This window comes from Streptomyces longispororuber (genome assembly GCF_024448165.1).
GTDB classification, from domain to species: Bacteria; Actinomycetota; Actinomycetes; order Streptomycetales; family Streptomycetaceae; genus Streptomyces; species Streptomyces longispororuber_A.
This window is the reverse complement of record NZ_JAMOLN010000052.1, coordinates 1-47,761: the sequence shown is the minus strand read 5'-3', so window position 1 is coordinate 47,761 and position 47,761 is coordinate 1. Positions and strand designations below refer to the sequence as shown.

Below are 47,761 nucleotides of genomic sequence, written 5' to 3'. Positions count from 1 at the left end.
GCCGCGTCTCCCTCCAGAAGAACCAGACGGTGTCCCTGGTCAAGGGCGGCAAGCCGCTGCTGAGCCAGGTCAAGATGGGCCTCGGCTGGGAGCCCGCGTACCGCGGCAAGGACATCGACCTGGACGCGTCGGTGATCGCGTACGGGCCGCAGCGCAACCACATCGACAGCTGCTACTTCGGCAAGCTGTCGATCGTGAACGGCGCGATCAAGCACTCCGGTGACAACCTCACGGGTGAGGGCGGCGGTGACGACGAGGTGATCGTCGTCGACCTGGGCCGGCTCCCGCAGGAGGTCACGGGCCTGGTCTTCACGGTGAACTCGTTCTCCGGCCAGAAGTTCACCGAGGTCGCCAAGGCGTACTGCCGACTGCTCGACGCGGCCACCGGCGAGGAGCTGGTCCGCTTCGACCTCACGAACGCGGAGGCGCAGACGGGCGTGATGATGGCGAAGCTCATCAAGCAGTTCAGCGGTGAGTGGGAGATGACCGCGATGGGCGACTTCGTGAAGTCGCGCACGGTGCGCGGGATGGTGAAGCCGGCCGCGCAGGCGCTGTAGCGGGCCGCCGGAAAATGCGGTGCGGGACCACCGCCGCGCTGGCTACGGTGGTCTCGTCCAGGTGCGCAGGAGCGGGCTACTTCCACTCATCATGGGGCGGTCGCGGGTTCGAGTCCCGTCGTCGACTTCGGGTCGGCGTAGCTCAGTGGCCAGAGCACCAAATGTCGCCTGCACCGATCTGAACTCTGGACACTCGACGACGCGAGCCGTCCGCCCACGGGGGAATCCGGGCGGACGGCTCGCGTTCGTCGTGGCGGGCCGGCGTCAGAAGTCGACCGTGACGCGGCGGTCCACGCGGGCCACCGACTCCTGCCCGAAGCGCCCCTCGTACTCGGCGCGGATCTCCTCGATCCTCGGGTCCGCCAGGCGGGCCTCGCGCGCCGGGTAGAACAGGATCAGCTCGTAACTGCGCTCCCGCTCGATCGTGCCGTGCGCGTCCCGGTACTGACCGCGGGCCTCCTGCACGGTGAGCCCCTCGGGGAAGCGCGGCGTGACGAACGCGTCGACGAACGCCCGGAACTCCGCGTCGGTGACATCGGGCCCGCCGTCGGGACGGGCGGTGCCGAAGAAGAGGCTCGTCTCCACGTAGGGCTGCGCGGCCCGGACCGCCGCGGCGGGCGCGAGCCCGGCCGAGGAGGCCGCACCCGCGGGCACCGCGGCACCCGCGCCGAGCAGGGCGGTGGACAGGGCCAGGATCGTGAGGCAGCGGCGTGGGTGGGACAGCGGGCGCAACGGACGTCCTTCCGTAGGGGTTTCCGGTTCCGTTGCGTAACGACAGGCCCGCCCGGACCGCTACGGCACCACGACGATCTTCCGTCCGACCCCCGACGCGAACTGGTCCAGCGCCTGCGGGTAGTTGTCCAGCGGCAGGCGGTCGCTGATGAAGACGTCGGGGTCCAGGGTGCCCGCCGCGAAGAGTTCCGCCGCGCGTTCGTAGCTGTGCAGGACCGCCATCGAACCGGTGATGGTGATCTCCTGGTTGTAGATGCGGTACGGGTCGATCGTCACGCGCGTCGCGTAGTCCGCGACGCCGAACTGGAGGAACGTGCCCGCCTTGGCGACGCGGTCGAGGCCGTCCTGGATCGCCGCCGCGTTGCCCGTCGCGTCGATGACGACGTCCCAGCCGCCGGGGCGGTCCAGTTCGTCGGGGCCCGCCGCCGACGCCGAGACGCCGAGGCGCCGGGCCGTGGCGAGGCGGTCCGGGTTGAGGTCGACCACGTCGACGCTCGCCGCGCCGGTCCGCTTGGCCAGTTCCAGCATCATCAGGCCCATCGTCCCGGAGCCGTAGATCAGGACGTGCGAGCCGAGGCGTGAGCGCAGCACGTCGTAGCCGCGGACCGCGCAGGAGAGGGGCTCGATCAGCGCCGCGTCCTGGGTGCGCACGTGGTCGGGGAGGCGGACGCAGTTCGCGGCGGGGGCCAGCGCGTACTGGGCCGCGCCGCCCGCCGTCGTCACCCCGATCGCCGCCCACCGCTCGCACAGGTTGCCCCGTCCGGCGCGGCAGTAGCGGCACTCGTGGCAGTGCAGGGAAGGGTCGACCGCGACCCGGTCGCCCACCCTCAACTCCGTGACGGCACCGCCCACTTCGGCCACCGTGCCGGCGAACTCGTGGCCCGGCACGACGGGCAGCGTCGGGGCGAACTCGCCCTGGAGGATGTGCAGATCGGTGCCGCACAGACCGCAGGCGGCCACCTCCACGACGACGTCCCGCGGTCCGGGCGTCGGGTCCGGGACCTCGCCGACGACGACCTTGCCGACGGATTCGACGATGGCTGCCTTCATTTCACAGCTCCCAACGACAGGCCCTGGACCAGCTTGTCCTGGGCGGCGAACCCTGCCGCGAGCACCGGCAGGGAGATCACGAGCGACGCGGCGCACACCTTCGCCAGGAACAGGCCCTGGCTGGTGATGAAGCCGGTCAGGAAGACGGGCGCGGTCTGGGCGACGACGCCCGTCAGGACCCGCGCGAAGAGGAGTTCGTTCCAGCTGAAGATGAAGCAGATCAAGGACGTCGCCGCGATGCCGGGGAGCGCGATCGGGGCCACGACGCGGGTCAGTACGGTCGGCAGCCGCGCGCCGTCGATCTGCGCCGCCTCGATCACCGCCACCGGCACCTCCGAGAGGAACGAGTGCATCATCCACACCGCGATCGGCAGGTTCATCGAGGTGTAGAGGATGACCAGGAGCCAGATGTTGTCGAGGAAGTCGGTGTTCTTCGCGAAGAGGTACAGGGGCAGGAGGCCCGCCACCACCGGCAGCATCTTCGTGGAGAGGAAGAAGAACAGGACGTCCGTCCACTTCCGCACCGGCCGGATGGACAGCGCGTACGCCGCCGGGAGCGCGAGGAGCAGCACGCAGAGCGTCGAGACCACCGACGCCACCGTCGAGTTGATGAGCGCGGGCCAGGGACTCGCGCCGCCGCCCGCGCCGAAGAAGTCGCGGTAGCCGTCGAGGGTGAGGGAGGCCGCCCAGGACGGCGGGTTGGTGGCCGCGTCGCTCTCCGAGTGGAAGGACGTCAGCGCCATCCAGGCGACGGGCAGGAAGAAGACGATGCCGGCCAGCCAGGCGACCAGGCCGAGCCCCTTGGTCCTGAAGAAGGTCGAGAGTGTCATCCGCGTGACGCCTCCTCACGGAACAGCGACGAGACGACGCGCAGCGCGAACGTCGCGATGATGATCGAACCGATGACGACCAGGACGCCGGCCGCCGAGGCGAGCCCGTTCTCGTGGGCCTGGTAGAAGGTCTGGTAGACGGTGTACGGGAGGTTGGCGGTGCCCAGACCGCCCGAGGTGAGCGTGAACACGGCGTCGAAGTTCTGCACGATGTAGATCGAGCCGAGCAGGGCGCCGAGTTCGAGATAGCGGCGCAGGTGCGGAAGCGTGAGGTGGCGGAAGATCTGCCAGGGGCCCGCGCCGTCCATCCGGGCCGCCTCGATGAGTTCGGGGGAGCGCGACTGCAGGCCCGCGAGCAGGATCAGCATCATGAACGGGGTCCACTGCCAGATCAGCGAGACCTCCACCGCGAGCAGCGGGGTGTTGGAGATCCAGTCGGGCTGCGGGCCGCCGACGTAGTGCAACAGGCCGTTCAGGAGCCCGTACTCGGGGTTGTACAGGACGTGCTTCCACAGCAGCGCCGCCGCCACCGGAACGACGAGGAACGGGGCGATCAGCAGCGTGCGGACCAGGCCCCGGCCGCGGAACCTCCGGTCGAGCAGCAGGGCGAGCGCGAGCCCGATGACCAGGCTCGCCACGACCACCGCCACCGTCAGGAGGATGGTGGTGAGGACGGACTTGCGCAGGTCGGGGTCGGTGAGGACCTCCGCGTAGTTGCCGAACCAGGTGAACTGCCGGGCGTCCGGGTACAGCGCGTTCCAGTCGAAGAAGGAGATCACCAGCGTGGCCACGAACGGGAGCTGGGTGACCACGATCATGAAGACCAGGGCGGGGAGCAGCGGCGCACGGGTCGCCCAGACGCGCAGCCGGCCGGGTGCGCCCGGACTCTGCGCGGCGCGGGCGCGCGGTACGGAGACGGCGGGGGGAGGGGTGGCTGTGGTCGGTGTCGTCATCGTCCCTCGTACTCCTTCGCGATCTCGGAGGCGAGTGCCTGGGACTTGCGCAGGGCCGAGTCGACGGACTGGCGTCCGGCGACGGCCGCACTGATCTCCTGCGAGACCTTGGTGCCGAGATCGGTGAACTCGGGGATGCCGACGAACTGGATGCCGGGCGCGGGCCGCTTCTGCACGCCTGGGTCGCGCGGCCGGGCGCCCGCGATGGCGGTGCGCGTCTGCTCCTGGAACGCGGCGGCCTCGGCGCGGTACTCGGGGATCTCGTACGTCGAGGCGCGCTTGCCCGCCGGGACGTTCGACCAGCCGATCTTCTCGCCGACGAGGTTCTCGTACCCCTTGCCGGACGCCCAGGAGATGAACTTCCATGCCTTGTCGGGGTTGTGGGACGCCTTCTGCAGGCCCCACGCCCACGTGTAGAGCCAGCCGCTCGACTCCGTCTTCTCGACCGGCGCCGACACGTAGCCGATCTTGCCCTTGACCGGGGACTTGGCAGCCTCCAGCGAACCGGCGGCGGACGTGGCGTCGTACCACATGGCGGTCTTGCCCTGGGTGAGGTTGTTGAGGCACTCGGCGAAGCCGGACTGGGCCGCCCCCGACTCGCCGTGCCTGCGGACCAGGTCCACGTAGAAGCGGGTCGCGTCCTTGAAGCCCTGGTCGTCGAGGCGGGCCGTCCAGTCCTTGTCGAACCAGGTGCCGCCGTAGGTGTTCACGACCGTCGTCAGCGGCGCCATCAGCTCGCCCCAGCCGGGCAGTCCGCGCAGACAGATGCCCTTCATGCCCGGCTCGGCGCCGTCCGCCTTCGCCGCGAGGTCCGCGACCTGCCGCCAGGTCGGGTGCGCGGGCATCGTCAGGCCCTTCTTCGCGAAGACGTCCTTGCGGTACATCAGGAAGGACGACTCGCCGTAGAAGGGTTCGCCGTAGAGCTTGCCGTCCTCGCCGGTGAGCGACTCCCGCATCGGTTCGAGGATGTCCTGCTGGTCGAAGCCGGGGTCCTTCCGCACGTACGGGCCGAGCTCGTGCAGCCAGCCGTTGCGGGCGTAGATCGGTATCTCGTAGTTGGAGAGCGTCGCGACGTCGTACTGGCCCGCCTGGTTGGCGAAGTCCTGGCTGATCTTGTCGCGGACGTCGTTCTCCGGCAGGACGGTGAAGTTGACCTTGATGCCGGTCTCCCGCGTGAAGTAGCGGGCCGTCAGCTTCTGCAACTCCGTCATCTGCGGGTTGTTCACCATCAGGACATTGATGGAGTCGCCGCCCCCGAGCCCGCCGGCGCCGGCCCAGCAGCCGGACAGGAGAGGGGTGAGCAGCGTCCCTGCGGCGGCCGTCGCGAGCAGGGCGCCCGGCGGCCTCCGTCGGCTCTGGGTTCGCATGGATGCTCCTGGACATTTCGTGGGATGGGGGACGAAGCGGTACGCGCGCGGGTGTGCGGAACCGCCGCACGTACCGGGGGAGTTGACGGGGTACGGCCGGTCAGACGCGGATGACCTGCGGGCCCATCAGCGAGTAGCGGTGCGCCTCGGACGCGGGCAGCTGGGTACTCGTCACGATCGTCTCCAGGGCGCCCACCGGCGCGAACCGGCAGAAGCTGACCGCCCCGAACTTGGTGTGCACGCCCGCGAAGACGGTGCGCCGCGACGCCCGGATCGCCTGCGCCTTGACCTCGCTGACCGCCGGGTCGGGAGTGGTCAGGCCGTGGTCGCGGTTGATGCCGTTCGCGCCGATGTAGGCGAGGTCGATGACGAAGCCGGCCAGCATCTTCGTCGTCCAGTGGTCGACGGTGGCGAGCGTGCCCGCGCGCACCCGCCCGCCGAGCAGCAGCACGGTGGTGTGGTCCGCCTCGGCGAGCGCGCCCGCCGTGGCCAGCGACGCGGTGACCACGGTGAGCGGCCGGTCGCGCGGCAGGGCCTCCGCGATCAGCTGCGGCGTGAACCCCTCGTCGACGAAGACCGTCTCGGCGTCGCCGAGCAGGTCGGCGGCCGCCGTGGCGATCCGCCGCTTCTCCGGCACGTGCATCGTCGTGCGGAACGCGAGCGTCGTCTCGAACCCGGCGCTCTCCACCGGATACGCCCCGCCGTGCGTGCGCCGGATCAGACCGTGGTCCTCCAGCGCCCGCAGATCGCGGCGGACGGTCTCCTTGGCGACGCCCAGGTCGGCCGCGAGCTCCGTGACGTCGACCGAACCGGTGCGGCGCGCCGCGCGTACGATCTCCCGCTGTCGTTCCTCGGCGCTCATGCCGCCCGCCTCCCCGGCTCCGCTGCCCGTTCGGGCCCGGAAAGGCCCGCACCGGAAGTTCTACCGGTGGTGGGCGGGGGTGACCAGGTCTGTTGCGGGCCCGATGGCGCCCGTTCCTGCCCGTTCCCGGTGTGCGATGCCCGGCTCGGACCTGCGCGGGAGCGGGGGACCGGGTGGGTTCGGGCGCGGTGGATGCCCGGTCAACAGGGCGCGCGGGCCCGTTTGCCGACCACGTGGGCCGGAGTGGCGGGCCCAGCGGGTGGTCAGCCCGCCGGTCGGGCGGGCGGGGTGCGCGGCGTGATGCGGCGCAGGGCGAGGAGCGTGGCGTCGTCGTGGCGGTGCGGGCCGTCGAGGCGGGCGACCAGACGCCGGGCGTAGTCCAGCAGGTCCTCGCGGCCCGCGCCGGGCGCCGCGTCGGCGAAGCACTCCCGGGCGGCGGCCAGGAAGCGTTCGGTGTCCTCGTCCGGGTCGTGACCGCGGCGCTCGGTCAGTCCGTCCGTGTACAGCAGCACGATGTCGCCGATCTCCAGCGAGAAGGCCGCCGCGCTGTACACGGCACCGGGCAGCACCCCCACCGGCAGCCCGGGACCGCCCGCCGGCAGGGGCAGCTGCGTCGTCCGGCCGGACCGGACCAGGACCGGGACCGGGTGCCCGGCGCACGTCCAGCGCAGCAGGGCGATCTCGGGGTGGTAGCGGGCGATGATCGCGGTCGCCGTGGACTCGATCCCGTCGGCGCAGGCCAACTCGTTGAGCCACTGCGTCAGTTGCTCGACCCGCTGCTCGGTGTACGCGAGCCCGGCCAGCGCGTACCGCAGCTTCGCCATGAGGGTGACCGCCTCCAGGCCGTGGCCGCGCGCGTCCCCCAGCGCGATCAGCAGCCGGTCGCCGGGCAGCCTGCGCGCCTTGTACCAGTCGCCGCCGACCCCGGCCTCGCGGGCGTCCGGACGGTAGACGGCGGCGGCCTCCAGACCGTAGGCGGCCAGCTCGTCCTGGAAGTGCGGCAGCACCGCCTCGCGCAGCGCGTTCGCGACGTCGGCGACGGCCTCGGCGCGCTCCTGCTGGCGGCGGGCCTCGCGTTCGGCGCGTTCGGCGGCGTCCCGGCGGCGGCGCTCCGCGGTCACGTCGACGAGGACGCCGCGCACGGCCCACACCAGGCTGCCGGGGGCGATCCGGATCGGCTCGGCCGTCATCCGGATGACCCGGTCGCCCGCGCCGCGCAGCCGCAGCTCGCAGTCCGTCGTCCGCTTGCGCAGGATGACGTCGTACAACGCCTGGTAGAGGCCGGGGAGGCTCTCGGGCGAGGCCGCGTGGGCCAGGCCGGCCAGTCCGGGCAGCGGAGCGTTCGTGTCGAGGCCGAGGACCTGGCGGAAGCTGCCGGACGGCTCGACGCCGTGATCGCCGAGGTTCCACTCCGCCCAGCAGACCCGGACCAGCTGCTGCGCGGCGGCCGCCATGCGCAGCCGGTGCCCGCGCTCCCAGACGACCAGCACGTGCTCGCCGCACGGGGTGATCTGTACCTGGTCGTTGATCCGTATCGGGCCCGACGGGGTGTCCGCGATCCACTCGATGGTCTCGGGGCCCTGGACGGTGCCCTCGTGGTAGGCGCGGGCGATCATGCCGGGGACCGGGGTGCCGCCGACCGCGGGGAAGTGCTCGTACAGCGACACCGGCGCCGTCCAGGTCGGCGGGACAGAGGGGGCGAGCCGCTCGGTCGCGTAGGCGCGGGCGGCCGCGTTCTGGGTCACGTAGAGGATGTCCTGGATCCGGCCGGCGCCGTCGACCACGGGAGCCAGCAGCAGCGCGGGATTCGGGACGGCGTCGAGGATCTGCTGAGCGGATGGCGGCACCGGGTACTGCGCCGTCGGGGCCGACCGGGTGACCGGCGGGCGGGGGCGGTGCTCCTCGGCGTACGTGCGGACGCGTCGGCGCTGGGCGTCGAGGAGCTCGTGGATCGCCTGGAGGTCGAGGCGGGAGCGGGCGGCTCGCGTCGAGGAGGGGTCCACCATGCGGATCGGGCCTCCAGTGCGCGGGAAGTACGGCCGTGCCGAACATGATCACCGCGATGGCCTGCGGCGGCCAGTGGGGAGCCGCCGACCGGCCCCGTCCGGGTCCGCCCTCGCCGGAGTCACCAGGCCGCCCCCCCCCGGGCCGGGGTCACGCCGCCTTTTCGAGGTTCTGGGGTGGGGTCATGAGGCCCAGGAAGAGGAGGGCCGGGAGGAGGGCGCCGCTGCCCGCGGGGCGGATTCCGTAGTGGCGGGCCGACTCGTCCATGTCGCGCAGCAGGTGGCGGCCGTCGGTGCTGCCGGTGCCGCCCGCGGCCAGCACCGCTGCCGCGTCCCGCTGGATCATGCGCAGGGCGAGCGGGCCGTGCTCGCGCAGCACCCGGTCGTCCTCCAGCCAGGAGATGTACGTGAGCAGCGCGTCGAGCTGGACGGTCTCCTCGGCGACGCCCCGGGACCTGGCCGCGTCGAGCGTGGGCAGCAGGACCTGGGTGAGGCGCAGACAGGCTTCCTTCTCGGCCGTGCTCAGCGGGTAGTCGTGGGCCAGTGCCCCGGTGGGTTCGACCTCCCGGCCGAGGTCGAGGGCGAGGCGGCAGGCGTCGGTCACGCCGTCGGCGCCGTGGGCGCAGCCGGCCACCAGCAGACACAGGACGCGGCTCGCCCGGTCGAGCCCGTCGTCGGACGCCACCTGGGGGACGGCGCCCTGCGCCCGGCGGCAGGCCGCGTCCAGCCGGCCGATGTCCGCACCCGCCTCGGCCGCGTCCAGGAAGGCTTCCCTGAGCAGGTCGCCGGTGCCCGCGAGGGAGCGGAACGCGGCCGATGTGGGCGCGTGCGCCCGGGGGTCGAGCAGCCCCGGTTTCGGCGCCAGGAAGATCTCCTGCGTGATCGCGTCCACGGCCAGGTCCGCCAGCTCCTCGGGAGGCGCCGTGCCGAAGGCGACGGGCGGGTGCGGGGCGGCGGCGGGGCGGGGTGTGGGCGGCATGAAGGGGTCCTGCTTCCGTGTCCGGGTTCCGTCGGGCGTCATGGCTGCCCGGACATGACCGGGCATCTCAGTGATGCCCGGCCGGAATGCCGGAAATCATGACTTAAGTCCCGTACGGCGGAAGCGGGCCGCGAGACCGGCGGTCAGTACGGCCAGATCGGCGGGTCGTTGATGAAACGGCCGCCCATGAAGCGGTGGGCCGGGTTGTCGTCGCTGAGCGGGCCGTGCTCGGCGAGGAGCTTCTCCGCGTACACCTCGGAGTCGTCCTGCGGCGCGTAGCCGAGGGCGCGGGCGCTGGAGAGGTCCCACCAGACGCGGGTGTTGGCGGACGAACCGTAGACGACCGTGTGCCCGACCTTCTCGGCGGACAGGGCCGCGTGGAACAGCCGGGCGCCGTCGGCCGGGCTCATCCACACCGACATCATGCGGACGTCGGTCGGCTCCTTGAAGCAGGACCCGATGCGGACCGACACCGTCTCCACGCCGTGCTCGTCCCAGTAGAACTGGGCGAGGTCCTCGCCGAACGACTTCGACAGGCCGTAGAAGGTGTCGGGGCGGCGCAGCGTCTCCACCGGGACGAGGGGGGCGCCGTCCTCCACGCGCGGGCGCGGGGTGTAGCCGATCGCGTGGTTCGAGGAGGCGAAGACGATCCGCGGGCCCGTGCCGTCCGCGCGCGACGCCGTCTCCTCGCGCACCGCCTCGTACAGCTGGTAGGTGCCCTTGATGTTCGACTCGAGGATCTTGTCGAAGGTGGACTCCAGGGAGATCCCGGCGAGGTGCAGCACGCCGTCCACCCCGCGCACCGCCTCGCGCAGCGCCGCCGTGTCGTTGAGGTCGGCGACGATCGCGTCGGGCGCGTCCTCGACGGGGCGCACGTCGAGCAGGCGCAGGTCGTAGCCGTGCTGCGGCAGCAGGTCCCGCATCAGGGTGCCGAGGCCGCCGGCGGCGCCGGTGAGCAGGATCGTGCGGGGCCCGGGGGGCGTCGGGGTGCCGGGAAGGGCAGACATGCGCGTGGTCTCCGTGTCCGTGAGCTGCATTCACATTCATGGATGCGAGAGGCAACGCTAAGGAGCGGCCGTCCGGCCCGTCAAGAGTCGTGTGAATGCGGCGAGTTCGGACGCTTGACCGCCTCCTGGAGGGCGGCTTACGGTGAGCGCGTTCAGAAATATAGACGCGGATCAGAAACGTGCACATGTTTCAGGCACATGTTCAGGGAGAGCCCGTGACGCCAGCCCCGCTCGCCGCCCGACTCAGCATCCCCCGTGGACCGCTGTTCTTCCCGGTGACCGCGTACGGACCCGACGGTGCGGTGGACCTCGACACCTACCGCACCCACGTGCGGCGCGGCGTCGAGGCCGGGGCCGCCGCCGTGTTCGCCTGCTGCGGCACCGGCGAGTTCCACGCGCTCGCGCCCGAGGAGTTCGAGGAGTGCGTCGCGGCCGCGGTCGAGGCGACGGACGGCCGGGTGCCCGTCGTCGCGGGCGCCGGGTACGGCACCGCGCTCGCCGTCCAGTACGCGCGCAGGGCCGAACGGGCGGGCGCCGACGGCCTGTTGGCGATGCCGCCCTACCTCGTCGTGGCCGGCCAGGAGGGCCTGCTCCGGCACTACGCGGAGCTGGCCGACGCGACCTCCCTCGACCTCATCGTGTACCAGCGCGACAACGCCGTGTTCACCCCGGAGACCGTCGTCGAGCTCGCCCGCCACCCCAAGGTCCTCGGCCTCAAGGACGGCCTCGGAGACCTGGACCTGATGCAGCGCATCGTCAGCGCCGTACGGTCCGAGGTCCCGGAGGAGTTCCTCTACTTCAACGGCCTGCCCACCGCCGAACTCACCGGGCTCGCCTACCGCGGCATCGGCGTCACCCTCTACTCCTCCGCCGTCTTCGCCTTCGCGCCCGACATCGCCCAGGGCTTCCACAAGGCGCTGAACACGGGCGACGACGCCACCGTGAACCGGCTCCTCGACGGCTTCTACCGGCCCCTCGTCGAACTCCGCAACCAGGGGAAGGGGTACGCGGTCGCGCTCGTGAAGGCCGGGGTACGGTTGCGCGGGCTCGACGTCGGCGAGGTGCGCCCGCCGCTCCAGGAGCCCCGCGAGGAACACGTCAAGCAGCTCGCCGAACTCATCGAGCGCGGGCAGCAGTTGCTGGAAGGAGCCGGTGAGTGAAGACCTCCGCCTTCGTCTACCCCTGGGACGTCGTCGGCGACCCGGACGCCGCCCGCCGCATCGCGGACCTCGGCGTCCAGCAGGTCACGCTCGCCGCCGCCTACCACTCCACCAGGGCTCTCACCCCGCGCCACCCGCACCACCGCATCGTCACCGCCGAACACGCCGCCGTCCTCTACCCGGCCGACGAACAGCGCTGGAAGGGACGGGAGCTGGCGCCGTACGCGGCCGGCGACTGGGCCCCCGGTGACGCCTTCGGCGAAGCCGCCGACGCGCTCGCCGCGGCCGGGCTCGACGTCCACACCTGGGTGGTCCTCGCCCACAACTCCCGCCTGGGCGCCGACCGTCCGGACACCTCCGTCGTCAACGCCTACGGCGACCGCTACCCCTGGGCCCCCTGCATCGCGCAGCCCGCCACCCGCGCCTACCTCGTCGACCTCGCCGCCGAGGCCGCCACGCGGCCCGGCGCACGCGGCACCGAACTGGAGTCGCTCGGCTGGTACGGCCTCGCGCACCTGCACGCCCACGACAAGACGGCCGGGGTCGGCCTCGGCGACGCCGGGCAGTACCTGATGTCGCTCTGCTTCTGCCCGTCCTGCCGCGACGGATACGGCCGACACGGCCTGGACGCCGACGCGTTGGCGCAGTCGGTGCGCACCGCCCTGGAACCCGTGTGGCGCGGCGAGACGCCCGACGGCGGCTGGGACGCCGTCGAGAAACTGCTCGGCGCCGAGACCGCCACCGCGACCCGCGCCTTCCGCGACGCGACCGCCCGCAGCCTCCAGGAGACGGCCGTCGCGGCGGTGCGCGACACGGCCCCGGACGGCTTCCAGGTACTCCTGCACGCCGACCCGGTCTCGTACCACTGCGGCGCCAACGCGGGCGTCGACCCCGCCCACATCCTGGCCGTCGCCGACGGCGTCGTCGTGCCCTGCACCGGCGGCGCGGGACTCCTCGGCCCGTTCGCCGCCCAGGGCAGGGGAGTGGTCGCCGCGAACCTCACCGTCGTCCGCGGCATGGGCGGCAGCCCCGGCACCCTCGCCGCCGACGCGCGCGCCGCCCGCGAGCTGGGCGCCACCGAGCTGCGGCTCTACCACGCGGGTCTCGCCTCGGACGCCGACCTCGACGCCGTCACGGAGGCCCTCGCCGAGCTCTGAGCGGACGGCACCGATGAGTTACGGGCCGCGGGCCGGTCTGCACCGGTGAGATCTCGAACTCACCGGAAGGGTCACCATGAGTGACACGACAGTGGACATCGGCCCGCAGGCCCGCATCGTGGCGCGCCTCGCCCACGGCGTCCGCGAGGAACAGCTCGACCTGCCCACCCCTTGCCCCGCGTACGCGGTGCGCCATCTGCTCGGCCACGTCGCCGGCCTGGCCGTCGCGCTGCGCGCCACCGGACGCAAGGAGGCCGGCGACGCGACCGGCACCGACCCCGGCAGTACCCTGCCCGACCTCGGACCCGACTGGCGCGCCGCGCTGCCCAGAGCGCTCGACGACCTCGCCGAGGCCTGGCAGGACCCGGCCGCCTGGCAGGGCATGACGCGGGCGGGCGGCCTCGACCTGCCCGGCGCCGTCGCCGGGCTCGTCACCGCCGACGAACTGGTCGTGCACGGCTGGGACGTGGCGCGGGCCACCGGCCAGCCGTACGTGCCCGACGAGGCGGCGCTGCGCGCGGCGCAGCAGCTGCTCACACCGGCCGGCGACGGCGACGACGGCCGCGACGGCCTGTTCGGCCCGGTCGTGCCGGTGCCGGACGAGGCCCCGCTCCTCGACCGGGTCATCGGCCTCAGCGGCCGGGACCCGTACTGGAAGCCGTAGCCGGTGTCCCGTTCTCCTGCGCCCCGTTCTCCTGCGCCCCGTTCTCCTGCTCCCTGGGCTCCGTGTGCAGGACCCGGAAGCGGCCGGGCTCCGCCGGGTCGCGGTCGGCGACCTGGACGGGCATCCCGGTGGACTGCCACACGCCGATCCCCGGCGTGCGCGCGAACCGGACCGGGCCGCGCGTGCCCTCGGCCGTGACGTCCGGCCAGGACACACCGGGCGAGCGCAGCGCACCGGCGAGCACGAGGACCGCGTCGTAGCCCTCGAAGGCGACGAAGGAGGGCGCCTCGGCCAGCCGCTCGCGCAGCGCCTTCCCGACGCGCTCGGCGAGGGGTCCCGGGCGCTCGGGGAGGTACCGCAGGAACGGGATGCCCGCCCCGTCCGCGCCCAGCAGCGACACCCACTCGGTGAACTCCGGCTGCCCGGCCGGAGCGCCCAGCAGCATCCCGGTCAGGCGTGCGTCGCCGCGCACCGCCCGCACGACCGGCACCGCCGGGTCCGGATGGCCGGCCAGCAGCAGGAGCGCCGTCGCGCCCAGCCCGGCGAGTTCGTCGCAGACGGCCACGGGGGTGAGCTCGCGCAGGTCGAGCTCGGTGACGCTGCCGCCGTGCTCGGCGAGGCGCCCCCGCAGGATCCGCACGCCCGAGGCCCAGTAGACGCTCGGCTGGGTCGCGACCGCGACATGGCGGTGGCCCGCGCCGGCCAGGAAGTCCGCGTAGACCCGCCAGCCGCGCGACTGCGGCGGGGCGAGCCGTGCCACCCGGTCGGCCGGGCCGTCGGTGAGCGCGTCGAGCACCGCGGACGAGCAGAGGAACGGCACGCCGACGGCTTCGGCGCGGGCGGCGGCGGCCCGGGCGACGACGCTGTGGTACTCGCCGACCAGCGCGGCCACGCCCAGACCGGCCAGCTCGTCCACGGCCGCCGTGGCCCGCCCGGGATCGGCCGCGGTGTCCCGGACCAGCAGCTCGACCGGCCGTCCGCCGATCCCGCCGGCGTCGTTCACCTCGTCCACGGCCAGTTCGAGACCGGCGACCAGGTGCCGGCCAGCCTCGGTCCAGCCGGGCCGGGTGAGGGGGGCGAGGGCGCCGATCAGGAGGGGCTCGTGGGGCGACGGGGGCGTGTTCATCGGGTGCGGTCTCCGGTGTGGGTGTGGGTGTGGGTGTGGTGTAGGTGGTGGTGGGCCGGTGGGGTGCTGCGGCGGGCAGGGGTCAGTCGCGGCCGATGCGCCACGCGTCGAGCCGGAACGCCCGGCCGGTGACCGGCCCCTGCCGGCCGCCCGGCACGATCCAGTACACGCCCTGCCGGGCCGGCCGCAGCGAGTGGAACTCGTGGGTCTCGACGGCCAGTTCGGCGCAGCCGTCGCCGTCCAGGTCGGCGAGGGCCAGCTCGGTGCCGAAGTAGTCCCGCTCGTAGTCCTCGCTCGGCAGGCCGGGCATGCCGACGTCGGTGCGGTCGAAGGTGTACGAGGCGGTCGTCGCGAGCCCGTTGCGCCCGCCCAGGAAGACCGCGACGTTGCCGACCTGGTTCTGCCGGTCCCTGTAGTCGGCGGTGACCAGGTCGTCGCGGCCGTCGCCGTTCACGTCGCCCACCGCCGAGGTGTGGCCCTCGGGCGGCTCGGTCGTGGCGCGGCCGGTGCCGGGGCCAGCGGGGCCGCCGTAGACCACCTTGTCGTCGTGGATCAGGTCGACGCGGCCGTTGCCGCCGAAGTCGGCCGTGCGGTCGACCGCCAGGCCGTCGGCCGGATGGAGGATCGGCTGGCCGCCCTCGTCGCCCTCCGGGTCGTACGGGAGCTGCTTGCCGTGGCCGAGCGCCGCGATCCCGCCGGCCCGCACCACCGAACGGTCCTCGCCCACGCGGTAGTACGACGCGTCGGCGAACACCTTCGGCCAGCCGTCCTCGGTCTCCCTGCCCTCCGCTCGGACCCCCGTGGTGACGAACTCGTCGCGGCCGTCCCCGTCGAAGTCGCCCGCGGTGAGCGAGTCCGTGTAGACCCGGCCGCGCTGGGTGATGTCGATGAACCGGCGCCGGCCGGGACTGCCGTCGGCGTGGTCGAACGGGCCGAACTCGATCGCCGCGCACCGGACTTCGCTCGTCGCGCCCTCGGCCGCTCGGTACGGCCCCGACACCAGGTCGAGGTGCCCGTCGCCGTCGAAGTCACCGATCGCGAGGTGCGGCACCGAGGTGTCGGGCAGCTGGTGACGCTGCCCGCTGACCCCGCCCGCGCCGCCCCACAGGATCTGCTCCTCGTAGTGGTCGAAGTCCCCGTTCCGCTTCGTCCGGTAGGCGGTGAGGAGGATGTCGGCGCGGCCGTCGCCGTCCAGATCGCCGGTGAGGGACGCGACGTGCCCGCCCTGCGTCCCCGGATTGCCGATGATCGGGCCGTCGATGCCCGGGAAGTGGTCGGTGAGCGAGACCTGACGGCCCTCGGGAGCACCGGACGAGGAGCCGAGCAGCAGCGAACGGTTGGGCTCCCAGGCCTCGCCGCGCTTCTTGTTCCAGCCCGTCAGGAGCAGGTCGTGCCGGCCGTCGCCGTCGAAGTCGTCCCGGTTCGGGGCGCGTCGGCGGTCGCCGCCCGTCCGCTCGGGCGCGGGAGCGGGCGACGCGGCCGACGGGGTCGAGCAGCGCCCCGGGGAGGCGGGGCGGGCGCTCTCGGCGTCGCCCGTGCAGGACGCGGCGAGCAGTACGACGGCGCAGGTGAGCGCCGGGACGAGTCCCCGGCGACGGGGTGCGGTACGGGCCATGGACGCAATCTCCGCACATGAGGGCCGCGTTGTGCTCACGGGACGGTAACCATCGGGTCACGCGGGACAGGACAGTGCAGGTCGTACGGGTGTGACCGTCAACGGGCCACCGTAGTACGGGACTTCTTTTGCCAGAAGCGTTGACGAAACATGCCCGTGCTTCTAGCTTCAACGCGTCGTACTTCGTACGTCATATATGAGACGCGATACGCGGTACGTGAGATACGCCGTACGAGACATGCCGTACGAGGCATGTCGTACGGGATACGCCAGACATCAGACGCGAGTACCACCAGCACGAGCACCACCCCCCGTGCGAGACCGCGACACCGAGAGGCGCGCATGACCTCTGTGCCCATCCCGATCCCCTCCCGCACCCAGTACGTCCTGGAGGGCATCAAGAGCCGCATCCTCACCGGGCAGTTGAGCCCCGGCCAGGCCCTGGTCGAGACCGACCTCGCCGCGCAGTTCGGGGTCTCCAAGACGCCGGTGCGCGAGGCGCTCAAGACCCTGGCCGGGACCGGACTCGTCGTGATGAGCCAGTACAAGGGCGTCACGGTGCGGATGGTGGACGCGGACATGGCCCGCGAGGTCTACGACGTGCGCCTGCTGCTCGAACCGGAGGCACTGCGCCGCACCGTGCAGCGCCGCGCCTCCCTCGACGAGGCCAGGTCCGCCCTCGAACGGTCCGACACCGCGACCGACACCGCCCAACGCTCCCTGGCCAACCGGGAGTTCCACCGCGCCCTGTACGTCCCGTGCGGCAACCCGCTGCTCGGCCGGATGCTCGATGAGGTCCGCGACCAGGCCGCCCTGGTCTCCGCCGTGGCCTGGGCCGCCGACCCGTCGTGGGAGCGGGAGGCGACCGAGCACCGGGAGATCCTGGAGCTCGCGCTGGCCGGGGACGCGCAGGGCGCCTCGCGCGCGCTGCGCGACCACATCGCGTCGTTCGTCCAGCGGGCCTTCCCCGAGGCCCGCGAAGAAGAGGGTGAGCAGCACTCATGACCGTGCCGACCGACGCGACGCCGAGCACGCCCACGCCGTACGCGTTCGAGACCCAGCGGGCCGCGCTCGCCGACGTCGTCGCGATCCCGGTGACCCCGTTCGCCGAGGACGGATCCATCGACGACGCGACCTTCAGGTCCCTGCTGCGACGCCTGCTCGACGGCGGGGTGCGCATCCTCACCCCGAACGGCAACACCGGCGAGTTCTACGCCCTCGCCCCCGAGGAGCGCCGCCTGGTCACCGAGTCGACGCTCGACGAGGCAGGAGGGCGGGCCGCGATCCTGGTCGGTGTCGGACATGACCTGCCCACCGCGATCGACGCCGCCCGCCACGCCCGCGAGCACGGCGCCCACATGGTGATGGTGCACCAGCCCGTGCACCCGTACGTCTCCGCCGCCGGCTGGGTCGACTACCACCGGGCCATCGCGGACGCCGTGCCCGAACTGGGCGTCGTCCCCTACATCAAGAACGCCTCGCTGCCCGGGGAGCGGCTCGCCGAGCTCGGCGCGGCCTGCCCGAACGTGATCGGCGTGAAGTACGCCGTGCCGGACGCCGCACGCTTCGCGGGCTTCGCCCGGGACGCCGGCCTCGACCGGTTCGTGTGGGTCGCCGGGCTCGCCGAGCCGTACGCGCCCACCTACTTCTCGGCGGGCGCCACCGGCTTCACCTCCGGGCTCGTGAACGTCGCGCCGGGCATCTCGCTGTCCATGATCGAAGCGCTTCGATCCGGTGACTATCCGGCGGCCATGAAGGTCTGGGAACAGATCCGCCGCTTCGAGGAACTGCGCGGCGCCGACGCCTCCGCCAACAACGTCTCCGTCGTCAAGGAGGCCCTCGCCGCGCTCGGCCTGTGCCGCCGCGAGGTCCGCCCGCCCAGCCGCGAACTGCCCGAGCCGGAGCGCGCCGAGGTCGCCGACATCGCGGCGGGGTGGTCCATATGAGCGCCGCCGCCAGAGCCCGCCTCGCCCCCGAGGAGCTCCGCTCCCACCAGTGGTACGGCACCGAGGGCGCCCTGCGCACCTGGTCCCACAACGCCCGTATGCGGCAGCTCGGTTACGAGGCCGAGGAGTACCGGGGCCGCCCGGTGATCGCCGTCCTGAACACCTGGTCCGACATCAACCCCTGCCACGTCCATCTGCGCGAGCGCGCCGAGGCGGTCAAGCGGGGCGTGTGGCAGGCGGGCGGCTTCCCGCTCGAATTCCCCGTCTCCACGCTCTCGGAGACGTACCAGAAGCCGACCCCGATGCTCTACCGCAACCTCCTCGCCATGGAGACCGAGGAGCTGCTCCGCTCCTACCCGGTCGACGCGGCGGTGCTGCTCGGCGGCTGCGACAAGTCGACGCCCGCGCTGCTCATGGGGGCGACCTCCGCCGACGTCCCGTCCCTCTTCGTGCCCGCCGGACCGATGCTGCCGGGCCACTGGCGCGGCGAGACGCTCGGCTCCGGCACCGACATGTGGAAGTACTGGGACGAGCACCGCGCGGGCAACCTCACCGACTGCGAACTCCGCGAGCTCCAGGGCGGGTTGGCGCGCTCGCCCGGCCACTGCATGACCATGGGGACCGCCTCCACCATGACCGCGGCGGCCGAGACGCTCGGGATGACGCTGCCCGGCGCCTCGTCGATCCCCGCGGTCGACTCCGCGCACGAGCGGATGGCCGCCGCCTCCGGACGCCGCGCCGTCGAGCTGGCCTGGACCGCGCTCCGTCCTTCCGAGATCCTCACGGCCGACGCGTTCGAGGACGCCGTCACCACGGTTCTCGGACTCGGCGGCTCCACCAACGCCGTGATCCATCTGATCGCCATGGCCGGACGGGCCGGGATCTCCCTGACCCTCGACGACTTCGACCGCGTCGCACGCACCGTTCCCGTGCTCGCGAACGTGCGGCCCGGCGGACAGACGTACCTGATGGAGGACTTCCACTTCGCCGGCGGCCTGCCCGCGTTCCTCTCCCGGATCACCGACCTGCTGCACCTCGAACGGCCCACGGTCAACGGGACGCTGGGGGCGCAGCTGGCGGGCGCCGTCGTCCACGACGACGACGTCATCCGCCCCCGCGACAACCCGGTGGCCGCCGAGGGCGGGGTCGCCGTCCTGCGCGGCAACCTCTGCCCCGACGGCGCCGTCATCAAGCACATCTCCGCCGAGCCCCACCTGCTGAAGCACACCGGCCGGGCCGTCGTATTCGACGACTACAAGACCATGCAACGCACCATAAACGACCAGGAGTTGGGCATCACCGCGGACAGCGTCCTGGTGCTCAGGAACTCCGGCCCCAAGGGCGGCCCCGGGATGCCCGAGTACGGCATGCTGCCGATCCCCGACCACCTCCTCAAGCAGGGCGTACGGGACATGGTGCGGATCTCCGACGCCCGGATGAGCGGCACCAGTTACGGCGCGTGCGTGCTGCACGTCGCCCCCGAGTCGTACGTCGGCGGGCCCCTCGCCCTGGTCCGCACCGGCGACCTGATCACCCTCGACGTCGCCGCCCGCACCCTCCGGCTCGACGTGCCGGACGACGAGCTGGCCCGCAGGCAGGGCGAGTGGAGCGCGCCGGCCGAGCGCTACGAGCGCGGATACGGGGCGCTCTACAACGAGCAGATCACCCAGGCCGACACCGGCTGCGACTTCGCCTTCCTGGCCAGGCCGGGCAAGGTACCGGACCCGTACGCGAGCTGAACGCGCGGCGGGTGGGGCGCGGGCCGCCGCCTCCCCGGACCGCCGCCCCCGCTCCTGGTCGACATCTCGAACTACGTCTGCGAAGCGCTTCGAGCTGAACGTTGGTGAAGCGCTTCACCTGCACCACATCTGAGCCACCGAGAACGGAGTCCCGTCATGGCCCAAGCCGCAGCCGTGGCCAAGAGCCCGCCGTCCCGGCGCCGCAGGTCAGCCACCCCGCGCAGGCTGCCCTACCTGCTGATCGCGCCCGCCGGGCTGCTGATGCTTGGCTTCATCGCGTACCCCGTCATCAGCGTCTTCTACTACAGCCTGCAGCACTACAACCCCACCAAGCCCTGGCGCAACGGCTTCGCGGGCCTCGACAACTTCGTCACCGCGTTCACCGATGACCCCGACTTCTGGAGCACGCTCGGCTTCAGCCTCCAGTGGGTCGTCGTCCAGGTCGTCCTCCAGCTGCTGCTCGGCCTCGGGCTCGCGCTCGTCGTCAACCAGACCTTCGTCGGCCGCGGGATGGCCCGCGCCCTCGTCTTCTCCCCGTGGGCCGTCTCCGGCGTGCTCACCTCGGCCGTCTGGATGCTGCTCTACAACTCCCAGACCGGCCTCACCCGCTACCTCGCCGACGCCGGCATCGGCAGCTACGGCACCTCGTGGCTGTCCGACACCGCGACCGTCTTCCCGGCCGTCGTCACCGCCGAACTCTGGCGCGGCGTCCCCTTCTTCGCGATCCTCATCCTCGCCGACCTGCAGTCCGTCCCGAAGGACCTCTACGAGGCCGCCGAGGTCGACGGAGCGAGCCGGCTGCGGCAGTTCCTCCACATCACCCTGCCGCACCTCAAGGACGCGATCATCCTGTCCACGCTGCTGCGGGCGGTCTGGGAGTTCAACAACGTCGACCTCCTCTACACCCTCACCGGCGGCGGACCCGCGGGCGAGACGACCACCCTGCCGCTGCGCATCGCCTCCATCGCCGTCGACTCCCACGACTTCGGCTACGCGTCCGCGCTGACCTCCATCGCCTTCGTGATCCTCCTCTTCTGCTCGATGCTCTATCTCCGCCTGAGCAAGTTCGGGGGCGACGCCAAGTGACCGTCAAGGAAGCCCGTTCGACCGACCTGGCGGGCACCACCGCACCCGCGTCCGCGCCCGGACGGCACCGCGCCGTCCCCGCCCCGCCCCAGAAGGGCCGCGCCTGGGACGACGTACCGCGCTGGCAGATCTACGTCCCGCTCGGCGTGTACCTCCTGTTCACCCTCGTCCCCTTCTACTGGATGCTGCTCTTCGCGTTCCGGCCCGCGGGCTCGACCTCGCTCGTGCCGTGGCCGCTCACCCTCGAACACTTCGACAAGGTGTGGAACGAGCGGGCCTTCGCGACCTTCTTCCAGAACAGCCTGCTCGTCGGCGTCGCCTCGATGCTCATGACGACCGTCGTCGCCCTGGCCGGCGGCTACGCGCTCGCCCGCTTCAACTTCCGCGTCAAGCAGGGCTTCATGCTGGCGCTGCTGTGCTCGCAGTTCATCCCGGGCGCGCTGATGCTGGTGCCGCTGTTCGAGATCTTCGCCAACCTGCGGATGATCAACTCGCTCGGCAGCGTCATCATCGCCGAGACCGTGTTCCAGCTGCCGCTCACGATGATCCTCATCAGCGGGTTCATCAAGAACGTGCCGATGTCCCTGGAGGAGGCCGCCTGGGTCGACGGCTGCGGACGCTTCCGCGCCTTCTGCGCCGTCGTGCTCCCGCTGCTGCGGCCCGGCCTGATCGCGGTCGGCTCCTTCGCCTTCGTGCACAGCTGGAACCACTTCCTGTTCGCCCTGATGTTCCTCTCCGACCAGGGCAAGCAGACGATCCCGGTCGGCCTCGCGACCCTCATGGGCGCCGACTCCGTCGACCTCGGCGCGCTCGCCGCCGGCGGCGTCGTCGCGGCCCTGCCCGTCGTGATCGTCTTCGCCTTCATCCAGAAGTGGCTCGTCACGGGCTTCAGCGCCGGGGCGGTGAAGGGATGAGTACCACGCGCGTACGGGAGCCGGTCCCCGTCGTCCTCGCCGGCGCCCGCGGCCACGGCCGCTGGCACCTGGCGAACATCCGCCGCTTCACCGGCACGGGCCGGGTCAGGCTCGCCGGGGTCTGCGAGCTGAAGCCGCTGGACGCCGACGAACTCGCCGGGTTCGAAGGAGTCGCCCAGGACGCCGACTTCGGGGCGCTGCTCGACTCGACGGGCGCACGCGTCGCGATCGTCTGCACCCCCATCCCCACACACACCGACCTGGCGCTCGTCGCCGCCCGCCGGGGCGTGCACCTGCTCCTGGAGAAGCCGCCCGCGCCCTCGTACGCCGCGTACGAGCGGATGGCGCACGGCGTCGCCGCCGCCGGCATCGCCTGCCAGGTCGGATTCCAGTCCCTCGGCTCGCACGCCGTGGCCCGCATCCGCGACCTGGTGTCCGACGGCCTGATCGGCGACCCCCTCGGCATCGGCGCCGCAGGCGCCTGGGCCCGCGACGAGGCGTACTTCCGCCGCGCGCCGTGGGCCGGACGCCGCCGCTACGACGACGGCACCGACGTCGTCGACGGCGTCCTCACCAACCCCCTCGCCCACGCCGTCGCCACCGCCCTCGCCCTCGACGGGGCCACCGGCGGCGACGACCTCGCCGACATCCGCACGGAACTCTTCCGCGCCAACGACATCGAGGCCGACGACACCTCGTACGTCGGGATCACCACCCGGCACGGCTCCCGCGTCACCGTCGCCGCGACCCTGTGCGCGGAGCGTCCCGACGAGCCGTACGTCATCGTGCACGGCAGCCGGGGCCGGATCACCTTCTGGTACAAGCAGGACCGCGTCCTCGTGCAGCGCGCCGGACACGGACCCGAGGAGACCGTGCACGCGCGCACGGACCTCCTGGAGAACCTGGTCGACCACCTCACCACCGGCGGCGCCACCGAACTCCTCGTCACCCCCGCCGCGACGGGCGCCTTCATGCGGGTCGTCGAGGCGATCCGCCGCGCGCCCGAGCCGGGCGCCCTGCCCGCCGAGGCGTGGACCGCCGTGCCCGGCGAGCGGGGCGGCGCCGACCGCCGCGTCGTGCCCGGCGTCGACGGACTCGTCGCCGCCAGCGCCGACACCCTCACCGGCTACGCCGGGCTCGGAGCGTTCTGGGCCAGGCAAGGACTGGAGGCCGCACCGTGAACCGACTCGCCACCGCCCCCCTGACCCTGACCTGCGCGGGCCGCCCCGTCGCCCGCTACGAGACCCGCCCCGACCTCCCGGCCCGCCTCGCGCCGCGCCCCTACCTGCACCCGGTCACCACGCTGGCCGGCACCCGGGTCACCGAGTCCGCCCCGGCCGACCACGCCCACCACCTGGGCGTGAGCGTCGCCGTCCCCGACGTCGCCGGACGCAACTTCTGGGGCGGCCGCACCTACGTACGCGGCCGGGGCCCCACCGAGCTCGACAACCACGGCGAGCAGCGGCACGTCGAGTTCAAGCTGAGCGACCCCGACGGCTTCGTCGAGGACCTCCAGTGGCGGGCCGACAGCGGCGTCCTGCTGCGCGAGCGGCGCACCGTCGCCGTCACCCGGCTCGGCGACGACGCGTGGGCGCTCGACCTCACCTTCGCGCTCACCAACCCGGCCGCCGAGGACCTGACCATCGGCAGCCCCGCCACCAACGGCCGCCCCGGCGCCGCCTACGGAGGCTTCTTCTGGCGCGCCCCCAAGGAGCCGGCCGCGCCCGCCGTGTTCACCGCCACGGCCGACGGCGAGCCCGCCGTGCACGGCCGCCCGGCCGACTGGCTGGCGCTCGCCGGCGACGGCTGGACCCTGGTGTTCGCCGGCGCCACCGCCGAGACCCGCCGCGACCCCTGGTTCGTGCGCACCGGCGAGTACCCGGGCGTCGGCTCCTCGCTCGCCCGCGACGCGCGCCTCGCGATCCCCGCGGGCGGCACCGCCGTCCGCCGGGTCGTCACCGTCGTCGCCGACGGCCGCCTCGACCGGCAGCGCGCCGCGAGCCTGGTCCGCAAGGCGGTGGCCGCATGAGCGCCGCACCGCGCACCGGCGACCTGGGCGACGGCACCTACCGCAACCCGGTGCTCGCCGCCGACTGGTCCGACCCCGACGTGGTCCGCGTCGGCGACGACTTCTACCTGACCGCGTCCAGCTTCGGCCGCGCACCGGGACTGCCCCTGCTGCACTCCCGGGACCTGGTCAACTGGACCCTCGTCGGGCACGCCCTCGACCGCCTCGAACCCGCCGAGGCGTTCGCCGCACCGCGGCACGACTGCGGCGTGTGGGCGCCGTCGATCCGGCACCACGACGGCCGCTTCTGGATCTTCTGGGGCGACCCCGACCACGGCATCCACCAGATCAACGCACCCTCGATCAGGGGGCCCTGGACGAAGCCGCACCTCGTCAAGGCGGGCAAGGGGCTCATCGACGCCTGCCCGCTGTGGGACGAGGAGAGCGGCGAGGCGTTCCTCGTGCACGCCTACGCCAAGTCGCGCGCCGGCATCAAGAACCGGCTCACCGGCCACCGGATGAGCCGCGACGGCCGCGAACTCCTCGACGAGGGACGGGTGGTGATCGACGGGGACCGGATTCCCGGCTGGTTCACCGTCGAGGGCCCCAAGGCGTACCGGCACGACGGCTGGTACTGGATCCTCGCCCCGGCCGGGAGCGTGGAGAGCGGCTGGCAGGGCGCCTTCCGCTCCCGTGACTTCTTCGGCCCGTACGAGGAGCGCGTCGTGCTCGAACAGGGCGACACCGCCGTCAACGGACCCCACCAGGGCGGCTGGGTGCGCACCGCGGCGGGGGAGGACTGGTTCCTGCACTTCCAGCAGCGCGGCCCGTACGGGCGCGTGGTGCACCTGCAGCCGATGCGCTGGGACGACTCCGGCTGGCCCGTGCTCGGCGCGGACGGCACCCCCGGCACCCCCGGCACCCCCGTCCTCGTCCACCGCAAGCCCGCGCTGCCGCCGCAGCCCGCCGCCGCGCCCGCCACGGACGACGACTTCCCCGGCGGCCGGTACGGACGGCAGTGGCAGTGGACCGCCAACCACCGTGACGGGTGGGCGAGTTCGCACGCCGGGGACGGACTCCGGCTGGCCTGCGTACGCTCCGCCGACGGGGTGCGCGACCTGCGCCGCGTCCCGCACCTGCTGACCCAGCGGCTGCCGCTGCTGCCGTCGCGGGTCGAGGTCGACCTCCAGCTCACCAGCACGACGCCCGGGGCCAGGGCGGGACTCGTGGTGCTCGGCGACGCCTACTCCTGGATCGGGCTGGAACGCGGCACGGACGGCGCCGCGCACGTCGTGCACCGGTTCGCCGAGTCCGTCGCCGACCAGGAGCGGGACGCCGCGCACCCGCGCCGGGCGCCCGACGGGACGGCCCGGCTGCGCGTGGACATCGCCGACGGGGCGCGCTGCCGCCTCTCCGTCGACACGGGCGACGGGTTCCGGCCCTCCGGCCAGGTGTTCGCCGCGCTGCCGTGGCGCTGGGTCGGGGCCCTGCTCGGCCTGTTCGCCGCAGCACCGGCCGGGACCGGCCCCACCGGCCCCAGCGGCACGGGACCGGCCGGGACCGCCCTGTTCACGCACTTCCGGATCACCGACAACTGACCTTCCCCGTACGCCTGTTGGGAGCCGCGACGATGCACCTCCACCGCAACGAGCGCCACCGGACCCGAGCCGCCCTCGCGGCCCTCGCCGCCACCCTCGGACTCACCACCCTGAGCCCGTCGGCGCAGGCGGCACCGCCCGACCGCTTCGCCGCCACGGCCCACGGCTTCGCCTCCCTCGCCGGCGGCACCACCGGCGGGGCGGGCGGCCGGGTCGTCACCGTCACCACCCAGGCCGACCTGGAGAAGTACGCGGCCGCCGAGGAGCCCTACGTCATCCGCGTCGCCGCCACGATCACGGCCGAGCCGTTCGGCGCGAACGTGGTCGTCGCCTCCGACAAGACGATCGTCGGCGTCGGCACACGGGGCGAACTCGTCCAGGGCGAACTCCACCTGAACCCCGGCACCAGCAACGTCATCATCCGCAACCTCACGATCCGCGACTCCGCGATCGAGGGCAACTGGGACTGCAAGGACACCGACTTCGACGGCATCCAGATGGACACCGCCGACCACGTGTGGATCGACCACAACCGGTTCTCGAACATCTGCGACGGCCAGCTCGACATCCGCAAGGACAGCGACTACGTCACCGTCTCCTACAACCGGTTCGAGAACAACAACAAGACGTTCGGCATCGGCTGGACCACCAACGTCATCACCAAGATCACCATCGACCACAACTGGTTCACCGGCACCAAGCAGCGCAACCCGTCCGCCGACAACTGCCGGTACGCGCACCTCTACAACAACTACCTGACCGCCCAGAACGACCCCGGTGACCCCGTATGGACGTACGGCAACTGGTCCCGCGGCCGCACCGAGATGGTCATCGAGAACAGCTACTACGACAGCGTCCAGCACCCCTACCAGGCCGACGCCACGGCCGAACTGGTGCAGCGCGGCTCGATCCTCAAGAACACCACGGGCCGCACCGACGCCTGGGGCGACGCCTTCGACCCGCGCGCCCAGTACCGCTACCACCTGGACCCGGCCGCCGCCGTGCCCGCCCTGGTGAAGAAGTTCTCCGGCCCCCAGGCCTCCTTGAGAAACCCCTAGTCGGATCCAGCAGAAGAGACCGGAAGAAGAGAGCCGAACATGAACATCCGTACGCGCAGAGGCGCGCTCCGCACCGGCACCGCCCTCGCCCTGACCACCGTCCTCGCGTTCACCGCCACCGCCTGCGGCGACGACGGCAGCAGCGGTGGCGGCGGCAAGGGCGACGAGGGTTCGGGCAAGGGCGAGATCACCTTCTGGGACAACAACACGGCGGTGCGCCGGGATGTCTGGATGGAGATCATCAAGGACTTCGAGAAGAAGTACCCGGACATCAAGGTCAAGTACGTCGGCATCCCCGCCGAGAACGTGCAGTCCAAGTACGACACCGCCATCCAGGGCGGCGGCCTGCCCGACGTCGGCGGCGTGGGCACCGCGATGCTCGCCGGCATCGCCGCGCAGCAGGCCCTCGAACCGCTCGACGACCGCCTCGCCACCAGCTCCCTCAACGGCAAGCTCAACAACGCCTTCCTGGAGTCGGTGAAGGCGGCGGGCGGCTCGGGATCCGACCTGTACACGGTGCCGACCTCGGCCAACAACGGCGTCCTGTACTACCGCACCGACCTCTTCGAGAAGGCGGGCCTGGACGCCCCCGAGACCTGGACCGCGTTCTTCGACGCGGCCACCAAGCTCACCGCCACCGGCAAGAACGAGTTCGGCTACACCATCCGCGGCGGCGAGGGCTCCATCGCCCAGGCGCTCGACGTGATGTACGGCCAGAGCGGCATCACCTCGTTCTGGGACGCCGACAACACCAAGACGACGGTCAACGACCCCAAGAACGTCGCGGCGCTGCAGAAGTACGCCGGCCTGTACAAGAAGGCGACGCCGTCCGCCGACGTCAACAACGACTTCACCAAGATGGTCTCGCAGTTCGACAACGGCAAGATCGGCATGCTCAGCCACAACCTGGGCTCCTACGGCGACCACGTGAAGGCGTTCGGCGACAAGTTCCGCGGCCTGCCCAACCCGACCGGCGACAACGGCACCCGCGTGCAGGTCTCCAACCCGGTCGACGGACTCGGCCTGTTCAAGGCGAGCAAGAACAAGAAGGCCGCCTGGCAGTTCATCGAGTTCGCCGCCTCGCACGCGGAGAACAGCAAGTGGAACGAGTCGGCCAAGCAGATCCCGGCCAACACCGAGGCGGCCAAGGACGACTGGGTCCAGAAGTCCGAGCCGACCAAGCTCGCCGCCGCGGCCCTGGAGTCCGGCTCCACCAAGATCGTGCAGCTGCCGTACTACCTGCCCGACTGGAACACCATCTCCAAGGCCGACAACGAGGACGACTTCCAGAAGGTGCTCCTCGGCAAGCAGACCGCCAAGCAGTTCCTCGACACCCTCGCCGAGCAGCTGAACAAGGCGCAGGCGGAGTGGAAGGAACAGGCCAACTAGCCCGTTCCCCTGCCCTCGCCCGCTCGACCGGGCCGGCCGCGGGATGCCTCACGTCGCGCCGCTCCCGCCGCCGGCCCCCTCACGAAAGGACGGCACGCCGTCGTGTCGACCACTCGAAGAACCACGCTGGCCGCGCTCGCGGCCCTGCCCCTGGCGGCGGCGCTCGCGTCCCCGGCCGCCGCCGGGACCGCCCCGGGGCGCCGCACCCTGTTCATCGCGGGCGACTCCACCGCCGCCCAGAAGTACGCCGACGCCAAGCCCGAGACCGGCTGGGGCACGGCCCTGCCGCTCTTCCTCGCCGACCGCATCGAGGTCGCCAACCACGCCGTCAACGGCCGCAGTTCGAAGAGCTTCGTCGACGAGGGCCGCCTCGACGCCGTCCTCGCCGCGATCCGCCCCGGCGACTTCCTGCTCGTCCAGTTCGCGCACAACGACGAGAAGAGCGCCGACCCCACGCGCTACACGGAGCCCTGGTCGACGTACCAGCAGTATCTGAAGCTGTACCTCGACGGGGCCCGCGCCAAGGGTGCGCGCCCGGTGCTCGCGACCTCCGTCGAGCGCCGGAAGTTCGACGCGAGCGGCACCGCCCTGCCCACGCACGGCGACTACCCGGCGGCGATGCGGGCCCTGGCGAAGGAGGAGGGCGTCGCCCTGCTCGACGTCGAGGCGCTCTCCCTCGCGCTGTGGCAGGAGCTCGGCGCCGAGCAGACGAAGGTCTACTTCAACTGGACCGCGACGGAGCAGGACAACACCCACTTCAACCCGCCCGGCGCCATCGCCGTGGCCCGCCTCGCCGCCCGCGAGCTGCTGCGCGCCCGGGTCCTGCCGGCCCGCGACGTGCGCCGGCTCGGCCGCGAGATCGACGAGCTGGCACAGGTATGGCAGTCCCGGCTGACCTGGCTGCCCGGTACGACACCCGCCTGATCCCCTTCCGTTCCTTGTGAGTTCACCCCGCTTGAGGAGCCGCACAGTGCGTACACAGATATGTCATGGGCGTGTCATAGCCGGGATCGTCGGATGCACCGCCCTGGTGCTCGCCGTCACCGGTACCGGCGCCGCCCAGGCCCACGGCCGCGACCTCGCCCGCCAGGTGCTGCCCGCCGGCGACGGCTGGGCCGCCGAGGGCACCGGCACCACCGGCGGCGCCGCCGCCGCGCCCGACCGCGTCCACACCGTCACCACCTGGGACGGGTTCCGGGCCGCCCTCGCCCAGGACGGCACCGCGCCGCGCATCATCAAGATCAAGGGCACCCTCGACGCGGACGGCGCCACCTGCGACGACTTCGCCGTCGACGGCTACGACTTCGACCAGTACCTCGCCGACTACGACCCGGCCGTCTGGGGCCGCGACACCGACCTGGAGGAGCAGAAGCAGACCCCCGGCACCCAGGAGTACCTGCGCAACCTGTCCGCCGCGCGCCAGGCCGCGGCCATCAAGGCGGACGTCCCCGCCAACACCACCATCATCGGCGTCGGCAAGAACCCCGGGATCGTCGGCGGCAGCCTCCAGATCGGCGGCGTCGACAACGTCATCGTGCGCGGCCTCACCCTGGAGTCCCCGCTCGACTGCTTCCCGCAGTGGGACCCCACCGACACCGCCGACGGCAACTGGAACTCCGAGTACGACTCGGCCGTCGTCAACGGCTCCACGCACGTGTGGATGGACCACAACACGTTCACCGACGGTGCCCACCCCGACTCGACGCTGCCCAGCTACTACGGCCGGATCTTCCAGCAGCACGACGGCGAACTCGACGTCGTCAAGGGCGCCGACCACGTGACCGCCTCCTGGAACGTCTTCGCCGACCACGACAAGACGATCCTCGTCGGCAACAGCGACAACGCGGCGACCACCGCCATCGACCGCGGACACCTCAAGGTCACGTTCCACCACAACCTGTTCAGGAACCTGGTCGAGCGCGCGCCGCGCGTCCGCTTCGGGCAGGTCGACTCGTACAACAACCACTTCGTGGGCGACGGCGACTTCAGCTACTCGTTCGGCGTCGGCAAGGAGTCGCAGATCGTCGCCGAGCACAACGCGTTCACGCTGGCCGCGGGGGTGAGCCCGGCGAAGATCCTGAAGAAGTGGTCCGAGGCGCCGATCACCGCGGACGGGAACCTCGTGAACGGCAAGCCGGTCGATCTCGTCGCCGTCCACAACGCCGAGATCCCCGAGGAGACGCTCGCCTCCGGCGCGGGCTGGACCCCGGTCCTGCGCGGCCACGTCGACCCGGCGAAGGCGGTGCCGCGGATCGTGTCCGGGGGAGCCGGAGCCCAAGCGCTCCGCTGAGTTCGCCGCGTCCCTGAAAGCCCGACTGCGTGGGGGCTACTCGCGCAGTTCCCCGCGCCCCTGAGAGGCGCACTTCGTGCGGCCTCTCAGGGGCGCCCGATGGAGCTGCGGCGCAGCCGCCTGCTCCAGGGGCGCGGGGAACTGCGCGACCAGCCCCCACGCACCCGCACCCGCCCACCACACCGACCCGGCCCCGAAGGAGCACGCCATGAACCCGAACCCGCCCCACCGCTCCCCGACCCGGAGAGGGTTCCTCGGAGGGAGTGCCGCCCTCGCCCTCGCCGGCCTCGGCACGACCCCCGCCACGGCCGCCGACAGAAGGAACCGCCCGTTCGGCCGCTACGGATCGCCGAAGGCCCGCCTCACCGAGCGGACGCTCTACGTCGACGCGGCCGGCGCCGGCGACTTCACCACCGTGCAGGCCGCCGCGAACGCCGCGACCGGCGAAGGACACACCCTCGTCATCGCCCCGGGCACCTACCGGGAGACCGTCTCCGCCCCCGCCACCGCCACCGGCGCGACCTGGATCGGCGCCTCCGACGACCCCCGCGACACCGTCGTGGTGTACGACAACGCCGCCGGTACCCCGAAGCCCGACGGATCCGGGACCTACGGCACGACCGGCTCGGCCACCGTCACCCTGCGCGCCGACGGCTTCACCGCGCACGCGCTCACCTTCGCCAACGACTGGCTGCGCGCCGACCACCCCGGCATCGCCGGCACCCAGGCCGTCGCGCTCAAGGTGCAGGGCGACCGCTCGGCGTTCTTCCGGTGCCGCTTCCTCGGCCACCAGGACACCCTGTACGCCGACTCGACGTCCCTGACCGCCTTCGCCCGCCAGTACTTCCGCGACTGCCATGTCGAGGGCGACGTCGACTTCGTCTTCGGCCGGGCCACCGCCGTCCTCGACCGCTGCCACTTCCGGACCCTGGCCAGGACCGACCTCGCCGGCCCGCCCCACGGCTTCGTGTTCGCGCCCTCGACCGCCGGCGCCAACCCGCGCGGCTATCTGGTCACCCGCAGCCGCGTCACCTCCACCGCCCCGGACGCCTTCTACAAGCTGGCCCGCCCCTGGGTGCCCAGCTCCGACACCACCGCCCGGCCCGCGCTCGTCGTCCGCGACACCCACCTCGGCGCCGGCATCGACGCGGTCTCCCCCTACGCCACCATGTCCGCCGGCTTCCCGTGGCAGGACCAGCGCTTCGCCGAGTACCGGAACACCGGCCCGGGCGCCGCGATCACCGTCCCCGCGAACCGGCCCCAGCTCACCGCCGCCCAGGCCGCCGAGCACACCCGCGCGACGTACCTGGGGGAGTGGCGGCCCCATGCGTGAGGCGACCGGGCGCCGCCGCCTCGGGGCGGGAGCCGACGCCGCGGAACACCTCGACCTCTTCGCCGCCCCCGTGCAGGACGCGGTCCTCGCCCGGCTGGACGACGTCCTGTAGGGCCACCCGTCCGTACCCCCCACCGACGAAAGGACCCGCACGTCATGTTTCGTCGAACCATCCCCGCCGCCCTCGCGGCCGTCGCCGCGACCCTCCTGCTGCCCGCCGCCGCCCCGGCACCCGCATCCGAACCCGTCCCGTCCGTCGAGGGCTGGGCCGGCGCCGACGGCGGCACCGTCACCGGCGGCGCCGGCGCCGACCCCGCCTCCGTATGGACGGTGCGCACCCGCGCCGAACTCAAGGAGGCCCTCGCCAACCACGGCGCACCCACCGCACCCAAGATCATCCGGGTCGCCGTCGACATCGACGGCGCCGAGGCCGACGACGGCAGCGGCCGGCTGCTCGGGGAACAGGACTACGCTCCCGGCTACGACCGGACCCGGTACATGGCGTGCTTCGGCCCCGACGGAGCCGAATGGTCCGACACCCGGTACGACGACTGCAAGCAGCAGCGCCAGCTGCGCCAGACCGGCTCCAACCGGCAGAAGCTCCAGATCCAGCTGACGGTCCCGGCCAACACCACCCTCGAAGGCGTCCACGGGGCCCGCCTCCTCGGCGTCTTCCTCACCGTCAACACCGGCACCAACATCGTCGTCCGCGACCTCCAACTGGAGGCGCCCGTCGACCACTTCACCACCTGGTCGCCCGACGACGGCGCGAGCGGCAACTGGAACGCCCGCTTCGACGCGATGACCGTCGTCACCGGCAGCCGCATCCTCGTCGAGCACTGCACCTTCACCGACGGCCGCCACCCCGACTCCAAGGCCCCCACCGGCTTCCACGGCAAGCCCGTCCAGCGCCACGACGGACTCCTCGACATCGAGGACGGCTCGAACTTCATCACCGTCGCCGACAGCCGCTTCACCGACCACGACAAGGCGCTGCTCATCGGCTCGGGCGACAGCCGCGGCGACCGCGACCGCGGCAAACTGAAGATCACCTTCGCCCGGAACTGGTTCCACGACATCGTGCAGCGCGCCCCCCGCGTCCGCTTCGGCCAGGTGCACGCCTACAACAACCTCTACACCGGCGCCCGCCCCGAGTACGCGCTCGGCGTCGGCGTCGAATCCGCCGTCGTCAGCGAACGCAACGTCTTCGCGTACGAGCCGGGGGACGGCGCCCCGACCGTCGTCGGCGCCTACGGCGGCACCGCCTTCCACGACGACGGCTCCTGGATCGACGGCCGCCCCGCCCACCTCGACGCCCGGGCGGCCGCCGCCATCGGCCCCGGCTACACCCCCGACACCGGCTGGAACCCGCGCCGACTCCCCGGCTACGCCTACCGGTTGCGGCCCACCGCACCGGCCGTCACCGCGTACGTCACCCACCACGCGGGCCCCCGCCGCTGAACGACCCGGAGGCGGCCGGGGCGGGGGAGTGCCCCGCGCCGCCTCATCCCAGGTGCCACAGGGCGTACGCCACGAGGATCAGCAGCAGTCCCGCGACCGCCATCAGCGCGCCCAGCAGGCGGAGATAGCCGGGCCGCGCGAACACCGTGGGCGCCGCGGCACCCCGCCGGGTGCTGATCCCGCGGAGATCGAGCGCCCAGTTCACACCGGTCCAGACCGCCACGAGTCCACCGAGCAGAAAGGCGCCCAGAATCACGGGCGACGGCCCGTGACCCGCGGCGGCGAAGGTGGTTCCGGCAGTCACGGTGGTCTCGTCCTCGCTGATTCTCCGGCTGGTTCGTGCGTGTGCTGCTGACCTTAGATGGCCGGGTTCAACACCAGGTCAAGCGAGGTTCAGACCTGGGCAATGGCCGTGATTGCCGCACCATCGGTATCGATCGGGTAAAGGGTGCCGCACAGCTGATGTGATGCGCGTAGACATGCCGCAACCTGCAGGAACCCTCTAGGGAGTTCCTGTCCCCGACGGCCCCACGGCCAGATTCGGATCACGTCACCGATGCGCAAGCGCCACCTCGCCGCCGCCACCGCGACGGTCGCCGCCCTCGCCCTCTCGGGGCTCGCCGTCGTCGGCTCCGCCGACGCGGGTCCCACCACTGGTCACAGCACCGCCGAACCCCACAACATCGGCCTCCTGGTGAAGGAGATCGACTCCTACTACGGGGCCACCCAGGACGCCGACGGCGTCTGGCAGGCCTCGGCCGACAGTCAGTACGCGCAGGACCTCGCCCGGGTCCAGGCCGGCGCCAGGAAGCAGATCGCCAAGGCCGCGAAGAAGTACCACGGCAAGGGCGACCGGCCCGCCGTCGTCTTCGACATCGACGACACGCTGCTGCTCAGCCTCGACTACGAGAAGAAGACCAACTACGTCTACAACGACGCCAGTTGGAAGGAGTACGTCAACAAGGCCGACCGGCCCGCCGTGTTCGGCACCCCCGAGCTCATCGCCTACGCCGAGTCGAAGGGCGTCGAGGTCTTCTACAACTCGGGACTCGGCGAGTCGCAGCGCGCGGCCGCCGTGGAGAACCTCAAGAAGGTCGGCATCGACGTCAACCTCGACGCCGGCCACGTCTTCCTCAAGGACAAGGCCAACCCGCCCGCCTACCTGAGCTCGTGCGCCACCCCCGCCGCCTGGAACTGCACCACGGTCCAGTACAAGGCGGGCACCCGCAAGCACATCGAGTCCCTCGGCCACGACATCGTCGGCAACTTCGGCGACCAGTACTCCGACCTGGAGGGCGGCCACGCCGACCGCACGTACAAGTTCCCCAACCCGACGTACTACGTCAGCTGACGGGAGAACGCCCCCGCCGGGTCCCACCGGCGGGGGCGTCTCGGTTCCGAGTGGCCCGGGATCAGCGATCTAGTCGTAACTCAGGTCGGACGCGGTGTACTGGCAGTACGTGCCGTCGGGGCCGCTGCCGACCTCCTTGGGCTCGGCGCCGGTGTTGTTCCCCTCGTACCGGACGCACGGCTTGATCTTCTTGCTGCTGTCGCCGTGGATGCGGATGTTGCGCAGCGCCGCGGTGTCGCCGTAGTTGGAGTTGATGCCGACGATGGACTTGCCCGGCGAGGTCACGTCCACGTCGTTGACGATGATGTTGCGGTTCTTGTACTGGGTCGAGCAGTTGCCGCAGGAGCGGACCAGCTTGCCGAAGTTCGACACCTGGAACTTGGTCACGACGAGCTTGCCGGCGCCGTTGAACTGGAACACCTTGTCGGAGGCCGACTTCGCGCCGCCGCCGTACACCGTGTAGACCGACGACGTCGACTTGCCCTTGAAGGTGGCGGCGTCCTCGCCGACGTCCTCCCACCAGACGTTCTGCAGCGTGCAACTGCCCGCGCAGTGCACGCCGTCGGCGGCGGGGGAGCCGATGATGACGTTCTTGAGGGTGGCGCCGTCCTTCAGTTCGAAGATCGGGTCCTGGCCCTCGTCCTGGCCGTCGCCGCCGAGGTCGCCGGAGCCGTAGTACCGCTTGTAGCCGCCGTCGAGCGTGCCCGACACCGAGATCGTGCTGCTCACGGCCTGGGTGCCCTTGGCCTCCGGCCAGGCGGTCGCGGCGCCCGCGGTGCTGAGCATGCCGCTCGTGGCGAGGGCGCCGCCGGTGAGCGCGAGCGCGGCCAGGGCGCCGATGGTGACGCGGCCCCTGGTGGCGCGGCGGCGGTGACGTGGGGGTTGGTTGGCTTTCTTGGTCATGCCCCCTAGTCGCCGTGCCGCGCGGAAGGGTTGCCGCCCGGCCGCCGCACTTTCGGGGCTACGCGAAGTCCCCGCCCACGGCGGCCCGTTCACCGGCATCTGTGCGCGCCGACACCGCGTACGCGTCGTCGGCCGCGTCCCGTCCGCCGGAGGCGTGGTCGTACTGGCCCGCGAACACGTACTCGCCGGCCGGCACCGTCCGGCCGGGCTTCAGCACCCAGCGGTACACCAGGAAGCCGTCCCGCTCGGCGACGGACACGTCGAAGTCCTCGGCGGGCAGCGAGCGCCAGTTGCCCGTGTCGGCCACCTTCCCGGTCTGGGCGATCCTCAACTCCACGGTCAGCGTGGAGAGTTGCTCCTTCGACTTGAAGGTGACGTTGCTCTGCGCCCAGTAGTCGTTGGACCCCCGGTCGACGGAGCCGTCCGACCACAGCGGCCCGTCGGAGGTGTCAGGGGCGGTCGGCGCCGGGTGCTCGTGGTCGTCGGCGCCGGAGCTCGCCGACGGCTTCGCGGGCGCGGAGGCGGAGCGGTCCGGCGCGGTGGCGGGTGCCGACGGGGTTCCCCGGTCCGACGACGCGGACGGCCGGGGCGCGCGCGAGGTGGCGTACGGCGACGGGGTGGGCGTCGGTGACACGGCGACCTTCTGCTGCGGGGCCTCGTCCGGGCGCAGCGCCGCGCCGACCGCGAACCCGCCCACGGCGAGCACGCCCGCGACCCCGGCGGTGACCCCGGCGATCCGCACCCAGCCGACGGCCGGTCCGTGCCGCTCGGGCGGGACGTCGCGCGATCCGGGCGCCTCGGACATACCGCGTTCGATGCGGGCGAGCATCCGCGCACGGTCGGGACGGTGCGCGTCGGCCGCCTCGCGCAGCTGCTGGTGCAGGTCGTCGCTCATCGCCCGCCTCCTTCCGTGGCGTCGATCCGCGCGCCCACCGCGGGTACGCGCCGGGGCGTCCGCTCGTTCACCCCGCCAGGACCGAAGGCCTGGCCGAGTCGGCGTTCCAGTTCGGCCAGGCCCTTCGACGTCTGGCTCTTCACCGTACCGACCGAGATCCCGAGGGTGAGCGCCGTGTCCTTCTCCGACAGGTCGAAGGCGTGCCGCAGCACCACACAGGCCCTTTTGCGGAACGGAAGTTCCCGCAGCGCGCCCTGGACGTCGACGACCGCCGGGACGTCCGGTCCCTCGGTGCGCTCCTGGCGCCCCGACCAGAACAGGGCGACCCGGCGCCGTTCGCGGACCGCGCTGCGGATCCGGGTGCGGGCGAGATTGGCGACGACGCCGCGCGCGTACGCGACGGGGTGTTCGGCCGCCCTGACCCGGTCCCAGCGGTGCCAGAGCGCGAGCAGCGCATCGGCCGCGAGATCGTCGGCGGCGTCCGGCTCGCCCGTCAACAGGTGGGCGAGGCGGGCGAGTTCGGCGTGATGCCGTTCGAAGAAGGCATGGAACTCGGCGGAGGAGGCGTCGTCCACGACGGTGCCCACGCTGATCCCTCCCTCACTGTGCGGCCCGACGGGATGCGAGAGAGTACCAGCGTTCCGTACGACGGTTCGAAGGGCGTCCGTGATACCGGACATCTCGGAGCGTCCCGTTCCGGCCACTCCGCCGCAGGGGAAAATGTGGGGGACGCACATCGCACGCGGAACACGAGGAGGGGCACGGGATGACGGCCCACGCGGCGTACTGGGACGAGCTGGCCCGGCTCCTGCGCACGCGCGGCCTGCCGCCCGAGCACGCCGCGGCGACCGTCGCCGAACTCGGGGCGCACCACGGCGGACCGGGGCCGGCGGACCCGGCCGGCGCCTTCGGCCCGGCGGCCGAACTCGCTCGCCGGCTGGCCCCCGGGCAGGCGACGGCGGACGAACGCTTCGAGAGCTGGCGCTGGTCCGCGGACACCTATGCCGACCAGGCCCTGCTCGACCGCTTCGGCGACGACGGCTGGGAGGTCGAGGACATCGACGCGCTCGGCCGCTTCGTCAGCCGCCGCAACCCCGAGCGCCCCCGGTACTGGGAGTACCGCCGCGACGTCGTGCCCGGTGACCGCGGCGCACGCGACGCGGAGCTGGCCCACGACGGCTGGGAGCCGTGCGGCACCTGGGTCGTGTACGCCTGGTACAAGCGCCCCAAGGCGCCGCCGCCCGCTCCCGCGGAACCGGTGCGGGAGCGGAAGCGGCGTCCGTGGTGGTCGCGCCGCCGCTGAGCGGCTATCCGGCGAGGGCGGCGGCCATCATCGCCTTCGCGATCGGCGCCGCCAGCCCGTTCCCGCTCACCTCGGAGCGTGCGGCGTCGGACTGCTCCACGAGCACGGCGACGGCGACCTTCTTCCCGGTCGAGTCGTCCTTCGCGTAGGACGTGAACCAGGCGTACGGCGTCTGGCTGTTGTTCTCGCCGTGCTGGGCCGTGCCCGTCTTGCCGCCGACCGTCGCCCCCGGGATCTGCGCGTTCGTACCGGTGCCCTTCGACACCACCGTCTCCATCGCCGACTGCAGCTGCGACGCGGTCGACTCGCTCACCACCCGGGAGTCGTCGGAGTCCGGGTAGCTGGTGATCGCGTCGCCGTCGGCGTCGGTCACCTCGGACACCATGTGGGGCGAGGCGAGCTTCCCGCCGTTGGCGATGGTCGCGGAGACCATGGCGATCTGCAGCGGCGTGGCCGTGACGTCGAACTGGCCGATGCCGGAGAGCCCGGTCTGCGCCTTGTCCATGCCGGACGGGTACACGCTCTCGGCGGCCCGCACGGGCACGTCCAGCTTCGCGTCGTCGAACCCGAACTTCTCGGCCATCGCCCTGACCTTGTCCTGCCCGAGGGTGACGGCCAGCTTCCCGAAGACGTTGTTGCAGGAGTACTGCAGCGCGGTCCGGATGGTCGCGTCCTCGCAGGGCGCGCTCGCGCTCTCGTTCTTCAGGTACGTGCTGGTCCCCGGCAGCAGGTACGGGTTCGGCGAGTCGGTCTTCTCGTCGACCGACCCGTACAGGCCGTCCTCCAGCGCGGCCGCGGCGACCACCAGCTTGAACGTGGAGCCCGGCGGCAGCGCCTGCTTCAGCGCCCGGTTCGTGGTCGGCGAGTCCTCGTCGTCGGCCAGCGCCTTCCACGCCTTCGCGTCCGACGCGCCCGAACCGCTGATCTTCGACGGGTCGTACGAGGGCGTCGACACCATGCCGAGGATCTTCCCGGTGTCCGGGTCGATCGCGACGGCGGCGCCCTTCTTGTCGCCGAGCGCCTTGTACGCGGCCTTCTGCACGGCAGGGTCGATCGTCGTGACCACGTCACCGGGGTCGGCGCGCTTGTTCGTGAGCGTGTCCAGGGGGTTCTTCAGCCGGACGTCGGTGCCGTCGAGCACCCCCTGGTAGATCGACTCCAGCTGCGTCGCGCCGTACACCTGCGACGTGTAGCCGGTCACCGCCGCGTACAGCGAGCCGTCCTCATAGGTCCGCTTGTACGCGAGGTCACTGCTGCCTCCCGTTCTCGCCGAGCCGGTCACCGCCTTTCCGCCCACGATGATGTCGCCCAGCGGATACGCGTACTGCGCGATCGTCTTCCGCCGGTTCTTGTCGTTGTCCGCGAGGGCCTGGCCGTCGTAGAACTGCACCCAGGTCGCCCTGACCAGCAGGGCGAGTATGAGCAGCAGCGTGAAGACCGAGGCGCGCCTGATCGTCTTGTTCATCCCGCACAGAAGACGAGCGAAGCCGATCGATTCGTTCCGATGGTCCTGCTTTTCTCAGAAATCTCTCACGCGTCCCGCCGCAGGAAGCCGCCCTCGTACGCGGCGATCACCGCCTGGGTACGGTCCCGCGCCCCGGTCTTCGCGAGCACCGCCGCCACGTGCGTCTTCACCGTGGCGGCGCCCACCCCGATCCGGCCGGCGATCTCCGCGTTCGTCAGCCCGGCCGCCATCAGCCGCAGCACGTCGCTCTCCCGCCCGGTGAGCCGCGCCACCCAGGGCGCGACGGCCTGCCGCGTGGCGTGCTCCGCGGCCAGCGCCCGCACGGCGGCCGGGAAGAGCAGGCTGTCGCTGCGCGCCACCAGCCGCACCGCCCCCACCAGCGCGTCGGCGTCGGCCCGCTTCAGCAGGAACCCGGCCGCTCCCGCGCGCAGCGCCTCGTACACGTACGCGTCGTTCTCGAAGGTGGTGACGACGACGATGCGCGGCGCGCCCTCCGCCGCGCCGCGCAGGATCTGCTCGGTCGCCCGGATCCCGTCCACCTCCGGCATCCGTACGTCCATGAGGACCACGTCGGGCCGCAGCTCCCGCACCACGGAGACCGCCTCGGCGCCGGTCGCCGCCTCGCCCACGACGTCGATGTCGGGCTCGGCGGACAGGATGGCGCGCAGTGCGGTGCGGACCATGCGCTCGTCGTCGGCGAGGACGACGCGCAGGGGTTGCTCGGTCACGGGGCCGTGGGTCCTTTCGGGGCGGGGCCGGTCAGGGGGAGTCGTACGTCGAGGCGCCACGTGCCGGAGTCGTCGGCCCCGGCCGTGGCGCTGCCGCCGAGCAGCCGGGCCCGGTCCGCGACACCGGACAGGCCGTGGCCGCCGCCCGCGCGGGCCGGGGCGACGGGGTGCGCGGGCAGCGCGTTCTCGGCGGTGACGCGCAGGGCGTCGCCGTCCCGGACGAGCCGCAGCCCCAGCGGGGTCCCCGCGTGCTTGAGGGCGTTGCTCAGCGCCTCCTGCACGATCCGGTACGCCTCCCGGGAGACGAGCGGCGGGACGGTGGCCGGATCGACGTCGACCCGCGCCGACACGTCGAGACCGGCGGCCCGGGTGCGGCGCAGCAGACCGTCGAGGTCGTCGGCGAGCGTGGGCGCGGGCGCGGTGTCCGAGGCGTCGCCCGCCGCCCGCAACACGCCCAGGACGGCGTCGAGTTCACCCACGGTGCGGCGGGTGGTGTCCTCGATGGCCGCCAGCGCCTCGCGGACGAAGTCCGGGTCGCTGTCGAGCACCCGGCGCGCGGCGCTCGCCTGGAGGGTGACCGCGCTCAGCGCGTGCCCCACGGAGTCGTGCAGTTCGCGTGCGAGCCGGTTGCGCACGGCCAGATCGGCGGCGCGGGCCTCGGCCGCCGCGAGCCGGTCCGCCGGGGTCGGCCCGAGCAGCGCGGGCGCCCACCGGGCGAGCAGCCCCGAGGCGAGCGCCGCGACCGCCGCGAGCGCCACCAGCATCAGCGCGCCCGCGACCGGCGCGAGCACCAGCGCCCAGCCGTGCTGCAGGACGCCGGGCAGTGCCGGCTTCGAGTCCCGCAGCCCCGGGAAGAACGGCAGCGCGATCAGCGCCACCGCGAACGGCGGCAGCGCCAGCGTCATCCCGCTCAGCACCCCGCCCAGCCCCAGGTGCAGCGTGAACCAGGCGACGGTGCGGCCCCGCGCGGCCCGGCTGCGCGGCGGCCCGTCCGCCAGCGCCCCGCCGTCGACCGAGCACAGCGCCCGTACGGCGGCCACCGACATCGGCCGGGTCAGCGGGAACAGCGCGGTGACCGCGGCGAGCGGCAACCCGACCAGGAACGACAGGAGTTGGAGCGGCAGATCGGTGAACACGTCGTCCGCGCCGACCAGCGGCCCGACGACGACCGAGCCCACCAGCACGTACGGCATCGCGAGCGCGCCGCCGAGGATCAGATGCACCCACCGGCGGCGGGCGACCCGCCCGAACAGGACGCGGGCGGCGCGTCTCATGCCCGTACGGGGGTCTGCGCGCGGGCGGCGAAGCAGCGGACCCCGACGGAGGCGACGAGCAGACCGGTGATCATCTGCCCAGCGTAGGTGAGGTTCATCAGCGCCGTGGGCCGGTCGGCAGCGTCGGCGACGCCGATCAGCGAGGCGAGCCCCAGCCAGCCGCCCCAGCACGCCACCGCGCCCGCCCCGACCCAGGCCATCGCCAGCGGCACCTTCACCGGCAGGTCCCGGCCCCGCCGGAACGCCAGCAGCAGTCCGCCGGCGACGGCGGTGGCCAGGTACAGCACGTTCAGGGCCTCCATGACGAAGAAGTCGCTGGTCCTGCTGTCGGCACGGGCCGCGTTGAGCCCGGTGCCGGCGCCGACCGCCCACAGCAGGTGCACCACCCCGGGGAACAGCGCGAGCAGGGCGGCCACCACGGCGGCGCCGCGCGGCGCGGGCCCGGCCAGGTCCCGCACCCGGCCCTGCCAGAGGTGTCCCCACCGCTGCCGGGCGTAGTCGACGAACAGGGCGCCCAGACAGAGGCCCTGCACGATGAAGGCCGGGTAGACGACCGCGAACACCCAGTCGTCGAGGAACGGTTCGCGCTCCTTCGCCGCGGGCGTCGACCCGGCGAAGGCCTGGACGGCCAGCTGCGCGGGGAACCCGGTCATGATCGGCGTGAGCAGCCCGGTCGCCACCCACATCGGCACGGCGAGCGACCACGCGGGCACCCGCCGTCCCCACGGCCGGGTCAGCAGCAGCGCGAGCACGACGACCGCGCCGTCGAGCAGCACGGTGAAGGCGTTGGCGGCGGCCATGACGCCCCGGTGGTCGAGCAGCGCGCTCCCGTCGGGGATGCCGATCCGGCCGCCCGCGATCCAGGCGACCTTCAGGGCGAGGTAGGGAACGCAGGCGAGGACGGCGCCGGCGCGCAGGACGGAACGGGTGGTGGGAGTCATACGTCCAGGCTGGTCCCGGCGCGCACGCCGGACGTCCTGCCCCGTGCGGATCCCCCTCCGCCGCGCGGCGGAGGCCGGCCGTCCCTCAGAGCCGGCGCGTGGCCAGCGTCAGCCGGTCCCGGGCGTCGAACAGCGCGTCCTTCACCATCTGCTCGTGCGCGGGCGTCAGCCGGGCCACCGGCACGGAGCAGGAGATGGCGTCCCGCGCCGGGGTCCGGTAGGGGATCGCCACGCCGAAGCAGCGCAGCCCCAGCGTGTTCTCCTCGCGGTCCACGGCGAACCCCTGCTCGCGCACCACGTGCAGCTCCTCGATGAGCTTCTCGCGGTCGGTGATCGTGTGCTCGGTCAGCGCGGGCAGCGTCTCCGGCAGCATCTTGCGGACCTGCTCGTCGGTGTGGGTGGCGAGCAGCGCCTTGCCCAGCGACGTGGAGTGCGCGGGCAGCCGGCGCCCGACCCGGGTGAAGGGCCGCAGATAGTGCTGCGACTGGCGGGTCGCCAGGTACACCACGTTCGTGCCGTCGAGCCGCGCCAGGTGGATGGTCTCGGTCGTGTCGTCGGAGAGCCGGTCGAGGGTGGGCCGGGCGGCGGCCACGACCTCGTCGCCGTCGATGTACGAGGTGCCGACGAGCAGCGCCCGCACCCCGATCCCGTACCGCGTCCCGGTCGCGTCGGTCTCCACCCAGCCGAGCTCCACGAGCGTGCGCAGCAGCATGTAGAGGCTGGACTTGGGATAGCCCACGGCCTCCTGGACCGCGGCCAGGGAGTGCATACCGGGCCGCCCCGCGAAGTATTCGAGCAGTTCGACCGTGCGCACCGCCGACTTGACCTGTGCGCCACCCGCTCCGGCGCCCGCTGCCGCCCCCGTCTCGCCTGCCGACATCGCCCTTGACCCCTTCGTTCGACGAGAAATAGTCTCCGTAGAGTTCATCATCAGAGACAGCGTTCAGTATATCGAACGACCCTCGGGGCCCGTCCTGCGAGCCGCGAGAAAAGCTGGAGGAAATCCGTCGTGGCAGTCGTGGCAGCAGCACCAGTCTGGAGTGTCGACCCCCGAACCGGGAAGCAGCGGGAGCAGGTTGCGGTCGAGGCCACGGCCCAGGAAGTGGACCAGGCTGTCCGTGCCGCCCAGGACGCCCGCGCCGCCCTCGCCGACCGCACCGTCCGCGCCGCCTTCCTGCGCACGGCGGCCGACCTGCTCGACGAGGCCGGGTCTGCCGGGGCCCACCTGATCGAGGCCGCGGACGCGGAGACCGCGCTCGGCCCCGTCCGGCTCACCGGTGAACTCGCCCGCACCTGCTTCCAGCTGAGGGCGTTCGCGGACATCGTCGACGAGGGCGCCTTCCTCGGTGTCGTCATCGACCACCCGGACGACACGGCGACGCCGCCGATCCCGGACCTGCGCCGCTACAAGATCCCGCTGGGCGTCGTCGCCGTCTACTCGGCGTCGAACTTCCCCTTCGCCTTCTCGGTGCCCGGCGGCGACACGGCGAGCGCCCTCGCGGCCGGCTGCCCGGTCGTCGTCAAGGCGCACCCCGACCACCCGGCCACCTCCGAGCTGGTCGCCTCCGTGATCCGCCGGGCCGCCGTCCAGCACGGCATCCCGGAGGGCGTGCTCGGCCTGGTCCACGGCTTCGAGGCCGGGGTCGAGCTGGTCAAGCACCCCCTCGTCGCGGCGGCCGGGTTCACCGGTTCCGTACGCGGCGGCCGGGCGCTGTTCGACGCGGCGGCGGCCCGCCCGGTGCCGATCCCGTTCCACGGCGAGCTGGGCTCGCTCAACCCGGTCGTGATCACCGAGGCCGCGGCCGCCGAGCGCCCCGAGCAGATCGGCACCGGCCTGGCCGGATCCATGACGCTCGGCGTCGGCCAGTTCTGCGTGAAGCCCGGCCTGGTCTTCGCGCCGCGCGGCGAGGCGGGCGACAGCCTGGTCAAGTCGCTCACGGCCGCCGTCAGCGACACCGCGGCCGGCGTCCTGCTCGACCACCGCATGCGCGACAACTTCATCGCCGGCGTCGCCGAGCGCGCCGAGCTGCCCGACGTGGACGCCCCGGTGACCCCGGGCGCGGGCAGCGAGCACACGGTCAGCCCGGGCTTCCTCACGGTCCCGGCCGCGCACCTCGCGCAGCAGGGCGGCCCGCACGACCTGCTCCTGGAGGAGTGCTTCGGCCCGGTCACCGTCGTCGCCCGCTACGAGACGGCCGACGAGATCACCGCGGTCCTCTCCCGCCTCCCCGGCAACCTCACGGCCACCGTCCAGCTGTCGGCCGGCGAGGCCGCGGGCGAGGGCCGGGGCACCGAGATCCTCGCCGAGCTGACCCCGCTGGCCGGCCGCGTCCTGGTCAACGGCTGGCCGACCGGCGTCGCCGTCGCCCCCGCCCAGCACCACGGCGGCCCGTACCCGGCGACGACCTCCACCTCCACCTCGGTGGGCGGCACCGCCATCGAGCGCTGGCTGCGCCCGGTCTCGTACCAGACGACGCCGGAGGCGCTGCTGCCGCCGGAGCTGCGGGACGACAACCCCCTGGGGCTGCCGCGTCGCTACGACGGCCGCCTGGAAAACTGAGGGCATGGAACTCCGACTCCCCGAGCTGCCCTTCCCGTTGCGCACCTACGGCCCCGACGGCCACTGGTCCTACGAGGACGGGACGCTCACCGGCTGGGCGGGCCCCCGCCAGGACCGCTTCGTGCCGCCGACCGGTGACGCGCTGGAACCGGCCTCCGACGCGCCCCGGCTGCTCGGGGACCCGGTCGGCGACTTCCAGCTGATCGCCCGGGTCACGGTCGGTTTCGAGGCGGCGTTCGACGCGGGCGTCCTCTACCTCCACGTGGGGGACCGGGAGTGGGCGAAGCTCTGCTTCGAGCGCTCCCCGGACGAGCCGACGATCTGTACGGTCGTCACCCGCGGCCACTCCGACGACGCGAACGCCTTCGTGGTGACCGGGTCCTCGGTCTGGCTGCGGATCAGCCGCACCGGCGCCGCGTTCGCGTTCCACGCCTCGCTCGACGGTGAGAAGTGGACCTTCGTCCGGATCTTCTCCCTGGGCGACGAGAAGTCCGCGGCGGCGGCCCACGTGGGCTTCCTGGCGCAGTCCCCGGTGGGGGAGGGGTGCGTGGTCACGTACGACGGCATCGAATTCCGCCCGAACTGGCCGCAAGGGCTGCGCGACGGCTCCTGACCTCCTCGTTCCCGGCCCTCGTGGGCCGGGAATGAGCGGAGGCGGCATCCGGTTGTACTGGGGCGCAGGGCACCCCCTGCGCCCGTACGACACCGGCTGAAGCGAGAAGACCCCCATGCGCGTCGAGATCTGGACCGACATCAACTGCCCGTTCTGCTACATCGGCAAGTCCCGGTTCGAGCAGGCCCTCGACGCGTTCCCGCACAAGGACGAGGTCGAGGTCGTGCACCGGTCCTTCGAGCTGGACCCGACCGTCGCCAAGGGCGACACCGGGCTCGTCGTCCCGCACATCGCCAAGAAGTACGGCATCAGCGAGGCCCAGGCCGCCGAGAACGAGAAGGGGCTCGGCCGGCAGGCCGAGGCCCTCGGCCTGCCCTACCTCACCGAGGGCCGCGACTACGGCAACAGCTTCGATCTGCACCGGCTGCTCCACCTCGCCCACGAGAAGGGCGTCCAGGACGCCATGATCGACGCCCTGTACCGCGGCAACTTCGCCGACCAGGGCTCCGTCTTCGCCGACGAGGAGCACGTCGTCCGGCTCGCCGTCGAGGCGGGCCTCGACGAGGCCGAGGTGCGCGCCGTCCTCGCCGACCCCACCGCCTACGCGGACGAGGTGCGCGCCGACGAGCGCGAGGCGGCCGAGCTGGGCGCGAACGGCGTGCCGTTCTTCGTCCTCGACCGCAAGTTCGGTGTCTCCGGCGCCCAGCCCGCCGAGGTCTTCACCCAGGCCCTCACCCAGGCGTGGGGCGCCCGCTCCCCGCTGACCGTCATCGACAGCGCCGGCGGCGGCGACGCCTGCGGCCCCGACGGCTGCGCGGTCCCGGGCGCCTGACCAGGACCGATAAGGGTTCCTTAGGGATACTGCTCAATTATTCGCAATGGACGGGTAGTTGGCGGCGGGGCACAGTGGTGCCATGGAGACCTCCGGTGAGCACCACGGCCCCGTCCTGGACCTGGAACTGGTCCGCGCCCAGTACACCCCCGCCACCACCTACCTGAACACCGCCAGCTCGGGACTGCTGCCCGGGCGCGCGGCCGACGCCGTCCGCGACGCCGTCACCGCCATGGCACAGGGCGGCCCCATCGACTCCCTCTTCACCGACGTGGAGGAGGCGCGGGCCGCCTTCGCGCGGATCGCGGGGGTGCCGGTCGGCCGCGTGGCGACGGGCGCCTCCGTCGCCGTCTACACCGGCCTGATCGCCGCGTCACTGCCCGAGGGGGCCGAAGTCCTCACGGCGGAGGGCGAGTTCAGCTCCACGATCAACCCCTTCCACGTGCGCCGCGACCTCAAGGTGCGCATCGTGCCGCTGGACGCGCTCGCCGAGTCCGTCCGGCCCGGCACGGCCCTGGTCGCGGTCAGCGCGGCCCAGTCGGCGGACGGCCGGGTGGCGGACCTCGCCGCGCTGCGCACCGCGACCCGGGACCACGACGCCCGCCTCTACGTGGACGCCTCGCAGGCCGCGGGCTGGTTCCCGCTCGCCGAGCACGCCGCCGCGGCCGACTACGTCTCCTCCGTCGCCTTCAAGTGGCTCACCTGCCCGCGCGGCGCGGCCTTCTTCGTCGGCCCCGATGACCTGGAGTCCCTCGACCCCGTCTTCGGCGGCTGGGTCGCGGGGGAGCGCCCCTGGGACAGCTGCTACGGCCCCGTCACCGAACTCGCCCGCTCCGCCCGCCGGTTCGACGAGACGCCGGGCCTGCTGTCGTACACGGGTGCCCGGCACTCCCTCGCCCTCATCGAGGAGCTGGGCCCCGACGCGATCCGCGCCCACGACCTCGCCCTGGCCGACCGGTTCCGGGACGGCCTCGCCGCACTGGGGCACGAGCCCGTCCCGGCGCCCGGCTCCCCGATCGTGTCGGTCCCCGGACTCGGCGTGCGCCGGTCCGCGCTGCACGAGCTCGGAATCGAACTCTCCGACCGGGCAGGGAACTTGAGGGCCTCCTTCCATCTGTACAACACCGTCGCCGACGTCGACCGGCTGCTCGACGCGCTCACCGGCTGAAGCCGCCCCGACCCCTGGCGTCCGGCCCCGCCGGACGCTAGGAAGGGGCCTGAAGGTGGTGGTGCCGGTGGCTCGCACTGACCCGACCGACCCGGTGGACCGGACAGGCCAACGGACGCGCGACGCCGATCTGCACCAGCGCCTCGTCTACGGCGACGAGAGCGCGCTCTCCGAGGTGTACGACACCTACGGGGGCCTGGTCCGCGGCGTCGCCGTCCGGGTGACCCGCTCGGCCGGCGCCGCCGACGACGTCGCCCAGGAGGTCTTCGCCCACCTGTGGACCCGGCCCTACGCCTTCGACGCCCGCCGCGGCTCGCTGCGCACCTGGCTGTCCATGCTGGCCCACCGGCGCGCGGTCGACTGGGTGCGCAGCGAGGCCCGGCACCGCAAGGCGGCCGCTGCCGACGACGAGGTCCTGCACGCCATCCCGGCCGCCGAGCCCGGCCCCGACGAACGGGTCGTGGACCGCGAGCGCAGCCTCCTCCTCCACTCGGCCCTGGCCGAACTCCCGCTGCCGCAACGGCAGGTGGTGCACCTGGCGTACTTCGCGGGCCGGACGTACCGTCAGGCGGCGGCCGAACTCGGCATCCCCGAAGGCACCGCCAAGACCCGCCTGCGCACGGCCCTGCACCGCCTGGCCGAAACCCTGGCGGACCCGCCCGACCCGGCCTACGAGAGGGGCGCGTGACATGACGACGGACGCCCACGACCACGCGTCGGTGCGCGAACTCCTCGGCGCCTGGGCCGTGCACGCCCTGCCGCCCGCCGAACAGCGCCTGGTCCCGGCCCACTTGGCGGACTGCGAGGAGTGCGCGGCGGAGGCGGAACGCCTCCGCACCACGGT

45 protein-coding genes and 1 pseudogene are annotated in these 47,761 nt (G+C 72.6%); 26 read left to right on the top strand and 20 right to left on the bottom strand.

What is annotated here, in order from left to right:
• Positions 1-557 (top strand): TerD family protein (locus tag M4J07_RS17235; RefSeq protein WP_255972805.1); only part of this gene is annotated, 557 nt, incomplete at its 5' end.
• Between the two features lie 264 nt (positions 558-821).
• Here M4J07_RS17235 and M4J07_RS17230 read toward each other — a convergent pair.
• From M4J07_RS17230 to M4J07_RS17190, 9 genes are all read right to left on the bottom strand, one after another.
• Positions 822-1,289 carry a DUF3574 domain-containing protein gene (locus M4J07_RS17230; protein ID WP_255972803.1) on the bottom strand — a complete coding sequence of 156 codons (468 nt, stop codon included), beginning with the start codon at positions 1,287-1,289 and terminating at the stop codon, positions 822-824.
• A 60-nt stretch (positions 1,290-1,349) separates the two neighbouring features.
• A complete protein-coding gene (locus M4J07_RS17225) occupies positions 1,350-2,339 on the bottom strand; it encodes a zinc-dependent alcohol dehydrogenase family protein (protein WP_255972801.1) in 990 nt (329 codons plus the stop codon).
• Positions 2,336-3,169, bottom strand: a complete 834-nt coding sequence (locus tag M4J07_RS17220; protein WP_255972799.1) for a carbohydrate ABC transporter permease — start codon at positions 3,167-3,169, stop codon at positions 2,336-2,338. Before M4J07_RS17220 ends, M4J07_RS17225 begins: the two co-directional genes overlap by 4 nt.
• On the bottom strand, positions 3,166-4,122 hold the full coding sequence (locus M4J07_RS17215; protein WP_255972798.1) for a carbohydrate ABC transporter permease: 957 nt from the start codon (positions 4,120-4,122) through the stop codon (positions 3,166-3,168). Before M4J07_RS17215 ends, M4J07_RS17220 begins: the two co-directional genes overlap by 4 nt.
• Positions 4,119-5,489, bottom strand: coding sequence for an ABC transporter substrate-binding protein (locus tag M4J07_RS17210; RefSeq protein ID WP_255972796.1), 1,371 nt, complete (start codon positions 5,487-5,489; stop codon positions 4,119-4,121). Before M4J07_RS17210 ends, M4J07_RS17215 begins: the two co-directional genes overlap by 4 nt.
• A gap of 100 nt (positions 5,490-5,589) precedes the next feature.
• Positions 5,590-6,351: a DeoR/GlpR family DNA-binding transcription regulator gene (locus M4J07_RS17205; RefSeq protein ID WP_255972795.1), complete on the bottom strand. Its 762-nt coding sequence runs from the start codon at positions 6,349-6,351 to the stop codon at positions 5,590-5,592.
• Positions 6,352-6,614: 263 nt separating this feature from the next.
• Positions 6,615-8,357, bottom strand: coding sequence for a PP2C family protein-serine/threonine phosphatase (locus M4J07_RS17200; RefSeq protein ID WP_255972793.1), 1,743 nt, complete (start codon positions 8,355-8,357; stop codon positions 6,615-6,617).
• A 148-nt stretch (positions 8,358-8,505) separates the two neighbouring features.
• Complete coding sequence (locus M4J07_RS17195; RefSeq protein WP_255972792.1) at positions 8,506-9,333, bottom strand: triphosphoribosyl-dephospho-CoA synthase; 828 nt, start codon at positions 9,331-9,333, stop codon at positions 8,506-8,508.
• 143 nt (positions 9,334-9,476) lie between these two features.
• Complete coding sequence (locus M4J07_RS17190; RefSeq protein ID WP_255972790.1) at positions 9,477-10,340, bottom strand: NAD-dependent epimerase/dehydratase family protein; 864 nt, start codon at positions 10,338-10,340, stop codon at positions 9,477-9,479.
• A gap of 215 nt (positions 10,341-10,555) precedes the next feature.
• Here M4J07_RS17190 and M4J07_RS17185 point away from each other — a divergent pair, with 215 nt between their 5' ends.
• The 3 genes from M4J07_RS17185 to M4J07_RS17175 all read left to right on the top strand — a co-directional run bounded on the left by M4J07_RS17185 (position 10,556) and on the right by M4J07_RS17175 (position 13,321).
• Positions 10,556-11,500: a 5-dehydro-4-deoxyglucarate dehydratase gene (locus M4J07_RS17185; RefSeq protein WP_255972788.1), complete on the top strand. Its 945-nt coding sequence runs from the start codon at positions 10,556-10,558 to the stop codon at positions 11,498-11,500.
• The gene (locus M4J07_RS17180; protein WP_255972786.1) at positions 11,497-12,657 is read left to right on the top strand and encodes a hypothetical protein; all 1,161 of its coding nucleotides are present in this window, start codon (positions 11,497-11,499) and stop codon (positions 12,655-12,657) included. Before M4J07_RS17185 ends, M4J07_RS17180 begins: the two co-directional genes overlap by 4 nt.
• A gap of 76 nt (positions 12,658-12,733) precedes the next feature.
• Positions 12,734-13,321 (top strand): TIGR03086 family metal-binding protein, encoded by a 588-nt coding sequence (locus M4J07_RS17175; protein WP_255972784.1) that lies wholly within the window; start codon positions 12,734-12,736, stop codon positions 13,319-13,321.
• On the opposite strand, the gene M4J07_RS17170 is transcribed toward M4J07_RS17175, so the two are convergent.
• Both M4J07_RS17170 and M4J07_RS17165 read right to left on the bottom strand, forming a co-directional pair.
• Entirely contained in the window at positions 13,290-14,447 is a 1,158-nt protein-coding gene (locus tag M4J07_RS17170) for an ABC transporter substrate-binding protein (RefSeq protein ID WP_255972783.1), read from the bottom strand. The two genes, M4J07_RS17175 and M4J07_RS17170, sit on opposite strands and share 32 nt — an antisense overlap.
• A gap of 82 nt (positions 14,448-14,529) precedes the next feature.
• Positions 14,530-16,062, bottom strand: a complete 1,533-nt coding sequence (locus M4J07_RS17165; protein ID WP_255972781.1) for an FG-GAP repeat domain-containing protein — start codon at positions 16,060-16,062, stop codon at positions 14,530-14,532.
• Positions 16,063-16,404: 342 nt separating this feature from the next.
• Between M4J07_RS17165 and M4J07_RS17160 the strand changes: the two genes are divergently transcribed.
• The 14 genes and pseudogenes from M4J07_RS17160 to M4J07_RS47905 all read left to right on the top strand — a co-directional run bounded on the left by M4J07_RS17160 (position 16,405) and on the right by M4J07_RS47905 (position 32,884).
• Positions 16,405-17,067, top strand: a complete 663-nt coding sequence (locus M4J07_RS17160) for a GntR family transcriptional regulator (RefSeq protein WP_255972779.1) — start codon at positions 16,405-16,407, stop codon at positions 17,065-17,067.
• A complete protein-coding gene (locus M4J07_RS17155) occupies positions 17,064-18,008 on the top strand; it encodes a dihydrodipicolinate synthase family protein (RefSeq protein WP_255972777.1) in 945 nt (314 codons plus the stop codon). Before M4J07_RS17160 ends, M4J07_RS17155 begins: the two co-directional genes overlap by 4 nt.
• Positions 18,005-19,747: an L-arabinonate dehydratase gene (gene araD / locus M4J07_RS17150; RefSeq protein ID WP_255972776.1), complete on the top strand. Its 1,743-nt coding sequence runs from the start codon at positions 18,005-18,007 to the stop codon at positions 19,745-19,747. Before M4J07_RS17155 ends, araD begins: the two co-directional genes overlap by 4 nt.
• 156 nt (positions 19,748-19,903) lie before the next feature.
• Entirely contained in the window at positions 19,904-20,833 is a 930-nt protein-coding gene (locus tag M4J07_RS17145) for a carbohydrate ABC transporter permease (protein WP_255972774.1), read from the top strand.
• Positions 20,830-21,747 carry a carbohydrate ABC transporter permease gene (locus M4J07_RS17140; protein WP_374215053.1) on the top strand — a complete coding sequence of 306 codons (918 nt, stop codon included), beginning with the start codon at positions 20,830-20,832 and terminating at the stop codon, positions 21,745-21,747. The genes M4J07_RS17145 and M4J07_RS17140 overlap by 4 nt, the downstream gene beginning before the upstream one ends.
• Positions 21,744-22,928 (top strand): Gfo/Idh/MocA family protein, encoded by a 1,185-nt coding sequence (locus tag M4J07_RS17135; protein WP_255972773.1) that lies wholly within the window; start codon positions 21,744-21,746, stop codon positions 22,926-22,928. The genes M4J07_RS17140 and M4J07_RS17135 overlap by 4 nt, the downstream gene beginning before the upstream one ends.
• The gene (locus tag M4J07_RS17130; RefSeq protein ID WP_255972771.1) at positions 22,925-23,776 is read left to right on the top strand and encodes a DUF6807 domain-containing protein; all 852 of its coding nucleotides are present in this window, start codon (positions 22,925-22,927) and stop codon (positions 23,774-23,776) included. Before M4J07_RS17135 ends, M4J07_RS17130 begins: the two co-directional genes overlap by 4 nt.
• Positions 23,773-25,353, top strand: a complete 1,581-nt coding sequence (locus M4J07_RS17125) for a glycoside hydrolase family 43 protein (protein WP_255972770.1) — start codon at positions 23,773-23,775, stop codon at positions 25,351-25,353. The genes M4J07_RS17130 and M4J07_RS17125 overlap by 4 nt, the downstream gene beginning before the upstream one ends.
• A gap of 32 nt (positions 25,354-25,385) precedes the next feature.
• Positions 25,386-26,399: pseudogene (locus M4J07_RS17120) on the top strand (pectate lyase family protein); the annotation flags it as partial.
• Between the two features lie 51 nt (positions 26,400-26,450).
• Positions 26,451-27,800 (top strand): ABC transporter substrate-binding protein, encoded by a 1,350-nt coding sequence (locus M4J07_RS17115; RefSeq protein WP_255972766.1) that lies wholly within the window; start codon positions 26,451-26,453, stop codon positions 27,798-27,800.
• Between the two features lie 102 nt (positions 27,801-27,902).
• Positions 27,903-28,724, top strand: coding sequence for a rhamnogalacturonan acetylesterase (locus tag M4J07_RS17110; protein WP_255972764.1), 822 nt, complete (start codon positions 27,903-27,905; stop codon positions 28,722-28,724).
• A 46-nt stretch (positions 28,725-28,770) separates the two neighbouring features.
• Positions 28,771-30,090, top strand: coding sequence for a pectate lyase family protein (locus M4J07_RS17105; protein ID WP_255972762.1), 1,320 nt, complete (start codon positions 28,771-28,773; stop codon positions 30,088-30,090).
• Between the two features lie 208 nt (positions 30,091-30,298).
• Positions 30,299-31,423 (top strand): pectinesterase family protein, encoded by a 1,125-nt coding sequence (locus M4J07_RS17100; RefSeq protein WP_255972759.1) that lies wholly within the window; start codon positions 30,299-30,301, stop codon positions 31,421-31,423.
• A gap of 156 nt (positions 31,424-31,579) precedes the next feature.
• Positions 31,580-32,884 (top strand): pectate lyase family protein, encoded by a 1,305-nt coding sequence (locus M4J07_RS47905; RefSeq protein ID WP_305127812.1) that lies wholly within the window; start codon positions 31,580-31,582, stop codon positions 32,882-32,884.
• Between the two features lie 43 nt (positions 32,885-32,927).
• Here M4J07_RS47905 and M4J07_RS17090 read toward each other — a convergent pair whose 3' ends face one another.
• Positions 32,928-33,188: a hypothetical protein gene (locus M4J07_RS17090; RefSeq protein ID WP_255972757.1), complete on the bottom strand. Its 261-nt coding sequence runs from the start codon at positions 33,186-33,188 to the stop codon at positions 32,928-32,930.
• A gap of 252 nt (positions 33,189-33,440) precedes the next feature.
• Between M4J07_RS17090 and M4J07_RS17085 the strand changes: the two genes are divergently transcribed.
• Positions 33,441-34,235, top strand: a complete 795-nt coding sequence (locus M4J07_RS17085; protein WP_255972755.1) for an HAD family acid phosphatase — start codon at positions 33,441-33,443, stop codon at positions 34,233-34,235.
• 69 nt (positions 34,236-34,304) lie between these two features.
• On the opposite strand, the gene M4J07_RS17080 is transcribed toward M4J07_RS17085, so the two are convergent.
• Genes M4J07_RS17080 through M4J07_RS17070 form a run of 3 tightly spaced genes read right to left on the bottom strand, consistent with a single transcriptional unit; the run spans position 34,305 to position 36,620 of the window.
• Positions 34,305-35,138 carry a pectate lyase gene (locus M4J07_RS17080; RefSeq protein ID WP_255972753.1) on the bottom strand — a complete coding sequence of 278 codons (834 nt, stop codon included), beginning with the start codon at positions 35,136-35,138 and terminating at the stop codon, positions 34,305-34,307.
• A 58-nt stretch (positions 35,139-35,196) separates the two neighbouring features.
• Positions 35,197-36,033, bottom strand: a complete 837-nt coding sequence (locus tag M4J07_RS17075; RefSeq protein ID WP_255972752.1) for a hypothetical protein — start codon at positions 36,031-36,033, stop codon at positions 35,197-35,199.
• Positions 36,030-36,620 carry a SigE family RNA polymerase sigma factor gene (locus M4J07_RS17070; protein ID WP_255972750.1) on the bottom strand — a complete coding sequence of 197 codons (591 nt, stop codon included), beginning with the start codon at positions 36,618-36,620 and terminating at the stop codon, positions 36,030-36,032. The genes M4J07_RS17075 and M4J07_RS17070 overlap by 4 nt, the downstream gene beginning before the upstream one ends.
• Before the next feature lie 179 nt (positions 36,621-36,799).
• Here M4J07_RS17070 and M4J07_RS17065 point away from each other — a divergent pair, with 179 nt between their 5' ends.
• Complete coding sequence (locus tag M4J07_RS17065) at positions 36,800-37,336, top strand: hypothetical protein (RefSeq protein ID WP_255972749.1); 537 nt, start codon at positions 36,800-36,802, stop codon at positions 37,334-37,336.
• Between the two features lie 4 nt (positions 37,337-37,340).
• Here M4J07_RS17065 and M4J07_RS17060 read toward each other — a convergent pair whose 3' ends face one another.
• The 5 genes from M4J07_RS17060 to M4J07_RS17040 all read right to left on the bottom strand — a co-directional run bounded on the left by M4J07_RS17060 (position 37,341) and on the right by M4J07_RS17040 (position 42,624).
• A complete protein-coding gene (locus M4J07_RS17060) occupies positions 37,341-38,801 on the bottom strand; it encodes a penicillin-binding transpeptidase domain-containing protein (protein ID WP_255972748.1) in 1,461 nt (486 codons plus the stop codon).
• 65 nt (positions 38,802-38,866) lie between these two features.
• Positions 38,867-39,484 (bottom strand): response regulator, encoded by a 618-nt coding sequence (locus tag M4J07_RS17055; RefSeq protein WP_255972808.1) that lies wholly within the window; start codon positions 39,482-39,484, stop codon positions 38,867-38,869.
• A 41-nt stretch (positions 39,485-39,525) separates the two neighbouring features.
• Positions 39,526-40,803 carry a sensor histidine kinase gene (locus M4J07_RS17050; protein ID WP_255972746.1) on the bottom strand — a complete coding sequence of 426 codons (1,278 nt, stop codon included), beginning with the start codon at positions 40,801-40,803 and terminating at the stop codon, positions 39,526-39,528.
• Complete coding sequence (locus M4J07_RS17045) at positions 40,800-41,744, bottom strand: hypothetical protein (RefSeq protein ID WP_255972744.1); 945 nt, start codon at positions 41,742-41,744, stop codon at positions 40,800-40,802. Before M4J07_RS17045 ends, M4J07_RS17050 begins: the two co-directional genes overlap by 4 nt.
• A gap of 85 nt (positions 41,745-41,829) precedes the next feature.
• Entirely contained in the window at positions 41,830-42,624 is a 795-nt protein-coding gene (locus M4J07_RS17040; RefSeq protein ID WP_255972742.1) for an IclR family transcriptional regulator, read from the bottom strand.
• Between the two features lie 138 nt (positions 42,625-42,762).
• Between M4J07_RS17040 and M4J07_RS17035 the strand changes: the two genes are divergently transcribed.
• From M4J07_RS17035 to M4J07_RS17010, 6 genes are all read left to right on the top strand, one after another.
• Positions 42,763-44,304, top strand: coding sequence for an aldehyde dehydrogenase (NADP(+)) (locus M4J07_RS17035; RefSeq protein WP_255972741.1), 1,542 nt, complete (start codon positions 42,763-42,765; stop codon positions 44,302-44,304).
• Between the two features lie 4 nt (positions 44,305-44,308).
• Complete coding sequence (locus M4J07_RS17030; RefSeq protein WP_255972739.1) at positions 44,309-44,917, top strand: DUF1349 domain-containing protein; 609 nt, start codon at positions 44,309-44,311, stop codon at positions 44,915-44,917.
• Between the two features lie 115 nt (positions 44,918-45,032).
• Positions 45,033-45,749, top strand: a complete 717-nt coding sequence (locus M4J07_RS17025) for a DsbA family oxidoreductase (protein WP_255972737.1) — start codon at positions 45,033-45,035, stop codon at positions 45,747-45,749.
• Positions 45,750-45,831: 82 nt separating this feature from the next.
• Positions 45,832-46,917: an aminotransferase class V-fold PLP-dependent enzyme gene (locus tag M4J07_RS17020; protein ID WP_255972735.1), complete on the top strand. Its 1,086-nt coding sequence runs from the start codon at positions 45,832-45,834 to the stop codon at positions 46,915-46,917.
• A gap of 55 nt (positions 46,918-46,972) precedes the next feature.
• Positions 46,973-47,605, top strand: coding sequence for an RNA polymerase sigma factor (locus tag M4J07_RS17015; RefSeq protein WP_374215052.1), 633 nt, complete (start codon positions 46,973-46,975; stop codon positions 47,603-47,605).
• A gap of 1 nt (position 47,606) precedes the next feature.
• Positions 47,607-47,761: zf-HC2 domain-containing protein (locus M4J07_RS17010; RefSeq protein WP_255972806.1), on the top strand; the 155-nt coding region annotated here is incomplete at its 3' end.

Excerpts from the sequence above, each read along its gene's own strand:
- M4J07_RS17145 (WP_255972774.1), top strand. The coding sequence starts at position 19,904 with ATGGCCCAAGCCGCAGCCGTGGCCAAGAGCCCGCCGTCCCGGCGCCGC.
- M4J07_RS47905 (WP_305127812.1), top strand. The coding sequence starts at position 31,580 with ATGTTTCGTCGAACCATCCCCGCCGCCCTCGCGGCCGTCGCCGCGACC.
- M4J07_RS17210 (WP_255972796.1), bottom strand. The coding sequence starts at position 5,489 with ATGCGAACCCAGAGCCGACGGAGGCCGCCGGGCGCCCTGCTCGCGACG.
- M4J07_RS17020 (WP_255972735.1), top strand. The coding sequence starts at position 45,832 with ATGGAGACCTCCGGTGAGCACCACGGCCCCGTCCTGGACCTGGAACTG.
- M4J07_RS17040 (WP_255972742.1), bottom strand. The coding sequence starts at position 42,624 with ATGTCGGCAGGCGAGACGGGGGCGGCAGCGGGCGCCGGAGCGGGTGGC.
- M4J07_RS17125 (WP_255972770.1), top strand. The coding sequence starts at position 23,773 with ATGAGCGCCGCACCGCGCACCGGCGACCTGGGCGACGGCACCTACCGC.
- M4J07_RS17075 (WP_255972752.1), bottom strand. The coding sequence starts at position 36,033 with ATGAGCGACGACCTGCACCAGCAGCTGCGCGAGGCGGCCGACGCGCAC.
- M4J07_RS17205 (WP_255972795.1), bottom strand. The coding sequence starts at position 6,351 with ATGAGCGCCGAGGAACGACAGCGGGAGATCGTACGCGCGGCGCGCCGC.
- M4J07_RS17225 (WP_255972801.1), bottom strand. The coding sequence starts at position 2,339 with ATGAAGGCAGCCATCGTCGAATCCGTCGGCAAGGTCGTCGTCGGCGAG.
- M4J07_RS17060 (WP_255972748.1), bottom strand. The coding sequence starts at position 38,801 with ATGAACAAGACGATCAGGCGCGCCTCGGTCTTCACGCTGCTGCTCATA.
- M4J07_RS17155 (WP_255972777.1), top strand. The coding sequence starts at position 17,064 with ATGACCGTGCCGACCGACGCGACGCCGAGCACGCCCACGCCGTACGCG.
- M4J07_RS17200 (WP_255972793.1), bottom strand. The coding sequence starts at position 8,357 with ATGGTGGACCCCTCCTCGACGCGAGCCGCCCGCTCCCGCCTCGACCTC.
- araD (WP_255972776.1), top strand. The coding sequence starts at position 18,005 with ATGAGCGCCGCCGCCAGAGCCCGCCTCGCCCCCGAGGAGCTCCGCTCC.
- M4J07_RS17045 (WP_255972744.1), bottom strand. The coding sequence starts at position 41,744 with ATGACTCCCACCACCCGTTCCGTCCTGCGCGCCGGCGCCGTCCTCGCC.
- M4J07_RS17050 (WP_255972746.1), bottom strand. The coding sequence starts at position 40,803 with ATGAGACGCGCCGCCCGCGTCCTGTTCGGGCGGGTCGCCCGCCGCCGG.
- M4J07_RS17175 (WP_255972784.1), top strand. The coding sequence starts at position 12,734 with ATGAGTGACACGACAGTGGACATCGGCCCGCAGGCCCGCATCGTGGCG.
- M4J07_RS17055 (WP_255972808.1), bottom strand. The coding sequence starts at position 39,484 with ATGGTCCGCACCGCACTGCGCGCCATCCTGTCCGCCGAGCCCGACATC.
- M4J07_RS17215 (WP_255972798.1), bottom strand. The coding sequence starts at position 4,122 with ATGACGACACCGACCACAGCCACCCCTCCCCCCGCCGTCTCCGTACCG.
- M4J07_RS17220 (WP_255972799.1), bottom strand. The coding sequence starts at position 3,169 with ATGACACTCTCGACCTTCTTCAGGACCAAGGGGCTCGGCCTGGTCGCC.
- M4J07_RS17190 (WP_255972790.1), bottom strand. The coding sequence starts at position 10,340 with ATGTCTGCCCTTCCCGGCACCCCGACGCCCCCCGGGCCCCGCACGATC.
- M4J07_RS17165 (WP_255972781.1), bottom strand. The coding sequence starts at position 16,062 with ATGGCCCGTACCGCACCCCGTCGCCGGGGACTCGTCCCGGCGCTCACC.
- M4J07_RS17115 (WP_255972766.1), top strand. The coding sequence starts at position 26,451 with ATGAACATCCGTACGCGCAGAGGCGCGCTCCGCACCGGCACCGCCCTC.
- M4J07_RS17080 (WP_255972753.1), bottom strand. The coding sequence starts at position 35,138 with ATGACCAAGAAAGCCAACCAACCCCCACGTCACCGCCGCCGCGCCACC.
- M4J07_RS17085 (WP_255972755.1), top strand. The coding sequence starts at position 33,441 with ATGCGCAAGCGCCACCTCGCCGCCGCCACCGCGACGGTCGCCGCCCTC.
- M4J07_RS17100 (WP_255972759.1), top strand. The coding sequence starts at position 30,299 with ATGAACCCGAACCCGCCCCACCGCTCCCCGACCCGGAGAGGGTTCCTC.
- M4J07_RS17025 (WP_255972737.1), top strand. The coding sequence starts at position 45,033 with ATGCGCGTCGAGATCTGGACCGACATCAACTGCCCGTTCTGCTACATC.
- M4J07_RS17065 (WP_255972749.1), top strand. The coding sequence starts at position 36,800 with ATGACGGCCCACGCGGCGTACTGGGACGAGCTGGCCCGGCTCCTGCGC.
- M4J07_RS17030 (WP_255972739.1), top strand. The coding sequence starts at position 44,309 with ATGGAACTCCGACTCCCCGAGCTGCCCTTCCCGTTGCGCACCTACGGC.
- M4J07_RS17195 (WP_255972792.1), bottom strand. The coding sequence starts at position 9,333 with ATGCCGCCCACACCCCGCCCCGCCGCCGCCCCGCACCCGCCCGTCGCC.
- M4J07_RS17135 (WP_255972773.1), top strand. The coding sequence starts at position 21,744 with ATGAGTACCACGCGCGTACGGGAGCCGGTCCCCGTCGTCCTCGCCGGC.
- M4J07_RS17160 (WP_255972779.1), top strand. The coding sequence starts at position 16,405 with ATGACCTCTGTGCCCATCCCGATCCCCTCCCGCACCCAGTACGTCCTG.
- M4J07_RS17170 (WP_255972783.1), bottom strand. The coding sequence starts at position 14,447 with ATGAACACGCCCCCGTCGCCCCACGAGCCCCTCCTGATCGGCGCCCTC.